This window comes from Xanthomonas cissicola (assembly GCF_008801575.1).
GTDB classification, from domain to species: Bacteria; Pseudomonadota; Gammaproteobacteria; order Xanthomonadales; family Xanthomonadaceae; genus Xanthomonas; species Xanthomonas cissicola.
The window spans coordinates 57672-103522 of record NZ_VZPL01000012.1; the positions used below are offsets into that span (position 1 = coordinate 57672).

A 45851-nucleotide genomic window follows, 5' to 3' on the forward strand; every position below is an offset into this window, starting at 1 on the left:
GGGGCCGCAGGACGCGAAGAAGGAGCCGACATGAGAACCAAGGAAGCGTGGGGGTCGGCCGATGTTAGCCGCTGCACTGCAGGGGCGACAGCGGCGCGGTGGATCAGAGCGTGTCGTGGCCAGAGGCCATCGGGCTGTCCGCGAGCAGGCAGCCCGGCGCCATCGCCCGCTACTGCATCGCCGCATCCACATCGATCCAACCCACGCTGTCGCTGCGGCCGGCACTGCGATAACGCACCTGCAGCCGCGCGCCATCGGCGCTGACGTCCAGCGCATCGGCCTGATCGCCGCGCACCAGATAGCGTTTGGTGGCGGTGGCCGTCGGCGTGGCGTACAGCGGCAAACGCGTCACCTGTACGTGCAGTTGCACCGGCATGGGTTCCTCGAGCGTGGTGCCGATTTCGCTTGCCACCTTGACGCCACGCGGGTCGTACATCGGCCACACCGACAACGGCATGCCATCCTCGCTTCCCGACTCCAGCAAGGTCTGGATCTGCGGCGACTCGATCCGCTGCTGCGTCCGCCAAACGTACAACCGCCCGCCAGCGTCGTAGCGGTAGACATCGGCATACCACATCGGCCCGCCGCGGCAGGAACTGGTCAGGCTGCGCTGCTGTTGATCCGCAACCAGATTGAAGAATCCTTCGCACTGCACCGCCGGGCGCGTCGGTGCAGCGAGCGCACGAAAGCGGCGCCGTGCAGGATCGAACACAAAGACCCAGACCGCCTCGTTGACCTGGCCCAGCATTGCCGACACCGCAAGATCCGGATGCCCGTCGAAGTTGTAGTCGTCGCTGCGCAACTGCACGCCGCCTTCGCCAGCGTCCACATTCGCGTCGAACCACTGTTCGGCATCGCCGGGAGACAGCACCACATGCAGGCGCTGGCCGACCAAGGCGGCGGTCGCATGGGTCTGCGCATCCAGCGTTAAGCGAAGGCGTGTGTCGTCTGCCGCAGCGCCGAACGCCAGCCCGCCTGCCATCGCAATCAACAATGCGCGAGCGGCGCGGATGGAAGGCAAATGCAACGAGGTGAAGCACATGCGCAGCTGGTTCGGAACAGTGGGCAAACACTCGCACCCCGGCTGCGCACGCGATGGGCGCCAATGCCGAAGGACGCGCGACAGACGCCGATCGACGCTGGTGAGCGTGGCGGCCGGCAACCGCACGGACCTGGCAGTGCGCAAGCCAGCCAGCCGACTCAGAACGAGACCTCCACCGGCTGCCGCGACCACAGCACCGACTGGTGCCCGGTGGCCTGCTTCCAGGCCAGCCGGATCGCTTCGATGTCGTTGCGCCGTTGCGGGGTGTCTTCGTGCAGGATCACCAGTACCTTGGTCCCCAGCCGGTTCGGCTCCTTGGCGCCGCGGAACAACCATTGGCCGTAGGCGTCGAACACGGTCAGGCCATCCGGAAAGCGCGGTGTCACTGCCTTGTCCAGAAACGCGCGCCACTGGGTTTCGTCGATGGTGCGAGTCTGTGGGCGGTCGGCCGGGCCGGATTCTTCGCCCACGCCGAAATACAACTCGCTGCGCACCCAACCCCGTGCCGCCGCTGGCCGCGCCGCATCGCCCTGCAGGCTGGCAGTGGTCGCGGTCGGCGTGACGCCGGGCGTGGTGGCGCAAGCGGTCAGCGCCAACATGGCGGCAAGCAGGCAAGACGGCAGCAACTTCATCGACTTCTCCACAAAAGATCGGGGGGCGGGCGCAGGATTGGGGGGCAGACTCATGCAAGTCCGATATCAGCTCATGCTGTCGCGCACGCACTGTGCCATCTCGCACCGCCCTGAACAACGCGATAACATTTTTCCATCCGGATGAATGTGGACAATCCGCCCCCTTGCGCCCAGCCCGGCCGGATGCCGACCGCGCGGCGCGTTGCAGTTGCAGGAGAGAGAACAGCATGACCCGCCCCACCCTTTCGGTGATTGGCATGGCTATCGCCGCCGTGCTCAGCGCCAACGCGCAAGCCCAGCAGGCCGATGCCGGCGCCACCACCCTGGACACCGTGATCGTCACCGGCACCCGTGCCAGCGACCGCACCGTGCTGGAATCCACCGTACCGGTGGACGTGCTCACCGCCGAAGACATTCGCAAGGCCGGCGTGGTCAACGGCGAGCTTGGCAGCGCGCTGCAGGCGCTGCTGCCCTCCTTCAACTTCCCGCGTCAGTCCAACTCCGGTGGCGCCGACCATATCCGCGCCGCGCAGCTACGCGGGCTCTCACCCGACCAGGTGCTGGTACTGGTCAATGGCAAACGCCGCCACACCTCGGCGCTGGTCAACACCGACAGCAAGATCGGCAAGGGCACCACGCCGGTGGATTTCAATTCCATCCCGATCAACGCGATCAAGCGCATCGAAGTGCTGCGCGACGGTGCCGGCGCGCAATACGGCTCGGATGCGATTGCCGGCGTCATCAACGTGATCCTGGACGACAACCCCGAGCGCGGCGAACTGGAAGCCAGCTTCGGCGCCTATAACACCGATGTCGCGCCGATCGACCGCCGCGTCACCGACGGCCAGACCAGCTATGCCAGCGCCAAGGTGGGCACGCTGCTGGGAGACGACGGCGGCTTCTTCAAGGTCGGCCTGGAGCTGAAAAACCGCGAGGCGACCAACCGCGCCGGCTTCGACCAAATTCCCTCGTTCGAAGAACAGACCCCGGCCAATCTGGCGCTGCGGGGCCAGCGCAATTACGTGCTCGGCGATGGCGCCACCAAGGGCCTGAATGCCTGGCTCAACAGCAAGGTTCCGTTCAGCGCCAACGGCGAGTTCTACGCTTTCGGCACCTACAACCAGCGCGATACCGAAGGCGCCAATTACTTCCGTTACCCGGACAGCAGCGCCAACTGGCGCGAGATCTATCCCAACGGCTACCGCCCGATTTCCGAAGGCGAGAATCGCGACCTGCAACTCGTGGCCGGTGCGCGCGGGCAATGGGGCAATTGGGATTACGACGCCAGCGTCAACTACGGCCGCAACGACTTCACCTACCGGCTACGCAACTCGCTCAATGCATCGCTGGGGCCCGGCAGCACCACACGCTTCAAGACCGGCGACTTCGCCTTCGCGCAAACCGTGGGCAATTTCGACCTGACTCGCGTGTTCGACGCCGCCGGCGCTACCCATACCTTCGGTACCGGCGCCGAGTTCCGCCGCGAGCAATACCGCACCCACGCCGGCGACCCTGCCAGCTACGCGGCCGGCCCGTTCACCGATCGCCCCACCGGCTCGCAGGCCGGCGGCGGGCTCACTCCGCAGGACGAAGCCGACCTGTCGCGCAACGTGGCCAGCGCCTACGCCAACGTCTCCAGCCAGTTCGGCGACAAGTTTTCGACCGACCTGGCCGGCCGCTACGAGCATTACCAGGATTTCGGCAGCCAATGGACCGGCAAACTGGCCGCGCGCTATGCGTTCGCACCGGCCTTTGCGCTGCGTGGCGCCATCTCCAACAACGTGCGCGCGCCTTCGCTCAGCCAGATCGGGTATGAAGCCACGTCCACCGGTTACGACGCCGCCGGCCGCCTGACCCAGGGTCGCCTGCTGTCGGTCAACAACCCCATCGCGCGCGGACTCGGCGCCACCGATCTGAAGCCGGAAAAGTCGGTCAATTACAGCCTGGGCTTCACCAGCAAGGTGGGCGATCACTTCGACGTGTCGCTGGACTTTTTCCAGATCGATATCGACGACCGCATCGCGCTGTCCGAAGACATCACCGGCGATGCGCTGACCAGCTTCGTGCAGCAGAACTACGGCGTCACCGGCGTGCAGAGCGCCAGCTATTTCCTCAACGCCGCCGACACCCGCACCCGCGGTGCCGAGCTGGTCGCCAACTGGCGCCAGTACGCCTTCGGCGGCGACCTGCTGCTGACCGGCACCTACAGCTACGCCAAGACCGAGCTGGAAAACATCATTGCCACCCCGGCCCAGTTGCTTGCATTGAACCCGGAGTACGTGCTGTTCGGCGTGGAAGAAAGCAACACGCTCACCGACGCCGCACCGCGCACCCGCGCCTCGCTTGCCGCGAACTGGAGCAACGAGCACTGGAACCTGCAGACACGCGTCAACCGCTACGGCAGCGCCACCCGCGTATTCGATTTCGGTGGCGGCTTCGTGCCGCGCCAGACCTACGGCGCCGAGTGGCAACTGGACCTGGAAGCCGAATACCACCTGGGCACGCAATGGACGCTGGCCATCGGCGGGCAGAACATTCTGGACAACTACTCGGACCGTTCCATCGATGACATCGCCTACTTCGGCAACCTGCCCTACGACGTGCTCTCGCCGATCGGCAGCAACGGCGCGTATTGGTATGGGCGGGTGCGGTACTCGTTCTGAGCAACAGCGTTGAGCCCCTCTCCCCTCGGGAGAGGGGTTGGGGTGAGGGTACGGGCGAAGCCTCGCGTCATAAGTCACTACAGGAGGCTTCGCCCGTACCCTCATCCTCCCCTGCGGGGCACCTTCTCTCCCATGAAGGAGGACAATGCCCCAGCGGGAGAAGGAGCAATCCCCGCCGTTCCATAACCTGAATCTCACACCCCATTGCGCACACTAGCGCAATGGCAGACGCGCAATCCCCCCTACCGTCGCCGCCATTGCTGGACGATGCCTGTGCATTGTTTCTGGACGTGGACGGCACCCTCATCGACTTTGCCGACCGCCCCGAGGCGGTGCAGCTATTGCCCGACGTGCGCGAGGCCATCGGCCTGCTGAGCGAGCGCCTCAAGGGCGCCGTCGCACTGGTCAGCGGCCGGCCACTCGCCCAGCTGGATGCCCTGTTCGCTCCCTTGCTGCTGCCGGCCGCCGGTCTGCACGGGCATGAGCTGCGCAGCGATCTCGCGGCACGCGCGGCAATGCCCCAAGACACGTCCCAGTGGCTGCACGGCCTGCATCAACGCGCCGCGGCGCTGACCCACCGCCACCCCGGCGTGCTGGTCGAAGACAAGGGCGCCAGCGTGGCGCTGCACTGGCGCGCCCGGCCGCAGGCCGGCCCCGAAGTGCTCGCCTTCGCGCAGCAGGAAATCGCACAGCTTTCCGGCTATCGCCTGCAGCCTGGCGACCACGTGGTGGAATTCGTTCCCGAAGGCAGCAACAAGGGTCTGGCGGTCGAGCAGCTGATGCAGCACGGCACCTTCGCCGGTCGCACGCCGGTGTTCGTCGGCGACGACCTTACCGACGAATTCGGCTTCGACGCCGCCAACCGGCTCGGCGGCTGGAGCGTGCTCGTCGGCGATCGCGCGCAGACCAGCGCGCGCTTTCGCGTCGGCGGCACCCCCGACGTACATGCGTGGTTGCAACGCAACGCACGCAGCCGCTGAGCACAGCGCACCTGCTCTCATTCACTTCAACAGGATCGTTTGCACTCCATGACCGAGCCAAACCTGGATCTGGGCGTCATCGGCAACTGCAGTTTCGGTGCATTGGTCGATCGTCAGGCGCGCGTGGTGTGGAGTTGCCTGCCGGCATTCGACGGCGACCCGGCCTTTTGCACGCTGCTTTCGCCCAAGACCGAAGGCGGCGATTTCGCCGTGGAACTGGAAGATTTCGCCAGCAGCGAGCAGCACTACCTGCCCAATACCGCTGTGCTGCGCACGGTATTGCGCGATCGCCACGGTGGCGAGCTGGAAGTCATCGACTTCGCGCCGCGCTGGCGCAACAACGGGCGCTTCTATCGGCCGGTCAGCATCATCCGCCAGATCCGGCCATTGAGCGGCAACCCGCGCATCATCGTGCGCGCGCGCCCGCTGGCCGACTGGGGCGGCCGCACGCCGGACACCACCTGGGGCAGCAATCACATCCGTTGGGTGTTGCCGGAATTCACCTTGCGCCTGACCACCGATGTGCCGGTGCGCTTCGTCCGCGACGGCTTGCCGTTCGTGCTCAGCCATCCGGTGAGTCTGGTGCTGGGCGTGGACGAATCGCTGACCCGCTCGCTCACCGGTTACGTGCAGGAAGCGCAGGAACGCACCGAAGAATACTGGCGCGAATGGGTGCGCTACCTGTCCATTCCACTGGACTGGCAGGAGGCGGTGATTCGCAGCGCGATCACGCTGAAGTTGTGCCAGTACGAAGACAGCGGCGCGATCATCGCGGCGATGACCACCTCGATTCCGGAAGCGCCCAACACGCCGCGCAACTGGGACTACCGCTATTGCTGGCTGCGCGATGCCGCCTTCGTGGTGCGTGCGCTCAACCGGCTCGGCGCAACCCGCACGATGGAGCAGTTCATCGGCTACATCTTCAATATCGCCACCACCGACGGCACCATGCAGCCGCTATACGGCATCGGCTTCGAATCGCAGCTGGAAGAACACGAAGTGGACACCATGGCCGGTTACCGCGGCATGGGCCCGGTGCGGCGCGGCAACCTGGCGTGGATCCAGCAGCAGCACGATGTCTATGGCAGCGTGGTGCTGGCGTCCACGCAGCTGTTCTTCGATCTGCGCCTGAAGGATCAAGGCGATGCGGATACCTTCCGCCGGCTTGAGCCGCTGGGCGAGCGCGCCTATGCATTGCATAACGTGCCCGATGCCGGCCTGTGGGAATTTCGCGGCCGCGCCGAAGTGCATACCTACACCGCCGCGATGTGCTGGGCGGCATGCGATCGCCTGTCCAAGATCGCCGACCGTCTGGTGCTGCCCGAGCGCAGCACCTACTGGCGCGAACGTGCCGACGGCATCCGCGAGCGCGTGTTGAACGAGGCCTGGAGCGAGGAGCGCGGTCATTTCACCGACACCCTCGGCGGCCACCGGCTGGATGCCTCGCTGTTGCTGCTGGCCGATATCGGCATCGTGGCCAATGACGACAGCCGCTTCGTGCGCACGGTCGAGGCGGTCGGTCGCGTGCTCAAGCACGGCGATGCGCTGTACCGCTACATCGCACCGGATGACTTCGGTGAGCCGGAAACCAGCTTCACCATCTGCACCTTCTGGTACATCGACGCACTGGCCGCGATCGGGCGCAAGGACGAGGCACGCGAATTGTTCGAGCGCATCCTTTCGCGCCGCAATCACCTGGGCTTGCTGTCGGAAGATCTATCGTTCGAGGACGGCGAAGCCTGGGGCAATTTCCCTCAGACCTATTCGCATGTTGGCTTGATCATCGCAGCGATGCGCTTGTCGCGGAGCTGGCAGGAGGCGTCATGAGTCGTTTGGTGGTGGTATCCAACCGCGTTGCGGTGCCCGGCGAGAACCGCGCCGGTGGCTTGGCGGTTGGCTTGTTGGCAGCGCTCAAGGAGCGCGGCGGTGTGTGGTTTGGCTGGAGCGGCAAGACCGTGCGCGGCGACAGCGGCGGCATGCACGAGCAGACCGAAGGCGACATCACCTTCGTCACCATGGACCTCAACAAGCGCGACATCGATTCGTACTACAACGGCTTCGCCAATCGCACGCTGTGGCCATTACTGCACTTCCGCCTGGACCTGGTCGATTACGACCGCGCCACGCGCGAAGGCTACATGCGCGTCAATCGGCTGTTTGCCGAAAAACTCGCGCCGCTGCTGAAAGACAGCGACACGCTGTGGATCCACGACTACCACATGATTCCGCTCGGCGCGATGCTGCGCGAGCTGGGCGTGGGCTGCAAGATGGGCTTCTTCCTGCACGTGCCGATGCCGTCGGCCGATCTGGTGCAGGCCATGCCCGATCATGCGCGTTTGTTCAGTACCTTCTACGCATACGACCTGGTCGGCTTCCAGACCCAGCGCGATGCCGAACGTTTCAAGGCCTATGTGCGCCTATTCGGCGGTGGCCGCATTCTGGAAGGCGATCTGGTGGAAGGCCCGGGTGGGCGCCGCTTCACCGCCTCTTCGTTCCCGATCGGGATCGATACCGACCTGATTGCCCACCAGGCCAAGGCCTCTGCCGGCAAGCAGGCGGTGCGTGATCTGCGCGAAAGCCTGCGTGGCCGTCAGTTGGCCATCGGTGTGGACCGCCTGGATTATTCCAAGGGATTGCCGGAGCGCTTTCAGGGTTTCGAGCGCTACCTGGAGCGGTATCCGGATCAATCCGGCAGCCTGACCTACCTGCAAATTGCGCCGGTTTCGCGCGGCGATGTCACCGAATACCGTCAATTGCGCAGCCAGCTCGAACAAATCGCCGGCCACATCAACGGCGGACATGCAGAGCCAGACTGGACGCCGCTGCGCTACGTCAACCAGAACTTCAGCCATGCCACGCTGACAGGCTTCTATCGTGCGGCCTCGGTGTGTCTGGTCACGCCATTGCGCGACGGCATGAACCTGGTTGCCAAGGAATTCGTGGCCGCGCAGGACCCGGCAGACCCGGGTGTGCTGGTGTTGTCGCTGTTTGCAGGTGCAGCCGACGAAATGAAGGAAGCGTTGCTGGTCAACCCGCACGATCTGGATGGCGTGGCTGACGCGATCGCCACAGCGGCAAGCATGCCGCTGGCAAGCCGCATCGAACGCTGGCACGCGATGATGGATCACCTGCGCAAGAACAACATCAACCACTGGCGCCAGCGCTATCTGCAAGCGCTCTCTGAGGTGTAGAGCGACGACCCGTCTCCTACCGGGACTTGTCCTCCTTCAGGCGGACAAGGTCCACAACAGGCAGAGGACGACATGGCCGCCATCAGCGTGAAGCCTGCGATTTCCAGGGCGTTTGGCTGCCCGACGCCGACGCATTGAGCAGCTGCGCCCCCTGACCATGCGAACCCTGATTGCAGTGGGAAAAGACGTCGGAGGTCGACAGTGTGCAGGTGCTGTGCAGGTGCGATCGACGCGGCAGTAACCGGCCACAGCACGTGCGCCGCAACGCTCTGCCCTGCAATCGCGGGCGCGCTCAGCGCAAGCGCATATCAACTCAGGTCTGCGGGCCGCCGCGCACACTGCAAAGCGTTCAACATCCGCATGTTTCCAGTGTGCCAAACGTGCAGGTTGGAACGCTGGTTCCTATTCCGTCACGGACAAAGGGCGTCCCGGGGTCTAAAATATTCACATGATTAGCGCTGAGGACCCTGGGAGGGGCTGCGCGTTCATAGCGTTCGACGTGCGTATCTAGATCCGGGCCGCGTGATGGCGCCTGCGATCGCTCTCCCTCCACGACTCGCCACCGCTCGCTGGTGCCTGAGTCCTTCCTGACATCTCAAAATGACTGATCAATCCTCAAAACGTGGGCTAGGCACCTGGTTGCTGGTGGCCTATGCCGTGGTGATCGCCGTGCTTGGCGCGGTGCTCGCCTACCAGGGCGGCCGCCTGGTGGCCGTGGGCGGCTCCTGGTATTACCTGATCGCGGGTATTGCCCTGTTCCTGGCGGGCGTCCTGCTCGCGCTGGGCAAGCGCGCCGGGCTCTGGCTGTTTGGCGCCACGCTGGCCGGTACCATCGCCTGGGCGCTGTGGGAAGTGGGCCTGGATGGCTGGGGCTTGGTGCCGCGCCTGGCCATGATGTCGGTGCTGGGGCTGGTGCTGCTGCCGTTCTGGGGGTGGCGCGTCGTCGCATGCAGCCGTTGTCCGGCCTGAGCTATGCGCTGGTGACCGGCGTGCTGCCAATCCTGGGCGCCGCGCTGATCCTGTGGCCGCTGCTGATGCCGCGCAATGTCGAGCTGGCCGATGCCTCCAAGCTGCCGGCCGACAGCGCCACGGCCTTCAGCCGCGGCACCGTGCCCAGCCCCGACGGCAACGTCGCGGCCAATCATGACGCCAGCAACTGGACCTCCTATGCGGGTTCCAACCTGTCCAACCACTACACGCCCGGCGCGCAGATCACCCCGGGCAATGTGAAGAATCTCAAGGTGGCCTGGGAATTCCACACCGGCGACCTCAAGCCCAAGGACTCCAAGCTGGGCTACGCCTTCCAGAACACCCCGCTCAAGGTCGGCGACCTGCTCTACATCTGTACCCCCACCCAGAAAGTGATCGCGGTGGAAGCGGCCAACGGCAAGGAGCGCTGGCGCTTCGATCCGCAGACCAACCCAAAGGCGATGGCGGGTGTGGCTGCCACCACCTGCCGTGGCGTGTCGTACTACCAGGCGCCCGAAGGCACCGCCGAGTGCCCGACCCGGATCTTCTGGCCGATGGTCGATGGCCGCCTCGGCGCGCTGGATGCGCAGACCGGCAAGCTGTGCACCAGCTTCGGCAACAACGGCTATGTCGATCTGAATGCGGGCACCGGCAACACCAAGCCGGGCTTCGTCGGCCCCACCTCGCCGCCGGTGGTGATGCGTGGTGTGGTGATCCAGCCGACCGGCCAGGTCCGCGATCGTCAGGAAGGCGATGCGCCGTCCGGCGTGGTGCGTGGCTTCGATGCGCTCACCGGCCAGCTGCGCTGGGCCTGGGACCTGGGCAACCCGGCGATCACCGCCGAGCCGCCGGCCGGCCAGACCTACACGCGCTCAACCCCGAACGTATGGTCGCTGATGGCCGCCGACGACGAGCTGGGCCTGGTCTATCTGCCCACCGGCAATGCATCCGGCGACTTCTTCGGCAAGGGCCGCACCCCGCAGGACGAGGAATACACCGCCTCGCTGGTTGCGGTGGAGGCCGCCACCGGCAAGGAACGCTGGCACTTCCGTACCGTCAACCACGACCTGTGGGACTACGACATCGGCCCGCAGCCGAACCTGGTCGATTGGCCGGTCGCTGGCGGCGGCACGCGTGCTGCGGTGATCCAGGCCACCAAGTCCGGCCAGGTGTTCGTGCTGGACCGCGCCACCGGCGAGCCGATCATGCCGGTCAAGCAGATTCCGGTACCGCAGGGAACCGACCACGGCGACTGGACCGCCGCCACGCAACCGATCTCGCCGGGCATGCCCAACACCGTGGGCGCGCCGAGCCGTGAGTTCGAAAAGATCATCGAATCCGATGCCTGGGGCATGACCCCGTTCGACCAGTTGGTCTGCCGTATCCAGTTCAAGCAGCTGCGCTACGAAGGCATGTTCACCCCGCCCACCCTGCAGGGGTCGCTGGCCTTCACCGGCAACCACGGCGGCATCAACTGGGGCGGCGTTTCGGTGGACCTGCAGCGCGGCATCATGGTGATGAACAGCAATCGCCTGCCCTACACCTTGCAGGTGTATACCCGCCAGAAGATGGACGAGCTGGGCGTGGTGTCGGTGTTCGACGGCAAGAGCAAGACCCCCGGCTACATGGCGCAGAAGGGCCTGGCCTACGGCGCCCGCAAGGAGCCGTGGATGTCGCCGCTCAACACCCCGTGCGTGGCACCGCCGTGGGGCTACATCGCCGGTGTGGACCTGCGCACGCAGCAGGTGATCTGGCGTCGTCCGCTGGGCACCGGTTACGACCAGGGTCCGATGGGCATCCCGTCCAAGACCAAGTTCGAGATCGGCACGCCCAACAACAGCGGCTCGCTGGCCACCGCTGGCGGGGTGACCTTCATCGGCGCGACCCTGGACGACTTCATGCGCGGCTTCGACACCCGTACCGGCAAGCAGGTCTGGGAAACCCGCGTCCCCGCCGGGCCGCAGGCAGCGCCGATGAGCTACACCATCAACGGCAAGCAATACATCGTGGCCGCTGTCGGTGGACACGACCGCATGGAAACCAAGTCGGGCGACAGCGTCATTGCCTGGGCCCTGCCCGACGATGCGCAGGCCGCGCCTGCCAAGTAACGGCAGTGCTGGAAGCCTCATGCGGCCAGGCGGTGCGCTGATGCGCACAAGCGCATGCAGTCTGCACTGCATCGGCCGCTGCGCCTCACCCGCCTGGCAGCGCTCTGGCGCATGGGCTACCTGCCGTCGGTCCAGGGCCGACGGATGCACCAGTCAAAACCGGTCGTCGCGAGACGGCCGGTTTTTTTATGCGCGCGCTTCACGGGGCGGCGAAGGCACATCAGGTCGAAGCCGGCGATGTCAGCCGAGCGTATGACGCGCGGCCGAGGCGCACTGGCTCTCAAAGCTGAGTTTCAGACGTCCGGACCCAGGCCGAGCTCCGAAGCCGGCGATCCCACGCAACAGTCCAAAGCCTGCGCGACTACAAATCCAGAGCGCACCCTGCCGACAACCGAACCAGCCCCACGCTCGGATGGATGTGTCCGTTCCAAATTGCAGGTCGCTGACATTGCCGGGCATGCGCGCAGGCATTTTTCACGCGAAATTTACAATCGAGTCGTCGTGGTGGGTCGTTTGATCGCACCCGGCGCGCTTACCCGGTGCACTGGAATCGCTTTCGTATCAATGACATCAGGCTATTTCGCGACCTGGTTGCCATATTCCGACGAACGGCGTCTTCACATCATCATGATTCGGACTCAGCCGCCGATACCCCAATTGCAGGCCATGGACTGCCGATGCCGCTCCCCCTTCTCAGATCACCCAGCTGGACTCAGCCTATGTCGCTTGCACACGATGCCGCCCCCGTCGTCCAACCGCCCACCGGTCGGCACGTTGCGCGCGCCACCTGGACTGCATGGCTGCCCGCTGCTGCGCATATCGGGGTACTGGCATTGCTCGCCTGCTACGCCGCCACGCTGGTACCCTGCGGCTTCCTGAGCGGGCTCGGACGCCTGCTGCCCGCCCTGTTGGTGCTGGGCGCGGCAAGCGCCGGGCTCTGGTGGTGGTCGCGCCGTCGTCACGACACGCAGTTGCAGCAGGCAATGCGTGCGGTGGTGGCGATCGGCGACGGACGCACCCAGCGTCTGGACCTGCGCAACGCCTCCGGCGACCTCGCACCGTTGCTGCACGCGCTGCAGGATGCCCAGGACAAGCTCGCCATCCGCATCGATGTGATGGAGCAAGGCCTGCGCCATGGCCAGTTCGTGATCAAGGCGCTGGACGATCTGGACACCATGATCCGCATCGCCGACGACGATGGCCAGGTGCTGTTCGCCAACCGCAAATTGCTCGCCATGCTCAAGCTGATCGAGCCGGATGTGCAGAGCTTCCGTCCCAGCTTCCATGCCGAAGGCTTCGTCGGCGGCAGCATCGGCGACATCTATCCCGACAGCCAGGCCGCGATCGACCGCATGCGCGCGTTGAATGCCTCCAAGGCCGTGCGTGCGCCGTTCTTCGGCCGCCAGATCGACTTCGTCTACAGCCCGATCATCGCCGCCGACGGCACCAAGCTCGGCACCATCGCGCAGTGGATGGACGTCACCGCGCAGGTCAACGCCGAGCAGGCACTGATCCAGATCATCGACGCCGCCTCCGCCGGCGATTTCAGCCGCCGCATGCAGATCGACGGCATGGACGGTGTGCTGCTGACCCTGGCGCAAGGCATCAACCGCATCTACGACTCGGTGGAAACCCATCTGGCCGCATTGGCGCGCGTGATCGGTGCGCTGGCCGAAGGCGACCTCACCCAGCGCGTGGACGGCGATGCGCACGGTATCTTCGCGCGCTTGCGCGACGACACCAACCAGACCGTTACCCGCCTCACCGAGATCATCGGCGGCATCCAGGCCGCATCGGACACCATCCGCCAGGCCGCGGTGGAAATCGCCGCCGGCAACATGGATCTTTCCGAGCGCACCGAGCAACAGGCGGCCAATCTGGAAGAAACCGCAAGCTCGATGGAAGAGCTCACCTCCACCGTGAAGCAGAACGCCGAGAGCGCGCTGCAGGCCAATCGCCTGGTCGTCGGCACCGGCGACGTGGCGCAGAGCGGCGGGCAGGTGATGGACGAGGTGGTCGCCACCATGAGCCAGATCAGCACCGCCTCGCGCAAGATCGGCGAGATCATCGGTGTGATCGACGGCATCGCGTTCCAGACCAACATCCTGGCGCTCAACGCCGCGGTGGAAGCCGCGCGTGCCGGCGAACAGGGCCGAGGCTTTGCGGTGGTTGCCTCGGAAGTGCGCGCACTGGCGCGGCGCTCTGCCGATGCGGCCAAGGAGATCAAGACGCTCATCGCCGACTCCACCGACAAGGTGGAGCTGGGTTCGGGCCTGGTGCACCGCGCCGGCGCGACCATGCGCGAGATCGTCGGCTCGGTCAAACACGTCACCGACATCATGAGCGAGATCACCTCGGCCAGCGCCGAGCAGTCCAGCGGGATCGAGCAGGTCAACCGCACGGTCGCGCAGTTGGATGAAGTGACCCAACGCAACGCCGCGCTAGTGGAAGAAGCCACCGCCGCTGCGCGCAGCCTGGAAGAACAGGCGGTGGAACTGGCCGATGCGGTCTCGATCTTCCGCCTGCAGTCCGACGCCCGCCCCGGCGCCTCCAACATCGCGCGCGCCAGCTTCCACAACGCGGCATAAGCCCGGCATGCGCAGCCATTCGTAGGAAGCGCGCCCGGGCGCGACCGGGCGTTCCCCGGAATGCTCCTTGCGCTCAGGCGCGCTCCTACGCGCCATTGGTCGGGATCGCCGGGTGCGCCAACCAATCGCCGCGCACGACGCACGTGTAGTGCCTCAGTCCAGAAACCGCGCGTGTTGCTCGGGCGTGGGCAGCATGCAGTGATCGCTGCGGCCGAACCAGCGATAACGATTGCGTGCGATCAGCCGGTAGCCAAGATCGCGCACGCGACGTGGGACCAGGCGCAGCACCCCACTCAGCCGCCAGAGTCCGCCCAATCCCGCAAGCACGCGCATGATCGCGTCGCTGTCGGTCCAGGCACCGGTGGCGCCCATCAGTAGAAACGACAGGGGGTCGTCCGGGTCCAGACCGTGCTGCTGCAACAGTGCGCGCCCGGCTTGCCCTTGCATGGCAGCAAAGCGATAGCGCCCATGCCGATCGTGGCGCAGCAGGAATTTGACTCAGCCATTGCAGAGCAGGCACACGCCGTCGAAGACGATGATGGCGCGCGCCGCAGGCGGCGCAACAGGCGATTGATCAGCGCGGTTCAAGCCAGCCCTCGTAACGAATGAACGGTCCTACCAGCGGCAACTGCACGTCCACCAGAAACCCGTAACGGCCGCCGTCGGCATGCTCGCGGCAGCGCACCTGCCGGAACCAGCGTGCAGGCAAGCGAATCATCCCGAACGCCCACACGCGAGTAGCCTGCCAATACAACGATTGCGCATCGGCCTGCAGCGAAAATTCAAAGCGCACCGCACCCAGGTGTTCGCGCAAGTTTTCGCCATGGCGCCATAGCCGCGAATGCATCGGCATGCCGTCAAAGCGCCGATGCCAGCGCTCGCCGTGCGTGTCGGCCAGAAAGTCCACTTCCACCGCCACCTCGCCGCTACGCGGCAGACGGCTCAACAGCGCCAGCAACGGCACCAGCCCATGTCCACCACGCTGAATCTGGGCGCGCCCGGCAAAGCGCTGCCGCTGCCGCACCGAGTGCAGCGCGCGCACTGGCGCAGGCAGTTGCGCGAACGCGTCCTGCCCCAGCACCTGTGCAAACAGTGGCGTGTTCAGGGGACAATCCAGGCCAGTGTGGCCATGCGTCCGCTGCGGCGATCGCGACGGAGCGAGAAAAAACGTTGTGGATCGGAAATGGTGCACAACCCGCCGCCATGCACCGCATCGGCCGGCACGCCGGCCTGCTGCAGCCGCTGGCGTGCCAGCGCATACAGATCCACCCGCCAGTGCCCCGGGCGCGTGGCGACAAACGCGCGTTGCGCCTGTGCATCGTGCGCAACGAAGGCGTCGAACACGTCCTCGCCGATTTCATACACCTGCGGTCCCGCGGCCGGCCCCAGCCAGGCCACCAGTCGCTGCGGTGGCGTCCGCATTGCGGCCACGCTGCGCTCCAGCACGCCGTCGGCCAGCCCGCGCCAACCGGCATGCGCAGCAGCAACTTCGCTGCCATCGACGGCGGCGAACACAACCGGCAGGCAATCGGCCGTGAGGATTGCCAGTACCACGCCAGGCACCGACGTCACTGCAGCATCGGCGACCGGTTCGTGTGCGCCTGGTCGCTGGTCCGCCGCGCGGTCGGTGGAATCGGGCGCAGCGGACGGTGCATCCAGCCGCACCACGTCCACGCCATGGACCTGCCGCAGCCAATGCGGCGTGCTCGGCAGCTGCAGTGCCGCGGCCAGCAGCGCTCGGTTGCGCTCCACCTGCTCGGGCACATCGCCTTCGGCGCTGTTGCGGTTGCCAAGGTTGAGCGTGTCGAACGGCGGCAGCGAGCCGCCCAGACCGTGACGCAGCGTGGTCAGCGCACGGATGCGCGGCGGCACCGGCCAGTCGGCTGGCAGGATGAAGGGCGCAGCCATGGACATCTCAGCGGCGTGCCAGCTCGGCGGCGCGTGCACTGTCTTCGCGCAGCACGGTCATCAGGCGCTGCAGATCAGCCGGCACCGGCGCGCTGGCGCGGACCGGCTCGCCGCTGACCGGATGCAGGAATTCCAGGGTTTCAGCGTGCAGCGCCTGGCGCTTGAAGGTGCGCAGTTCGTGCACCAGCTCATCGGTGGCGCCCTTGGGCAGCTTGAGCGCGCCGCCGTACAGCGGGTCGCCGACGATCGGCGATTTCAGGTGCGCCATGTGCACGCGGATCTGATGGGTACGCCCGGTTTCGAGCCGACATTCCAGCGCGGTGTGCGCACGGAAGCGCTCGCGCAGGCGGTAATGCGTGACCGCATCGCGGCCATCGTCGCGCACCGCCATCTTCAGGCGGTCGCGCGGGTGGCGATCGATCGGAGCATTGGCGGTGCCGCCGGAGACCAGCGCGCCCACCACCACGGCCAGATACTGGCGATGCACCTCGCGCGCGGACAGCTGCTCCACCAGCGCGGTCTGCGCCTGCACGGTGCGCGCCACCACCATCACGCCGCTGGTGTCCTTGTCCAGGCGATGCACCACCCCGGCGCGCGGCACCGAGGCCAGCGCCGGGTCGCGGAACAGCAGCGCATTGACCAGGGTCCGGTCCGGATTGCCGGCGCCCGGATGCACCACCAGGCCGGCCGGCTTGTCGATCACCAGCACCTGCTCGTCTTCGTACAGCACGCTCAGCGGAATGTCCTGCGGCGCAGCGTGAGTCTGGGTTTCCAGCACCACCTGCACCTGCACGCTCTCGCCGCCGCGCAAGGTATCGCGCGGGCGCGCCATTTCGCCGTCCAGCAGCGCGTCGCCGGACTTGATCCATTCCGACAGCCGCGAGCGCGAAAATTCTGGGAACAGCTCGGCCAGCACTGCGTCGAAACGGCGTCCGGCGGCGTTGTCGGGCACGATCGCCTGGCGGATGGACGGGTCGAGGGGTTCGGCAGATGGGTCGGACATGGACACGGGCACTCGGGCAAAAGCGGGAATTTGGGGGTCCGGGCGGCGGGAGTCAGTCGCCGGACAGGCCACTAGGCTATCATCGCGCTCTCGTTTTCCTGATGCGTCCTGCCCAGACCCATGATCCGACGGTCCACGTTTTCCGCGCCTGCGCGCCTGATTGCCCTCATGCTGGTCATGGCGTTCGTCGTCACCGGCTGCCACCGCGGCGCCAAGGACAAGAATCCCGACGAGGGCATGCCGGTCGAGCAGCTCTACGGCAAGGGTCATAACCTGATGGAGAAAGGCAACTGGGCCGGCGCCGAAGCCAGCTACAAGCGCCTGATCGCCCAGTACCCCTATGGCCCGTACACCGAGCAGGCGATGATCGAAACCGCCTACGCCCAGTACAAGGCCGGCAAGCACGACGACGCCGTCTCCAGCGTCGACCGCTTCATCCGTACCTACCCGACCCACCGCAACATCTCCTATCTGTACTACCTGCGCGGGCTGGCCAACAGCAACCGCGACACGGTGTTCCTGCGCCGCGTATGGTCGCTGGACCCGAGCCGCCGCGACCTGTCTTCGCCGCAGCAGGCCTACAACGATTTCAATACCGTCACCGATCGCTACCCGAACAGCCGTTACGCCGCCGACGCACGCAAGCGCATGATCGAGTTGCGCGACATCTTCGCCCAGCATGAATTGGACAACGCGCTGTACTACCTGCGCCGCGATGCCTGGGTGTCGGCCGCCGGTCGTGCCAACTACCTGCTCGAAACCTATCCGCAGAGCGCCTTCCAGTACGACGCGGTCGCGGTACTGGCAGAGGCCTACACGCACCTGGGCAACAAGACCTTGGCAGCCGACGCACGCCGCGTGCTGGAGCTCAACGACCCGCAGCACCCGTGGCTGACCGGCAACTGGCCGAAATACCCGTGGGCCATCCGCAAGCTCAACCCGTTTGCCGGCGAAAAATCCGCCGCGACCGGACAAAGCAATTCGCAGATGAATCGCGACTGAGATATCAGGCGCAGCGCATGACCGAAGAGAGGCCGCAAGGCCTCTTTTTTGTTGCGGCGACGATGACGGCAGCACGGCAAGTGCAGTACCGACGACGACACGGCGGCGATTGCCGCCGCCAACGCACCTGCAGCCTTCAGTCGCTTCCCCTGCGCGCAGACGCATTGCCGGAGTCGCGCGCGTGCATCCTGGAACCGGTCCCAGGTCACCAAATGCCTCCGGGTCCCCTGTCTATACTCATCCCCAACCAGCTCCGACTCCTGCGAGCGCCAGCCAAGGAAGCCGCATGTCTCGTACCATCATCGCTTTGCTGCTCATGCTCTCGCTGGCTGCCGTGACCGTCAGCGCCACCGCAGCCCCCATCGTCTACGGCGTCAACGCGCACGACAGCCGTCCCGGCTACGCCATGACCCAGGCCGAGGCACGCTTCAAACTGCTGGCAGCGCGCAACCTGCGCAGCTATCGGTTCGATGTCGACCCGCGCGACTACGCAACGCTGGATGCGCTAGTTCCCTTGGCGCGCAAGTACGGCATCACCCTGCGCCCGATGGTCTACCCGATGTCGCACGAGATCGGCTACCAGCTGGCACGCCGCTATGCGGCAGACATCAAGATCTGGGAAATCGGCAACGAACAGGATCTGGTGCGCGCCGAAGCCGATACCCGCATCGCCGCAATGACCACGATGTATCTGGGCATGCGCCAGGCTTCCGACGAACTGGGCGCAGGCCTGCGCTTCACCATCAACATCACCGCCTGCAATAGCGACGATCGCAGCGCCAACGCGCGCTGCCCGGGCGATCGCAACGGCTCGTTGTGGTTTCTGGCAAAAGCCAAGGCGGCCGGCTTCAACTTCGACCACATCAGCTTCCACTACTACGCGTTCTACCAGGATGCCGGCTACTGGACGGACTTGTATCTGGGCCAGCTGCGCACTGCCGCACGCACCTACAACACCCCGGTGTTCTTCAACGAGCTGAACTGTGCGGAGATTTATACAGGCAGCACCACTGGGGGCACCGCAGGTGATCGGGGCTGTTACGACAGCCTGGCGCAGCTGTTGCGCAACGTGCGTGACAACTACGCCGACGTGGTGGCCGAGGTGAATGTCTATGAATTACTGGACCAGGCCACCATCCAGGGGCCTGAAGGCCATTTTGGCCTGATGTACGACCTGGCCCGACCAAAACCGCCCCTGGATCTGCTCACGCGGTTCGCCCAGCCGCCGGCCACCGCAGCGGCAGCCACTGCGTCAGCCGAGTGACCGGATTAGCCGTTCGCACTACTGCCCGCGATATCCGTTGGTGATCGGATAGCGCCGTTCGCGACCGAATGCACGCCGCGACACCTTGGGCCCGGGCGCGGACTGATGGCGCTTCCACTCGTTGAGCCGTACCAGGCGCAGCACATGCTCGACGGTATCGGCCGCATAGCCTGCCGCAACGATGTCGTCGCGCGACTGCTCCTGATCGACGTAGCGATACAGGATGCCGTCGAGCACATCGTACGGCGGCAGCGAATCCTGGTCGGTCTGGTTGTCGCGCAACTCGGCCGACGGCGGGCGCGAGATCACCGCCGGCGGAATCACCGGCGCACCGCCGACGGTGTTGCGCCATTTGGCCAGGCCGAACACCTCTGTCTTGTACAGGTCCTTGAGCGGCGCATAGCCACCGCACATGTCGCCATAGATGGTGGCGTAACCCACTGCGTATTCGCTCTTGTTACCGGTGGTCAGCACCAGTCCGCCGAACTTGTTCGACAGCGCCATCAGGATCACGCCACGGCTGCGCGACTGCAGGTTTTCTTCGGTGATGTCCGGCTGTGTGCCTTCGAACATCGGCCCCAGCGCGCCGAGCAGGCCTTCGAAAGCCGGCTCGATCGCGATGGTCTCCAGCTTCACGTCCAGCGCGCGACATTGCTCGTCGGCCAGGTCGTTGGACAGATTGGCGGTGTAGCGCGACGGCAACCGCACGGCGGTCACGTTGTCGCCGCCCAGCGCATCCACCGCCATCGCCAATACCAGTGCCGAGTCGATGCCGCCGGACAAGCCCAGCCAGACCTTGCTGAAGCCGTTCTTGCGGCAATAGTCCTGCAGCCCGCGCACCACCGCGCGCCAGGCCAGCGCGTCCATGCTCTCGTCGCCGTCATCCACCCACACCACCGGAGTGAAGCTGCGCTCGCCGGCCGCGTAGTCCACCACCAGCCACTGGTCCACGAAGGCTGCAGCGGCCGGATGCACGGTGCCGTCGCCATCGGCCACCACCGAGGCGCCATCGAACACCAGTGCATCCTGCCCCCCCACGACGTTGAGATAGGCAATCGCCGCCCCGCTCTCGCGGGTGCGTTCGGCCAGCAATGCATCGCGTTGCGCATGCTTGCCGCGCTCGTAGGGCGAGGCGTTAGGCACCAGCACCAACTCCGCGCCCGCCCGTACCGTGTTGGCCAACGGCTCGGCGAACCAGAGGTCTTCGCAGATCACCACGCCCACCCGCACGCCCTTGACCGTGACCACGCAGTTCTCGCCATCCGGGTCCACGTCGAAATAACGACGCTCGTCGAACACCGCATAGTTGGGCAATTCGCGCTTGCGGTAGGTGGCTTCGATCCGCCCGTCGCGCAACACGCTGGCGGCGTTGTAGACCACGCTGCCCGCGCTTTGCGGCCAGCCGACCACTGCCACGATGCCGCGCGTGGCCGCCGCAATCCGTGCCAGCGCCTGTTCGCAATGAGCGAGGAATCCCGGCCTTAACAGCAAGTCTTCCGGTGGATACCCGCTGATCGCCAACTCGGGAAACAGCACGATGTCGGCCTCGAACTCGTCGCGCGCCGCTGCGATGTAGTCGATGATGCGATCGGTGTTCTGCGTCACGCCGCCGACCGGGAAGTCGAACTGGGCCATGGCGATGCGGAGGGTCTGGGACATATCGGCAGCCTTTTGCAGATTCCTACCGAACGCCGGAAGGAGGAAGAGAGAAGCGGGCAACGCACAGCCGTTGCGCAATCGCGTCGCAGACAGCATCGGTGCGCACCAGCACTTCATTATTCCAGAAGCGCAGCAACTGGAAGCCTTTTCGGTGCAGGAAGGGCTCGCGCGCGGCATCGGAGGGCGCATCCAGATGTTGGCTGCCGTCAAGTTCTACGATGAGCGCACGTTCCAGGCAGGCGAAATCGGCGACATACGGGCCGACCGGACACTGCCTGCGGAACTTGAATCCCAACAGACGCCGATCACGCAGGCGGTACCAAAGCAAACGCTCGGCAGCGGTCATCTCGCGCCGCAAGGTTTTTGCAAAGCGGATCTTTTCACCGGTGCGCATCGGAAGCTCCCAGGTCTGGAGAGCTCACAGCTTGGTGTAGAGCGCCACTGCTCGCTATCGGCTGCGGCCGTTGGCGGGTGTAAGGAAAGCGCCCTCACCCCTGCCCCTCTCCCGCACGCGGGAGAGGGGAAATCCAGGGCGAAGGCAGTCGGTGGATCGGTCTGCGTCTAACCTTCTGCTACTGCTACTGCTACTGCTACTGCTACTACTGCTACTGCTACTGCTACTTCTGCTTCTGCTTCTGCTTCTGCTGATGCTGCACAGTCGTAGCTCCTATCACCACAACACTCACACCTGCGCTCGCCACTCCCTTCTCCCGCCTGCGGGAGAAGGTGCCCGAAGGGCGGATGAGGGCAAGCTGCCACGCCCCAACAACAAGAAAGGCCGCCCGAAGGCGGCCTTTCTGACGCTCACACACTTGCGCGTGGGGCGTGCTTACTTCACCAGCGCAGCGATCGCCGCACCCAGATCGCCCGGCGAACGGACGGTTTTGACGCCAGCAGCTTCCATCGCCGCGAACTTGCCTTCGGCCGTGCCCTTGCCGCCGGATGCGATCGCACCAGCATGGCCCATGCGCTTGCCGGCCGGCGCCGAAGCACCGGCGATGAAGCCGACGACCGGCTTCTTGACGTGGTTCTTGATGTACTCGGCACCGGCTTCCTCGGCGTCGCCACCGATTTCGCCGACCATGATGATGCCTTCGGTCTGCGGGTCTTCATTGAACAGCTTGAGGCAGTCGACGAAGTTCAGGCCGTTGATCGGGTCGCCACCGATGCCGATGCAGGTGCTCTGGCCCAGGCCCACTTCGGTGGTCTGCTTGACCGCTTCATAGGTCAGCGTGCCCGAACGCGAGACGATGCCGATCTTGCCCGGCTTGTGGATGTGGCCCGGCATGATGCCGATCTTGCACTCGCCCGGGGTGATCACGCCGGGGCAGTTCGGCCCGATCAGCACGGTGTCCGGATGCGAACGGGTCAGCACGTTCTTGACGCGCAGCATGTCCAGCACCGGAATGCCTTCGGTGATGCACACGATGACCTTGATGCCGGCCGCAGCCGCTTCCAGGATCGCATCGGCCGCATACGGCGGCGGCACGTAGATCACCGAGGCGTCGGCGCCGGTGGCCTCGACCGCATCGGCGACGGTGTTGAACACCGGCAGATTGATGTGGGTGGTGCCGCCCTTGCCGGGCGTCACGCCGCCGACGACCTGGGTGCCGTACTCGACCATCTGAGTGGCGTGGAAGGTGCCCTGCTGGCCGGTAAAGCCCTGCACGATCACCTTGGTGTTCTTGTTAATCAAAACGGACATGGATAGTTCCTTCGGTGGCGTGGATCAGGCGGCGTTCTTGACAGCTTCAACGACTTTCTTCGCACCGTCGTTGATGTTGTCGGCCGGGATGATGGCCATGCCGCTGTCGCGCAGCAGCTGCTTGCCTTCTTCCACGTTGGTGCCTTCCAGGCGCACCACGACCGGAACCTTGACGCCCACTTCCTTGACTGCGGCGATGATGCCTTCGGCGATCATGTCGCAGCGGACGATGCCGCCGAAGATGTTGACGAAGATGCCTTCGACCTTGTCCGAGGACAGGATCAGCTTGAACGCTTCGATGACGCGCTGCTTGTTCGCGCCGCCGCCCACGTCCAGGAAGTTCGCCGGCTCGCCGCCATTGAGCTTGATGACGTCCATGGTGGCCATGGCGAGGCCTGCGCCGTTGACCATGCACCCGATGTTGCCGTCCATGGTGACGTAGTTGATGTCCAGCTCCGAAGCGGTCACTTCGGTTTCGTCTTCCTGCGTCTTGTCGCGCATGGCGATCAGCTGCTTCTGACGGAACGCGGCGTTGTCGTCGCTGTCGAACTTGCCGTCCAGCGCGTACAGGTTGCCGTCGTCCAGGATCGCCAGCGGGTTGATTTCAACCAGCGCCAGGTCCTTTTCGTTGAACAGCTTGTACAGGTTCACCATGATGCTGGCGAACTGTCCGGCCTGCTTGGCGTTCAGGCCGAGCTTGAAGCCGAAATCGCGGCCGTGGTAGCCCTGCACGCCTTCGACGAAATCGACATTGAGCGCGTGGATCAGCTCCGGGGTTTCGGCCGCCACCTGCTCGATCTCCACGCCACCCTCGCTGGAGGCGATGTAGGTGATGGTCTTGGTACCGCGGTCGACCAGGATCGACAGGTACAGCTCCTTGACGATCTCACCGGCGGTGGTGACCAGCACCAGGTTGATCGGCAGCTCGACGCCGGCGGTCTGGTAGGTGGACATCTTGGTGCCGAGCATCTTGGCGGCTGCGGCCTTCACATCGTCGGTGGTCTTGCAGAACTTGACGCCGCCAGCCTTACCGCGGCCGCCCGCGTGGATCTGCGCTTTCACCATCCAGGGGCCATTGCCCAGGGAATTGGCGACTTCAACCGCTTCGTCCGGGGTCGCCGCGACCTTGCCGGCCGGAACGGGGATGCCGTACTCGGCAAGCAGCTGTTTTGACTGGTATTCGTGGAAATTCATGCGTCACCGTGGGAAAAGGAAACGACCGCTGCGTGCAACGCAGACCGCCGGGGCGGCACGTCATGGGACGCGAACGGGCCGCCTATTGTGGCCGACCGCGCCGTGCGGCGCAAAATTGCCCGGGATTGGCTGCCCGATCGCAGTGCTTGCGCGCAGGCCGACTCTGTGCGCAGGCGCTGCGCAGACCGCGCACCTGCCTATACTCGCGGCTCGCTCCAGCGGGGAATCGGCTTGGCATCCATCGCATCGCTCATCGCCCGGATCCAGTCCGCGCCGCAGCGCGAGCTGTACTTTTTCTCGCTGTACCGGGTACTGGTGGCCGGCCTGATCGCCGCGCTGGTGTTCAGCCCCTTGTCCGACGCCATCCCCGAGCCGCGCTACCCCCGCCTGGCCGCCGGCGTGGCGATCGGCTACCTGTGCATGGCGATCCCGCTGCTGTTCTGGGGCCGCGGCGAACGTCGCCTTACCCCCACCGTGCTGTGCGCGGTAGTGGCCGACATCCTTGCCGCCACCCTGGCCACGCACGCCCTGCCCGGCGCCAGCGCCGGCATTGCGATGATGCTGCTGTTCAACGTGGCGGCCGCCTCCATCCTGCTGCGACTGCGCTACGGCATGAGCATCGCGGTACTCGCCAGCGCCGCCATCCTGCTGGAATACCTGTGGACCCTGCTCGAAGGCGGCGGCGCCACCCGCCCGGTGGCCGAACTTGCGATGTTTGCCACCAGCTACGTCGCGGTGGCCTTCATCTGCGAACAAATCGCCGCCCGCGCCCGTCGCAACCAGATGCTGGCCGAAGAACGCGGCGCCCAGGTCGCCAATCTGTACGAGATCAACGAGCTGATCATCCGGCGCATGCGCACCGGCGTGCTTGTGGTGGATACCCACAACCATATCTCGTTGGCCAACGAAGCGGCGCTGAGCTTGCTGGGCGATGGCGACCAACGCACCCCGTCCACCGACCTGTCGCTGGTGGCGCTCACCCCGGAACTGGCGCGCCGGCTGCAGCGCTGGCGTAGCGGCTGGCGCGAGGAAGAGGCGCCGCTGCAACTCGGCGCCGACCGCCCGGAAGTGCAACCGCGCTTCGTGCGCCTGCTCGCCGACAGCGACCTGGCACTGGTGTTCCTGGACGACGCCACGGTGGTGTCGCGACGTGCCGAATCGCTGACCCTGTCGGCCATGGGGCGCTTTTCGGCCAGCCTGGCGCACGAGATCCGCAACCCGCTGGCCGCAATCAGCTACGCCTCGCAGTTGCTGGAAGAATCGCCGGACATCGGCGATGCCGACCGCCGCCTGCTGCAGATCATCCACCAGCAATGCCAGCGCACCAACGGCATCGTCGAGAGCGTCCTCGCGCTGGCGCGCCGGGAACGCGCCACCCCGGACAATCTGGACCTGGCCGCATTCGTGCGCCGCTTCGTGGTCGAATACCGCCAGACCTTGTCGATGGAAACCGACATCCTGGAGGCCAGCATCCAGGGGAGCTCCGTGCATGCGTTGGTCGACCCCAAGCACCTGCATCAGATCCTCACCGCGCTGGTGCACAACGCACTCAAGTACGGCCGGGTGATGGACGAACCGGCACGCGTCAAGCTGCACGTCGAACGCCTCGAGCGCAAGGCAGTGATCGACGTGATCGACCGCGGCCCAGGCATCCCCGACGCCGTGGCGGCACAACTGTTCCGCCCGTTCTACACCACCTCCGAGCACGGCACCGGCCTGGGCCTGTACATCGCCCAGGAACTCTGCCGCGCCAACCAGGCGCAACTGGACTACGTCTCGGTCCCGGGCGGCGGCGCGTGCTTCCGGATTTCGTTGCAAGGCCCCAACGGATTGCTCGGCAAGTGAGTGCTCCGCTGTCGGCTGAGCGGGATGCCTGATGTGGCGATACCCAGCAGAGCAGCGACTTGTTCGATCGCAGAACATCGCATTGGCGAAGACGCAAACGCCATGCGGTACCTGGCCTGCAGGTCTTGCGGGCTTACGCAAGCAAGGCTTTCGTAGGCAGATGCGTTTGGCAACGCAGCGCATCGACAGCCATCGCCGACTGGCATCGGCAGCTTGCAAACGCGCTGAAAGCCGCAGTGACGCGCCCGCGCAGCAGGTGAATCGTTGGGCCGCCACCTGCTCGACAATTGTCGACCATCATCACGCTGGGCTATCGTGCGTCCCATGAACGAACCCAAAAGCGCCCTGGTTGTCGATGACGAGCGTGATATCCGCGAGTTGCTTGTTCTCACCCTGGGCCGCATGGGCTTGCGCATCAGCACCGCGGCGAACCTGGCCGAGGCGCGCGAGTTGCTGGCCAACAACCCCTACGATCTGTGCCTGACCGACATGCGGTTGCCGGACGGCAACGGCATCGAACTGGTCACCGAAATCGCAAAACACTACCCGCAGACACCGGTGGCGATGATCACCGCCTTCGGCAGCATGGACCTGGCCGTGGAAGCGCTGAAAGCCGGCGCCTTCGATTTCGTCAGCAAGCCGGTCGACATCGGCGTGCTGCGCGGCCTGGTCAAGCACGCGCTGGAATTGAACAATCGCGATCGTCCCGCTCCGCCACCGCCGCCACCGGAACAGGCCAGCCGCCTGCTCGGGGACTCCAGTGCCATGGAAAGCCTGCGCGCCACCATCGGCAAGGTTGCGCGCAGCCAGGCGCCGGTCTACATCGTCGGCGAATCCGGCGTGGGCAAGGAACTGGTCGCACGCACCATCCACGAACAAGGCGCACGCGCCGCCGGCCCGTTCGTGCCGGTCAACTGCGGCGCCATTCCCGCCGAATTGATGGAAAGCGAATTCTTCGGCCACAAGAAGGGCAGCTTCACCGGCGCGCATGCCGACAAGCCCGGCCTGTTCCAGGCCGCGCACGGCGGCACCTTGTTCCTGGACGAAGTGGCCGAATTGCCGTTGCAGATGCAGGTCAAGCTGCTGCGCGCCATCCAGGAAAAGTCGGTGCGACCGGTCGGCGCATCCAGCGAATCGCTGGTGGATGTGCGCATCCTTTCGGCCACCCACAAGGACCTGGGCGACCTGGTCTCCGACGGCCGCTTTCGGCATGACCTGTACTACCGCATCAACGTAATTGAGCTGCGTGTGCCGCCGCTGCGCGAACGCGGTGGCGACCTGCCGCAGCTGGCCGCTGCCATCATCGCGCGCCTGGCGCACAGCCATGGCCGCCCCATTCCGCTGCTGACCCAGTCGGCGCTCGACGCATTGAATCACTACGGCTTCCCAGGCAACGTACGCGAACTGGAAAACATCCTCGAACGCGCCCTGGCCCTGGCCGAAGACGACCAGATCAGCGCCACCGACCTGCGCCTGCCCGCGCACGGCGGCCACCGGTTGGCCGCCCCCCCAGGAGGCGCCGCGGCCGAACCGCGCGAAGCCGTCGTCGACATCGACCCCGCCTCGGCCGCGCTGCCGTCCTACATCGAGCAACTGGAACGCGCCGCGATCCAGAAGGCGCTGGAAGAAAACCGCTGGAACAAGACCAAGACTGCTGCGCAGTTGGGCATCACGTTTCGGGCGCTGCGTTACAAGCTGAAGAAGCTGGGGATGGAGTAGCAGAGCAGGAAATCGGGAGTGGGGAATCGGGAATCGTAAAAGCGCAGTTGCCGGTCTCGATGGCCTGTGTGGGAAACACTGCGATGGACTGGCTCATGCGTCAGCTCCCGGTAGTCGGCTGCAATGCTAGACGCTGTTGTCCAGACAAAACAGCCTGGAACGTATGGGTCCCCAAGCTGTTCCGGGTCACCAAGCTGTTCCGATTCCCTGATCCGACTCCCCGATTCCCAGCCCTTCGTCCTTGGTTACTCGATTGATTTCCGCCAGGCTGGTCACCCCGTGCGCAGCCTTCATCAACGCCGACTGCCGCAAATCGCGGATACCGATCGCCTGCGCGGCCTCGGCGATCTGCCTAGCGGTGCCGCCCTCTTCTCCCGCTTGCCGGAGATCGCGTTGCAGCTTTCTTCTCCCGCTTGCGGGAGATCGCGATGCAGCTTTCTTCTCCCGCGTGCGGGAGAAGGTGCCCGAAGGGCGGATGAGGGCGCTTAGTCCTTCGTCACACGATTGATCTCGGCCAGGCTGGTCACCCCGTGCGCAGCCTTCATCAACGCCGACTGCCGCAAATCGCGGATACCGATCGCCTGTGCGGCCTCGGCGATCTGCATCGCCGTGCCGCCCTCTTCTCCCGCTTGCGGGAGATCGCGTTGCAGCTTTCTTCTCCCGCCTGCGGGAGAAGGTGCCCGAAGGGCGGATGAGGGCGCTTAGTCCTTCGTCACACGATTGATCTCGGCCAGGCTGGTCACCCCGTGGGCAGCCTTCATCAAGGCCGACTGCCGCAAATCGCGGATACCGATCGCCTGCGCGGCCTCGGCAATCTGCATCGCATTGCCGCCCTCCAGCACGATCGCGCCGATCTCGTCGGTCATCGGCATGACCTGGTAGATACCGGTACGCCCCTTGTAGCCTTCGGTGCACTCGTCGCAACCGACCGCCTCATACAGCTCGATCCCGGCGGCAAGCTGTGCGGGCGTGAATCCTTCGGCCAGCAAGGCGTTGTCAGGCAGCGTCGACTTGCGCTTGCAGTTGTTGCACAACCGCCGCGCCAGACGCTGCGCGATCACCAAGGTCACCGACGAGGTAATGTTGTAGGGCGCGATGCCCATGTTCATCAAGCGTGCGATGGTCTGCGGCGCATCGTTGGTGTGCAACGTCGACAACACCATGTGACCGGTCTGCGCCGCCTTGATCGCAATCTCGGCCGTCTCCAGGTCACGGATTTCGCCGACCATGATGATGTCTGGGTCCTGGCGTAGGAACGAGCGCAACGCTGCGGCAAAGGTCATGCCACGCTTGTTGTTCTGCTGCACCTGATTGACGCCAGGCAAGCGGATTTCAACCGGGTCCTCCGCGGTGGAGATATTGCGTGTCTCGTCGTTGAGGATGCCCAGCGCGGTGTACAACGACACCGTCTTGCCCGAGCCGGTCGGCCCGGTCACCAGCACCATCCCGTACGGCTTGTGGATCGCCTCCAGGAACAGCTTCTGCTGGTCCGCCTCATAGCCCAGCTTGTCGATGCCCAGCTTGGCCGCGCTGCCGTCCAGGATACGCAGCACCACTTTTTCACCGAACAGGGTCGGCAAGGTGCTGACACGGAAGTCGATCTGCTTGGTCTTGGACAGATTGAGCTTGATGCGCCCGTCCTGCGGCACCCGCTTCTCGGCGATATCCAGCTGCGACATCACCTTCAAGCGCGCTGCGATGCGCTGGTTCAGCTTCACCGGCGCCTTCGCCACGTTCTTCAACAAGCCGTCGATGCGCAAGCGCACCCGGTAGTCGTCTTCATACGGCTCGAAATGGATGTCCGAGGCTCCCCGCCTGATCGCATCCACCAGCACCTTGTTGACGAACTTCACCACCGGCGTGTCGTCGCCCTTGGCATCGACCCCGGAATCCCCGCCGGCGCCCATGTCCTCGTCGCCGGCCGAGACGTCCAGATCCCCCATTTCCTCGTCGTCGTTGCCAAGCGACGAACCCAACGACGCGTTGCTGGCCTGCCACTGTTCGAGCGTCCGGCGGATCTGATCCTCGTCAACGAGGATCGCCTCGACCACCAGGTTCGTATGGAACTTGATGTCGTCCAGCGCACGGGTCTGGGTCGGGTTGCTCACCCCCACGAACAACCGGTTGCCGCGCTTGAACAGCGGCAGCACCTGGTGCTTCTGGAGCAGCTCCTCACTGACGAGCTTTACTGCGTTCTGGCTGGCGTCGAATGCCGATACGTCCAGTAGTGGCATGCCGAACTCGACTGCATTGGCCGCCGCCAGCTGCGAGGCAGCAACAAGCTTTTTCTCCGAGAACCACTGAGGCAGTGGAACTTTCGCAAGAGCAGCCTGATCCATCGCGCTTCGAGCCGCGCTTTCCTCCAATGCGCCATCCTGCACCAGCCTGCGGGCAATTCCGGTGATTCCAACGAGATTTGCGGTCGATAAAACGCTCATGCTTACCCCCAACTTCTGAACGGCGCGGATAAAATCAACCGCAGCATATTCCGGTGTACTACGTCACCTGCAAGCTTTCGGTAGATATTTTGCCTGAAGCGTCGTGCCGGCTCCATCACATCGCCACACTGTCGAGCCTGCGCCAGACCAGTCAGGCACCAGCTGCAACTGCGACCCTCGAATAGACTCGTTCGCGCCGTTAGTAGCGAACGCGACAGTTATGACGCCATCCGCGCCAACCGTAACGGACGAAACATATCGACCTTTAATGCTATCGGCGTTACCCAATCCAGCCTGAGCGTTTGATGTCGGAGAGACGCTTTGAGCCCAGTGAAACTCCTCTACTGCCACCTTTGCACCCGAGGCAAGACTTAACCCTTCTGCCACCTGGGCTCTCACCAGGTAATCCTGATACGCGGGCAATGCAATTGCAGCAAGAATTGCAATGATCGCAACTACAATCATCAACTCAATCAAAGTGAATCCACGTGCTTTCACTTTGCCCCCTAAAGGCCTTAGCCTACGATTGAATCAAAAAAGCCCCGGCAAGCCGGGGCTTTTTAAAGCCATCCCTATTACGGGGTAGCCGCAGTACGGCAAGAGGTAGGCAGATACTTCTGATCGATGGTGGTGCCATTGCTGCAACCCCAGCTGATCGAGCCGTTGTTGTCCGTCGGAGTCAGGACAAGGTTCTTACCACTCAGCTTTGCATTGGAGTTATTAAACAGCGCAGTGATGACGCCGCCAGAGCTAACGGTCACCGAGGTGATGTACTTACCTTTGATGTTTGCAGCAGCCTCAAGGCCAGCAGCTGCGTTGTTGGCCGGGAATGCACCAGTATTGGCATAGGTCTCAGCAACGGCGGTCTTTGCACCCGACGCCAGCGACAGACCTTCAGAGACCTGCGAACGCGCGAGGTAGTCCTGATAAGCCGGCAGAGCAATGGCAGCCAGGATCGCAATGATCGCGACCACGATCATGAGTTCGATCAAAGTAAAACCGTTTTGCTTCTTCATTTTCTACATCCCCTAGAGAGTTGAATGATTCAGTTAACAACCGGAGTTGCCTGTAAAAGCGCATCTACAGCGACCGCCTGTAGCTGCAAGCACGTTTTGTGCCAAGTCGCGGCGTCATAGGTGCGGCCTGTAGCTATGTTTGCAGAGACGGGGTCTACGTGGAAGCGCACGATGACAGAATTGGGAAGAGCTCACGCAAGTGACGCTAAGGGTCACTTATCGCCCTGAGCAAGGTCCGCAGTCGACCCGCCACAGAGCATGCCGAACTCCTGCAAACAGGCTACCATTGACTTGTACCGGCCTGGGGATGGTCGTGGGGAACGCATATGTCAGTCGCTCGCAGCAGCATCAAGAAGCAACCGGTAGACCGAAACGTCAGTGAAATGATCCCGTTTGTCTGGGAAGGCACAGACAAGCGTGGCGTCAAGATGAAAGGGGAGCAGCAGGCCCGCAATGCAAACATGCTGCGCGCAGAGCTTCGTCGTCAGGGAATCACGCCCACAGTTGTAAAGACTAAACCAAAACCACTTTTCGGCGCTGCGGGCAAAAAAATTTCGCCAAAGGACATCGCATTCTTCAGCCGTCAGATGGCAACGATGATGAAGTCCGGAGTCCCCATAGTTGGCGCACTTGAAATTATCGGTGAGGGGCACAAAAACCCTCGCATGAAAAAGATGGTTGGTCAGATTCGAGCTGATATCGAAGGAGGCTCTTCACTTTACGAAGCTATTTCTCGACATCCAGTCCAGTTTGACGACTTGTATCGAAACCTGGTTCGCGCGGGCGAAGGCGCTGGCGTATTGGAAACTGTTCTAGATACAGTTGCGAACTATAAAGAAAATATCGAAGCCCTTAAAGGCAAAATCAAAAAAGCCCTATTTTATCCCGCCATGGTAATGGCCGTCGCAATTATTGTCAGCGGCATCCTCCTAGTTTTCGTGGTCCCTCAATTTGAAGATGTGTTCAAGGGATTTGGAGCAGAGCTTCCCGCTTTTACGCAAATGATTGTAGCAGCATCTCGTTTCATGGTGTCTTATTGGTGGTTCATGCTACTAGTGAGTGTCGCAGCGATAGCCGGTTTCATCTTTGCCTACAAACGCTCGCCGCGCATGCGCCATGGAATGGACAGGCTTGTCTTGAAGTTTCCAGTGATCGGGCAAATTATGCACAACAGCTCCATTGCTCGATTTGCCCGAACCACGGCGGTCACATTTAAAGCTGGCGTACCCCTTGTAGAAGCCCTAAGCATTGTTGCCGGCGCGACTGGCAACAAGGTCTATGAGGAAGCTGTACTGCGGATGCGCGACGACGTCTCTGTGGGATACCCCGTGAACATGGCTATGAAGCAAGTAAACCTGTTTCCGCATATGGTGGTTCAAATGACATCCATTGGCGAGGAAGCGGGCGCTCTTGATGCCATGCTATTTAAAGTAGCCGAGTATTTTGAGCAGGAAGTGAATAACGCCGTGGACGCGCTGAGCAGCCTGTTGGAGCCGTTGATCATGGTATTCATCGGTACAATTGTTGGCGGTATGGTGATCGGCATGTATCTCCCAATTTTCAAACTTGGCTCGGTGGTATAAAGAAGCATGGCATTTCTCGACCAGCATCCCGGTCTCGGCTTTCCTGCCGCGGCCGGACTGGGACTGCTGATCGGCAGCTTCCTGAACGTGGTGATCCTGCGCTTGCCCAAGCGTATGGAGTGGCAATGGCGGAGGGATGCGCGCGAGATTTTGGAACTGCCGGATATCTACGAGCCGCCGCCGCCCGGGATCGTGGTGGAGCCCTCGCACGACCCGGTGACAGGCGACAAGCTCAAGTGGTGGGAAAACATTCCGGTCCTGAGCTGGGTCATGCTGCGCGGCAAGTCGCGCTACAGCGGCAAGCCGATCTCGATTCAGTATCCATTGGTCGAGTTGCTTACCTCGATCCTGTGCGTCGCCAGCGTGTGGCGCTTCGGCTTTGGCTGGCAGGGCTTCGGCGCGATCGTGCTGAGCTGCTTTCTTGTGGCGATGTCGGGCATCGACCTACGGCACAAGCTGCTGCCCGACCAGTTGACTCTGCCGCTGATGTGGTTGGGTCTGGTCGGGTCGATGGACAACCTGTACATGCCGGCCAAGCCTGCCCTGCTGGGCGCGGCGGTCGGCTATGTGTCGCTATGGACGGTGTGGTGGTTGTTCAAGCAGCTCACCGGCAAGGAAGGCATGGGCCATGGCGACTTCAAGCTGCTGGCCGCGCTCGGTGCCTGGTGCGGCCTGAAAGGCATCCTGCCCATCATCCTGATCTCCTCGCTCGTCGGCGCCATCCTCGGCTCGATCTGGCTGGTCGCCAAGGGCCGCGACCGCGCCACCCCCATCCCGTTTGGCCCCTACCTGGCCATTGCCGGCTGGGTGGTGTTCTTCTGGGGCAACGACCTGGTGGACGGCTACCTGCACTTCGCAGGCCTGCGTTGACCCTGGCACGACGATGAGCGATTTCATCGTCGGCCTTACGGGCGGCATCGCGTCAGGCAAGAGCGCGCTGGCAGCGGAGTTCGAGAAGCTGGGTGTACCGGTGATCGATGCCGATGTGATTGCGCGGCAGGTCGTCATGCCGGGTCCTGTTCTCGATTGCATCATCGACTACTTTGGACCAGGCATCCTGCTGCCGGATGGCACGCTGGACCGCTCCGCGCTGCGCAAAATTGTTTTCGCAGATCTGACGCAACGCAAAGCGCTCGAAGCAATTACGCATCCGGCTATCCGTGCAGAGTTGCAGCGCGCGGCACAGGCGGCTGAAGGTCCTTATGCCATCGTCGCGATCCCTTTGCTCACCGAGGCGGGTGGCCGCGCAGCCTATCCCTGGTTAAATCGCGTGCTGGTGATCGATGCGCCAGTCGAACTGCAACATGCAAGATTGATGCGCCGCGATGGAAGCACGCCGGAATTGGCGGATCAGATGATCGCTGCGCAGGCGTCCCGCGAGCAGCGTCTTGCGCTGGCGGACGATGTCGTGGTCAACGATGGCCAGCCGGCACATCTGATTCGAGCGGCGCACGAGCTCGACGCGCGCTATCGCCAGCGTACGAATTAGCGCGTCCTTCCTGTAATTCCGCGCACCCACCGACGGGAGCACAAAACATGACAGGTCGCAATGCCGACCTAGCGATGAAACGCCAATGTCGCAATCACGCCCCGCTCCTGCCCTGGCCGTACGCTGACCCGCCAGCCGTACAGATCACAAAGACGACTGACGATCGACAAGCCGATGCCGCCGCCTTGCGAGTGGCCGGCGTGGGTCCCGCGGTAGCCGCGCTGGAACAGTTTGGCGGCGTCTTCTTCGCTCAGGCCGGGGCCCGAATCGATCACTTCCACTGCATCGCCCAGCACGCGCACGCGCACCTGGCCATCCTGGGTGTATTTGACGGCGTTGCCGATCAGGTTGCCGAGCGCGACCGACAGGGCCGATTCCGGGGCATCGATGACCAGGTCACGCACGCCTTCCAGCAAGAGCTCCAGAGGTTTTCCACCGAGCTGCGCGCGGTGCGAGTCGATCAGTTGTTCGGCTACCTTGGCGACGTTGCTATTGCCCTGCCCGCGCTCGTTGCGCGAGAGCAACAGCAACGAACCGATCAAATCGCTGCATTGCTGCTCGGCGCGCTGGATGCGTTGCAGCCGCTGCAACACCTTTTCGTCCAGGTTCGGTTTGGTCAGCAGCAGCTCGGTAGCGCCGCGGATCACCGCCAGCGGCGTGCGCAGTTCGTGGCTCACGTCGGCGTTGAATTCGCGGTCGCGCTGCACCACTTCGGTCAGACGCGCCGAGTAGTCGTCCAGCGCTTCGGCCAGCTGGCCGACTTCGTCGTCCGGAAAATGCGCCGCCAGCGGTTTGGGTTGGCTGGTGCCGCCACGATAGGCCCGCAGGCGCGCAGCCAGATCGGAGACCGGGCGCATCACCTTGGACGCAGACCACCAGCCGATCAGCAGCGAAAACCCGCTGAACACCAATACCGACAAGATCAGGGTGCGCTTGAGCTGGATTTCGCCCTTCAACGCCTGGGTCATGTCGTAGGCGAGGAAGAACCATTCGCTCGGCGTTTTGCGCACCGCCAGCTTGTACGAATAGGTATTGCCGCTTTCGTCAACGCCGGTGATGGTGTGGATGCCGTCGGGCAGCTGATACCACTCCGGTTGTTCGCGGCGCAGCGCTTCGAACTTGTCGCTTTTGACCACGCGCCCGCGCATCTGCTGCAGGGGCAGATCGGGATTGCGCATCGGATCGGAGTAAAAGCGTTGCGCGAAGGCGTCGATGTTGCGGTTCATCACGTCTTCCACCAACTGGTTTTCCACGCGCGAGCGCGCCCAGTTGGTGGCGAAGGCGAACAGCGTTGTCAGGCAGAAGCCCAACAACACGAACGACAGAATGATGCGGCTGCGCAGGCGCCGCCGATAGCGGCCGCGCCTGCGCGCCGGCCGCGTCTCGCTCGTACTTTCAGGCATCGGGCGAGGCGATGCGGTAGCCGATGCCGTGGCGGGTCTGGATCATCGGCACATCGAACGGCTTGTCGACCACGGCGCGCAGGCCGTGGATATGCACGCGCAACGAATCCGAATCGGGCAGTTCTTCGCCCCACACGCGGGTTTCCAGTTCCTGGCGCGTGACCACCGCCGGCGAGGCTTCCATCAGCGCCTGCAGGATCTTCAGCGCAGTCGGGTTGAGTTGCAGCAGCTTGCCGCGGCGACGCACTTCCAGCGTATCCAGGTTGTATTCCAGATCGCCGGTTTCCAGCACGCGGGTGTGCACACCCTTGCCGCGACGCGACAGCGCGTTGAGGCGTACCTCCACTTCCTGCAGCGCGAACGGCTTGATCAGATAGTCGTCGGCGCCGGAGTCGAAGCCGGCCAGCTTGTTGTCCAGCGAGTCGCGCGCGGTCAGCATCAACACCGGGGTCTGCTTGCGCGCCTCGTTACGCAGCTTGCGGCAGACTTCGATGCCATCCATGCCAGGCAGGTTGAGGTCGAGCACGATGGCGTCGAACTCGTGCACCACGGCAAGGTGGAGGCCAGTCACCCCGTCGGCGGCGAAGTCCACCGTATGACCCCGGTCTTCGAGGTAATCGCCGAGATTTGCGGCGATATCGCTGTTGTCTTCAATTACTAGAATTCGCACTGGAACCTCGTTCGTTAAGCTGTTTTTAGCGCTGGCGCCGAGAAATTTCGTCTTGACTCACCGTGGTCTGACGGCGCCGCTGGGCAGCCGTCATGCACTGTTTCGTACTCATCTGCGACCCAGTCGCGCGCTCGCGCCGACAAATCAGCCGGCTATCTTCGCGTGCCTTGGTCAAAATTCGGGTGACGAGCTCCTGATCGTTGCGAACCGCTGCCAATTGCTCTGGCTGCAGTGCCTGGATATCTGGCTGCGTCTGGAATGCTGCTTCGATCCGATCCAGCGCAGCGTTCACCTTAGCGCGCTCATCCTGACTGATCTCGGAGTACTTCTCGCCGTCGGCAAGGTCGGTGCGGACCTGCGCCGCCTGAGGCTTGAACGGCTTGTCCAGATCGAGCACCACCGCCAATGCATGACCGCTCATCAGGCCCGTCGCGAGCAGCAGTCCCGTAACACTCCACCGTTTTGCCATGCGACGCCTCCTTGCCCGACCGATTTAACATTGGCGAATGTAGACGCGAACCCCTACAGCGGCAAGCCGTCCATAAAAAGGCCCAAGTGCGACACCGCACTTGGGCCAAAAGTTCATCCCGATCACCGTCACTGCCGAGAGCGGAGCTACGGTCGGGAGAGGCTAGCGAGGCCGTAATTAGATTTTCGTTAATTTTTTGATAAAGCCGTTAGCCGGCCGATCGGCGGACGGACTGCTCCAGGTGCTGGACAATCGCCGCGGCCACATCCACGCCGCACACGCCTTCCACGCCTTCCAAACCTGGGGTGGAGTTGACCTCCAGCACCAGTGGGCCGCGTTTTGACCGGATCAGGTCGACCCCTGCCACTGTCAGGCCCAAGGCGCGTGCCGAGCGCACCGCCACCTCCTGCTCCTGCTCGGTTGCCTCGGTCACGGCTGCAGTGCCACCCAGGTGCAGATTGGACCGGAAATCGCCTTCGGCCGCCTGGCGGCGCATTGCTGCGACGACCTTGTCGCCGACCACGAAGCAGCGCAGGTCGGCCCCTTCGGCTTCACCGATGAACTCCTGCACGATGAAGTTGGCGTACAGCCCGCGCAGCGCTTCGACCACCCCGCGCGAAGCGCTGGCCTTTTCGGTCAGGATCACCCCGGCGCCTTGCGCCCCCTCGTTCAACTTCACCACATGCGGCGGCGGGCCGAGCATGGAGAGCAGGTCCTGGGTGTCGTCGGGGTTGTCGCCGAAGACGGTGACCGGCATGTCGATGCCCTGCGCGGCCAACAATTGGTGCGCGCGCAGTTTGTCGCGCGAGCGCAGGATGGCGTCCGACGGGTTGGGCGTGTAGGTGCCCATGAACTCGAGCTGGCGCAGCACTGCGGTGGCATAGCGGGTGACCGAGGCGCCGATGCGCGGGATCACCGCATCGAAGCCGGTGATCGGCTTGCCCTTGTAGTGCAGGCTGAAGCCGTCGGCGGCGATGCGCATGTAGCAGCGCAACGGGTCGAGGATGCGCACGGTATGACCACGCTTGCGTCCGGCTTCGATCAGCCGCCGGGTCGAATACAGCTTGCTGTTGCGGGAAAGGATGGCGATTTTCATCGCGGCGGGTACGCGGCGCGGCTTGGACATGGGCAGAGTCTGATGACGAAGTGACCCAAGTCCGTACAGTGCAGGCCGATTGCGCGTTCGCGGCAGGCCCGCGATGTACGCTGCGATCAGGCCGACTGCGACGGCCCCGAGAATGAAAGAGCGAAGTACCGCGACAAGTCCAACAACGCTGTGGCTGCACGGCCTCAACCGGATCGATGCTAGCAGGGCATTGGCGCGTCGCTCAAGCAACGCAGACGCGTGTCGCGCAACGCACTTCGCGCGTGCCTTATCCAGATCGCAACCCGTCGGTGGCCTTGCCCGATTGCTTGCGCATGGCCGCACTGTGGCGCGCGTGCGCGCCGACGGGACGTTGCGAGGGCACGCCACGTCAACGGTTCCGACGGCCGCCCTCACGCCACACCCCTGTTGCCGTAACGCGTTTTGCACAGCTGTAGACGCAATGCTTGAGGCCCCTCAATGCCGGCGTGCCGGCGCATCCGAGACTCTCCATGCGACGTCCAGCAAGCGCGGCCTATGCCAATCCCTCCCGCATCCGTCAGGGGCGCCCGTTCCCACGCGGTGCCGTCTTCGACGGCAAGGGCACCAACTTCGCGCTGTTTTCCGCGCATGCCACGCGTGTCGAGCTGTGCCTGTTCGACGAACAGGGCAACGAAACCCGCGTCGACCTGCCGGAGTACACCAACGAAATCTGGCACGGGTATCTTCCCGATGCCAAGCCGGGCCAGCGCTATGGCTATCGCGTACATGGTCCCTATGCGCCGACCGAAGGTCATCGCTTCAATCACAACAAGCTGTTGCTGGACCCGTATGCGCGCGAGCTGGATGGCGACCTGATCTGGTCCGACGAGCTCTACGGCTACACCGTGGGTCATCCCGATGGCGACCTGAGCTTCGACGAGCGCGATAGCGCACCCTTCATGCCCAAGTGCGTGGTGGTCGAAGACACCTACGACTGGGGAGACGACACGCGCCTGCTCAAGCCGTGGAATGAGACGGTCATCTACGAAACCCATGTGCGCGGCTACACGATGCGCAATCCGCAGGTACCCGAGGCAGTGCGCGGCACCTTCGCCGGCCTGGCCCAGCCGCAGGTACTCCAGTACATCAAGGACCTGGGCATCACTGCGGTGGAGCTGTTGCCGGTACACGCCTACCTGGACGACCAGCATCTGCTCGACAAGGGGCTACGTAATTACTGGGGCTACAACACCATCGGCTTTTTTGCGCTGAAGTCGCGTTACCTGTCCAGCGGCCATCGCGATGAATTCCGCGACATGGTCAAGGCCATGCACAAGCAGGGGCTGGAAGTGATTCTGGACGTGGTCTACAACCACACCGCCGAAGGCAGCGAGCTGGGGCCAACCTTGTCGTTCAAGGGCATCGACAACGCCAGCTATTACCGCCTGGCCGACGACAAGCGCTACTACATCAACGATACCGGCACCGGAAATACGCTGAATCTGAGCAATTCGCGGGTGATCCAGTTCGTCAACGATTCGCTGCGCTACTGGGCCGGCGAGATGCATGTGGATGGCTTCCGCTTCGATCTGGCCACCATTCTTGGCCGCGAGCCGAGCGGCTTCGATCAACGTGGCGGCTTCCTGGATGCCTGCAACCAGGACCCGCTGCTGTCGGAGGTCAAGCTGATCGCCGAGCCGTGGGACTGCGGCCCGGGTGGTTATCAGGTGGGTCACTTCCCGCCGGGTTGGTCGGAGTGGAACGACAAGTTCCGCGACAATGCGCGCGAGTTCTGGAAAGGCGAAGACGGCAAGCTGGCGGAATTTGCGACCCGCTTCACCGGTTCGGCCGATCTGTTCGATCGCCGCGGCCGGCGCCCGTGGGCATCGGTGAACTTCATCACCGCACACGATGGCTTCACCCTGCGCGATCTGGTCAGCTACAACGAAAAGCACAACATCGATAACGGCGAGGACAATCGCGACGGTTCGTCCAACGATGGCTCATGCAACTACGGCGAAGAAGGCGACACCGATAACGCCGAGGTGTTGCAGATCCGCGAGCGGCAGATGAAGAACCTGCTTGCCACGCTGCTGCTATCGCAAGGCACGCCGATGATGCTCAGCGGCGACGAGCGCGCGCAGACCCAGGGAGGCAACAACAATACCTATTGCCAGGACAACGAGATCACCTGGCTGGATTGGGAAAACGATCCCACCGACGGCCGCCTGACCGAGTTCGTGAAATCACTGACCCGTCTGCGCAAGCGATACCCGATCCTGTCGCGGGGCCGCTTTCTCAACGGCCAATACAACGAAGAAGCCGGTCTGCGCGATCTCACCTGGCTCAATCCGGGCGGCATCGAAATGGACGATGCGCATTGGACCGACCCCGCCGCACGTTCGGTGGGCCTGCTGCTGGAAGGCAAGGCGCAGACCTCGGGGGTCAAGGAACTGGCCAATGACGACACCTTGCTCATCGTCCTCAATGCTTATCACGAGGGCGTGACCTTCACCCTGCCCTCCTCCGATGAGCCGGTGCACTGGAAGCTGGTGCTCTCCACCGACGAAGCGCTGGAAGTGGACATGATGCCGGCCGGTGCCAGCGAATTCCTGGCCCCGCCGCGCAGCGTCTCGGTCTTCGAGTGCAAGAGCGACCAGTAAAGCCGTCCCAGCAACGCACACTCAGGAGCGATGCTTGCTGCCTACCGGCATCGGAGAGGCAGCAAGCGTTTTTGTTTCCGACGATGGAATGACGGAGGGGTCTTGCGTGCGCTACGCGGGTTGCGCGTGGCCAGGGTAATGGTGCCGATGGCAACACCCCAGCGAGTCTGTGCGACCTCTCACGTTGGGCCACGTCCTCATTGCCTGCTCCCTGGACCAGGAATCAGTAGGTCAGCATCCATCGCTGGGATTTGCGCGGGAACGGCGAATGCTTTCTCGCAATGATTGAGCGCGTGGGTTTTGCTTGAAATCGGGAATTGAATGTGTGGTTTGAAGACACGCGGCTTGCGGCACTCGAGCGTTCATTGCACGGCCAAAAGCCAGCAGATGCCACCAAAAAATCTGCGGCCAACCGGACTTGAAGCGTGCAAACACCACAACATCTATCGCTGCCAGATCATCAAAAGTCCGGCATGGCTCCGCAGACCACCGAAATCAGCCAAGTGTCTTGGAATAACACGCGCAAAGCAGGGCGCTGTGCGCCAGACATTCACCAAAAGATCGAAGGCCAAAAGCAACGCCTTGCCCATTGCGGGCCTTCGACATCCCTTGTGGGGTGACTCAACCCGGATACAGCGGGAAGCGCTTGTCCGGATGATTGGCTTTCCACTCTTTATAAGAGCTGGTGCCTTCCCAGGCCTTGAAGGCGCGCGGCGTACGACCACGGCCGGACCAGGTTTCGCCGGAATGCGGAATCCAGTACTTGGCGACCACTTCGCCGGTGGAAGACAGCGGCCCCTTGGTCTTGCCGGTCATCGCCAGCGAGGCGATCTGGGATTTTTGCTTGGCATTGAAACGGTTGCCGAACTGGGTAAGCACCTCGATCACCTGGTCGAAGGCTTCCAGCGTCTGGGCGTATTTCAGCTGCGCTTCTTCCTGCTCAAGCTTGCGCAGCTCTTCCAGCAGTTGAGCCCGGGCGGCGGCGGTGGGTGAAGCGGGCGAATCCTGGCGCATTGGCAAAACATGAGGTATGGGCGGGTCAACGAGTATTGCCGCTGGGCCGCCCAGCGTAAAGCGCCCGGGCCCGTGCGGGTCTGCTGGCGCTCAGCGATGGCGCAGCAGGGCGTGCTCGCGGGCCATGGTCAGGACCGGGCCGATTCGCCCGGCGCGGATCAGTTCGCTGCAGTGCTTGCCGACGAATTCCACCCGCGGCGTGCGAAACCACTGCACCACCCGATCCAATTCGCCGGCATTGATCGACCAGGCGTGGTAGACCGCCTCGCCCAGCTCCTCCACGCCAATCAGCCCGAGTTCGCGGATCTGTTCGGGATCGAGCGCGAACATGTCCAGGACCTTGCCCGCATTGTCCGGCGTGACATGGCCGGTGCGCACGTGCCTTGCCAGCCCGGCGCCGTAGGCGATCGACGCCACCCACGCAGACTCGGCACGGCGCATCCCCTTGATCAGCGCGCCGACGAGTTGGGAATGGGTGGTCATGCCTGCACTATGCGGCGGCGCTAGAGCCGGCTCAATCGGGATCTCCCCGACTCTGCGCAAGAAAATTCAGAAGCCGGGAGGCCGGCGGGCCTCGGTGCGCCGCAGCGCCATCACCGCCGCGCCGGTCTCCACCCCGCAGCGGCCGCTTCATTCACCGAACAGAAGAAGCGCTCGCCCTTCGCCGGCGAGATGCGCGTCTTTGCATAATCGCGCTGGCCCGGCATATGAAAGATCTTCTTGCCGTCACTGGAGATATTGCCCTTGATCCTGCAGTTGATTGGCGCCGATGCTGCAACCTGGCGCGTGGTTGCTGTCCGCGCCTTCTTGTCGCGGCGGTAGTCTGCCGGCATCTGAAACGCGCCCTGCCAGAGATTGCGGCGCTGCTGCTGCGCGAGGCGCTCGTCTACCTCGAACGCGGTAGCGTATTGACGATAGGCGACCGCCCAGCCAGAGCGCACCATCCAGGCATTGACGGACTGCCCCTGCACGAAGCATTCGGCGACCGTGCGGCCATAACGATCGGTATCTTTTGGCTGGCAGCGCACGGTCTTGTCCAGCAGATAGCCATCCAATGCCGCTGCAGCGCGGCGGCCGCACGGCCAGGCGTTGCCATCGTGTGCGCTGCACTGTTGTGCGCTCTCCGGCGTATCGATGCCCCACAGGCGGATGCGCTGATGGGCAACGGTGATGGTGTCACCATCGGTCACCGTCGCACGACCGACCAGCTCTGCAGCACTTACAGGTAAAACCAAAACCACCAGCAACAACATCCAGCGTTTCAACAACCTCAACAGCCACTTCCTTTCCAATCGGCAGACTGCGCTCCGCGAGTCTTGCCTTGTTGCCACTACAGCCGGTCGGCCTGGTCAAGCGTTCCATCGAACCTGACATCTGCGCCAGCAACCACTGCCAGCGTAGCGGCGGGCACTGTATGCCAATCCATCCGCGATGCCTATCCTTTTTCTTCGTTCTTTGTGCGGGCTTCAGATGTCTTCCATGCGCGGGGCGAGCACGCACTGTGTTGGATGGCGTGCATGCAGATAAGCGCACTCTGTCGCTATTGATGGCACGCGAAAATTCGCTGGAGAATATTCAGCCGAAGCAATGACCGAACTGGTGCCGGCGCAGATTTCTTCAGCATGTCCATTGCACTGCTCACTGAGCACGATGCGTCATGTACAGCGCGGTGCGCTGCCAACACCGAGCGCCCGATGTTGGATTTCAACGCGCTGCGGCTCAGAGTGATGCGCAATCGCGGCGCATCCGATCACTTGATCACCGGTTGCATGCAATCGAAAGTGAACTGGGGAGCGACGCGCTCGGCCAGAAGACGTGCCAGATGTGGAGCGGGCGATGGGAACAGAATCCTTGCACGCCAACCAATTGATTTTCCTAGCTTATCCCCGGGGCGGGTGATCCAAAATGATACCTTTCGTGATACCCCGCGTGATGCCCGATCATAGCTAAGCGGGCGCCGGCGACTCAAGGCTCATGTGCTGAGTCCGGGTTATTGGAAACCAAACACCCCGAAAGAACGGCAACCCCGATCCCGAACGCGTCACTGCGCCGAAGCAGGGTCGGCACATGCCGGGCATGGGTCGAGACATTCAGCTGCAAATATGATTAAAGCGCATACCTAGCATGAGACCCTTGCCCGCATTCAAATTTGTGAAATCGCGCGCGAAGCGAGCTCTTGCGGAAACGGCGATTCTTGGTTGGATGAGGACTTCCCCACACGCAGGAGTTTTCATGACCACCCATCCCCAACAACTCGAAATCGCCAGCCATCTGCTCGCCGGGCTGATGAGCCAAACCCTTTCTGACGAGCCGCTGGTGCGCCAACGCAATGTCTGCAACGCATGGGCTTCCGCCGGCGAACTGATCGTCTACAGCCGGAAGAAGCCACCTGAGGGAGGCAACGCCGCCCAATCCTTGGAGCATGCCCCTCCGCATCCCTTCCAACCGGTGCGCACACGGGAAGCCGTCATCGTTCGGGAGCTTCCGTCACTGGAGGAATGGCGAGCGGGCCGGAAGAACAAGGACGCACACCTGGACCCAGTCCGCAGCAAGAAGCGCCCGACCCTGCACTGAGCCAGAGAGCGCGATAACGATTGAGCCCCGCACTGCGGGGCTCTTTGGTTTCAGTGGAAGCGCGGCGGCTTGGGAACATGGGCAGGCTCAGGAGGAGCGGAAATGGCAGGGCTTGGGCGCTGCTCATCCGGTTTGGCCGCCATGTCGAGCTGGAGGGGATAGCGCTGGAGCATGTCCCGGCTCCACACCTCAAGGTGCGCCGCGCTGGCTGACGCGTCTTTCTCGCAGAGCGCTTGTTCCTCCGGGGTCACCCTGGCCCTTGCATCGGCCAGTTCTGTGGTCCGGCTTTCAAGCGTGCTGAGTCGGCGGCCACGCCGCTGCGCCCAGTCCCCCTGCATCCACGCCACTCCGGGCTCGGGATTGTTCGCCAGGAAGTCGTGCCACGCGTTCTCGGCCATGTGGTGCAGCTTCTCGGCTCGGCGCACCGCCAGTAGCCGCCGGGCGAACTTCATGGCCGTTGCCTTGAAGCGCCGCAACCGCCGCAGTAGCTCGTTGAGGTCGGGACGGAGCCGGGCCTCCTCGGCGAAGGCAGTCACGCGCTCCCTGATCCAATGCATCAAGGCCAGGGTTGCTTGGAGCGTTTGAGCCGAGCGGGGATCCGCTTGAACAGCCACTCCCCATTCGTCGCTGGCCTCCTCCGCAAGTTCGGCGATCGAACGTGGCGCGCGCGACGGCGTGGCCGCCTCGGCCTCCATCAGTCCGAGCCCTCGGGCAATGGTCGCCATGCTGCGAGACACCTCGATGTGCCCTGCCCCGCGTCTGAGCGGCAAGGACAGCACGTCAGAAGGTCGGCGGACCTCGCGCTCGGCCTGGGCCTGGCTGTGACCGTCGGACACCGGCATGACGCGCCCCTCCTGCTCGAACACGGCGATGAGTTTTTGGAAGGTCTCCTCATTGATTTCTTCGATTCGACGGTTTGCGTCCAAACGCTCAGACGGCTGACCCCGTCGAGCCAGCGCCGTCCCGTTCTTGCCGACGTGCTTGGTGGGCTCGCGGGACAGCACTGCCGCCGCGGCCAGGTCGCCGCGCGCCAGCGCGTCGTCCGCCTGGGCGGCCAGGCTGCGATGGTCCACGCGAATCTCGAGCGCCGCCTTTTCGAGGTGGGCGTTGATGGTGGAGGCGATGAGTTCGCGCACCCATTGCACTTCAACACGTCCCGAAGGCCCGCCGTCCAGTTCCTTGGTTTTGTCCGTGAGACCGTCTGGTCCCATGCGCCGCGTCGTTGCCAGGACATGGACGTGCCAGTTCAGCCCATGCTTGGAGCCGGGGCTGTGGATGCTGGCCTGGGCCGCAAAGCCATAACGTCCGACGAGCGCGCGGGTGACTTCGACGGCCAAGTCAGACCGCTGGAGGTCATCGAGTTCATGGGGCAAGGCAAACTCGAACTCGCGCGCAACCGTCGAATCTTTGCGACGCTCGGCGGCTTCTGCGGCCGGCCAGAGCTCAGCGGGGACCAGAGCCCAGTCGGGGGCACCTTCGGGGGCGATGCAGCGCGTTTCGACCACGCCGTCCCGCCGGCGGTAGTCGTGGCGCAGGCCGGTGAGCGCGTCCTCCAGCAGCAGGCCGGCGCGGTAGGCGGCAGCGGCAATCGAGGAATGCCCCTTGGCACGGCTGAATGTTTTGACTTGGGCGTGGTAGATGGCCATGAGGCGGCGACTCCGAAGCAGTGGGTTTGCTTGGTTTATGCCTCGGCTTTGGATTTTCGCAAGCGCCCTGGGCGCTTGGGGTTCAAGGGGCGAAGACCCTTGCGCACGTGTCACGCAGTGACACCTAGGGAAGGTCTGAATAACGAGGCCTGAGAGTGCGGGATGTCGCGTCGTTCCGAAGAGTGGCGTTTGAATCTTTGGAATTTCGCCATTTCTGGCGCTTTCCGTGGGAATTTCCTGGTTTACAGGCGCACGCTCCCCATAGCCGGCAGCAACTGCTTTCGCTTCATCCACAGATTGGAGAGCGCAAACAAGGTCAGCACGTGTGCGGTGTTTTTGGCCAGGCCG

At 63.8% G+C, this 45851-nt stretch carries 36 protein-coding genes and 3 pseudogenes (1 of these 39 only partly in view); 15 read left to right on the forward strand and 24 right to left on the reverse strand.

From position 1 onward, the window contains the following. The 3 genes from F7R02_RS07505 to F7R02_RS07515 all read right to left on the reverse strand — a co-directional run. Positions 1 to 32, reverse strand: partial view of a SulP family inorganic anion transporter gene (locus F7R02_RS07505; protein WP_078517263.1) — the start only. Its footprint begins 1570 nt before the window's first position; the window shows 32 of its 1602 coding nt (coding positions 1–32); the start codon lies at positions 30 to 32; its stop codon lies beyond the left edge, outside the window. Positions 33 to 169: 137 nt separating this feature from the next. Next, on the reverse strand, positions 170 to 1234 hold the full coding sequence (locus tag F7R02_RS07510) for an XAC2610-related protein (RefSeq protein ID WP_033484408.1): 1065 nt from the start codon (positions 1232 to 1234) through the stop codon (positions 170 to 172). Further along, positions 1201 to 1674, reverse strand: coding sequence for a DUF3574 domain-containing protein (locus tag F7R02_RS07515; RefSeq protein WP_167520986.1), 474 nt, complete (start codon positions 1672 to 1674; stop codon positions 1201 to 1203). The genes F7R02_RS07510 and F7R02_RS07515 overlap by 34 nt, the downstream gene beginning before the upstream one ends. Before the next feature lie 227 nt (positions 1675 to 1901). On the opposite strand from F7R02_RS07515, the gene F7R02_RS07520 reads away from it, so the two are divergent. The 6 genes and pseudogenes from F7R02_RS07520 (at position 1902) to F7R02_RS07555 (ending at position 14173) form a co-directional block, all read left to right on the forward strand. Next, a complete protein-coding gene (locus F7R02_RS07520) occupies positions 1902 to 4337 on the forward strand; it encodes a TonB-dependent receptor plug domain-containing protein (protein WP_016850698.1) in 2436 nt (811 codons plus the stop codon). A gap of 221 nt (positions 4338 to 4558) precedes the next feature. Next, positions 4559 to 5317, forward strand: a complete 759-nt coding sequence (otsB, locus tag F7R02_RS07530; protein ID WP_078590278.1) for a trehalose-phosphatase — start codon at positions 4559 to 4561, stop codon at positions 5315 to 5317. 48 nt (positions 5318 to 5365) lie between these two features. Then, entirely contained in the window at positions 5366 to 7144 is a 1779-nt protein-coding gene (locus F7R02_RS07535) for a glycoside hydrolase family 15 protein (RefSeq protein ID WP_011052108.1), read from the forward strand. Continuing rightward, the gene (gene otsA, locus F7R02_RS07540) at positions 7141 to 8508 is read left to right on the forward strand and encodes an alpha,alpha-trehalose-phosphate synthase (UDP-forming) (protein ID WP_003488630.1); all 1368 of its coding nucleotides are present in this window, start codon (positions 7141 to 7143) and stop codon (positions 8506 to 8508) included. The genes F7R02_RS07535 and otsA overlap by 4 nt, the downstream gene beginning before the upstream one ends. A 639-nt stretch (positions 8509 to 9147) precedes the next feature. After that, a pseudogene (locus F7R02_RS07545) lies at positions 9148 to 11585 on the forward strand (glucose/quinate/shikimate family membrane-bound PQQ-dependent dehydrogenase). A 719-nt stretch (positions 11586 to 12304) separates the two neighbouring features. After that, on the forward strand, positions 12305 to 14173 hold the full coding sequence (locus F7R02_RS07555) for a methyl-accepting chemotaxis protein (RefSeq protein WP_078590279.1): 1869 nt from the start codon (positions 12305 to 12307) through the stop codon (positions 14171 to 14173). A gap of 153 nt (positions 14174 to 14326) precedes the next feature. Here F7R02_RS07555 and F7R02_RS07560 read toward each other — a convergent pair. From F7R02_RS07560 to rluD, 4 genes and pseudogenes are all read right to left on the reverse strand, one after another. Then, a pseudogene (locus tag F7R02_RS07560) lies at positions 14327 to 14761 on the reverse strand (thiol-disulfide oxidoreductase DCC family protein). Continuing rightward, positions 14748 to 15254 carry a DUF4166 domain-containing protein gene (locus F7R02_RS07565; protein WP_078590280.1) on the reverse strand — a complete coding sequence of 169 codons (507 nt, stop codon included), beginning with the start codon at positions 15252 to 15254 and terminating at the stop codon, positions 14748 to 14750. The pseudogene F7R02_RS07560 and the gene F7R02_RS07565 overlap by 14 nt, the downstream one beginning before the upstream one ends. A 20-nt stretch (positions 15255 to 15274) precedes the next feature. Continuing rightward, positions 15275 to 16087, reverse strand: a complete 813-nt coding sequence (pgeF, locus tag F7R02_RS07570; RefSeq protein ID WP_078590302.1) for a peptidoglycan editing factor PgeF — start codon at positions 16085 to 16087, stop codon at positions 15275 to 15277. Between the two features lies 1 nt (position 16088). After that, the gene (gene rluD, locus F7R02_RS07575; protein ID WP_003488615.1) at positions 16089 to 17084 is read right to left on the reverse strand and encodes a 23S rRNA pseudouridine(1911/1915/1917) synthase RluD; all 996 of its coding nucleotides are present in this window, start codon (positions 17082 to 17084) and stop codon (positions 16089 to 16091) included. A 120-nt stretch (positions 17085 to 17204) separates the two neighbouring features. On the opposite strand from rluD, the gene F7R02_RS07580 reads away from it, so the two are divergent. Together F7R02_RS07580 and F7R02_RS07585 are read left to right on the forward strand one after the other, a co-directional pair. Continuing rightward, the gene (locus F7R02_RS07580; protein ID WP_005915798.1) at positions 17205 to 18086 is read left to right on the forward strand and encodes an outer membrane protein assembly factor BamD; all 882 of its coding nucleotides are present in this window, start codon (positions 17205 to 17207) and stop codon (positions 18084 to 18086) included. A 286-nt stretch (positions 18087 to 18372) separates the two neighbouring features. After that, positions 18373 to 19350: a hypothetical protein gene (locus F7R02_RS07585; RefSeq protein WP_078590281.1), complete on the forward strand. Its 978-nt coding sequence runs from the start codon at positions 18373 to 18375 to the stop codon at positions 19348 to 19350. Positions 19351 to 19368: 18 nt separating this feature from the next. Here F7R02_RS07585 and F7R02_RS07590 read toward each other — a convergent pair whose 3' ends face one another. The 4 genes from F7R02_RS07590 to sucC form a co-directional block, all read right to left on the reverse strand. After that, a complete protein-coding gene (locus tag F7R02_RS07590; RefSeq protein ID WP_167520987.1) occupies positions 19369 to 21009 on the reverse strand; it encodes an NAD+ synthase in 1641 nt (546 codons plus the stop codon). A gap of 22 nt (positions 21010 to 21031) precedes the next feature. Continuing rightward, a complete protein-coding gene (locus F7R02_RS07595) occupies positions 21032 to 21403 on the reverse strand; it encodes an endonuclease domain-containing protein (RefSeq protein WP_078590282.1) in 372 nt (123 codons plus the stop codon). A 435-nt stretch (positions 21404 to 21838) separates the two neighbouring features. Next, positions 21839 to 22714 carry a succinate--CoA ligase subunit alpha gene (gene sucD, locus F7R02_RS07600; RefSeq protein WP_005921370.1) on the reverse strand — a complete coding sequence of 292 codons (876 nt, stop codon included), beginning with the start codon at positions 22712 to 22714 and terminating at the stop codon, positions 21839 to 21841. 24 nt (positions 22715 to 22738) lie between these two features. After that, positions 22739 to 23908 carry an ADP-forming succinate--CoA ligase subunit beta gene (gene sucC / locus F7R02_RS07605; RefSeq protein ID WP_003488601.1) on the reverse strand — a complete coding sequence of 390 codons (1170 nt, stop codon included), beginning with the start codon at positions 23906 to 23908 and terminating at the stop codon, positions 22739 to 22741. A 231-nt stretch (positions 23909 to 24139) separates the two neighbouring features. Between sucC and F7R02_RS07610 the strand changes: the two genes are divergently transcribed. Together F7R02_RS07610 and F7R02_RS07615 are read left to right on the forward strand one after the other, a co-directional pair. Further along, the gene (locus F7R02_RS07610) at positions 24140 to 25753 is read left to right on the forward strand and encodes a sensor histidine kinase (RefSeq protein ID WP_005921369.1); all 1614 of its coding nucleotides are present in this window, start codon (positions 24140 to 24142) and stop codon (positions 25751 to 25753) included. 264 nt (positions 25754 to 26017) lie between these two features. After that, positions 26018 to 27472 (forward strand): sigma 54-interacting transcriptional regulator, encoded by a 1455-nt coding sequence (locus F7R02_RS07615; protein WP_172397258.1) that lies wholly within the window; start codon positions 26018 to 26020, stop codon positions 27470 to 27472. 485 nt (positions 27473 to 27957) lie between these two features. Here F7R02_RS07615 and F7R02_RS26330 read toward each other — a convergent pair whose 3' ends face one another. The 4 genes from F7R02_RS26330 to F7R02_RS07635 form a co-directional block, all read right to left on the reverse strand. After that, positions 27958 to 28077 carry a hypothetical protein gene (locus tag F7R02_RS26330; protein ID WP_005915819.1) on the reverse strand — a complete coding sequence of 40 codons (120 nt, stop codon included), beginning with the start codon at positions 28075 to 28077 and terminating at the stop codon, positions 27958 to 27960. Between the two features lie 96 nt (positions 28078 to 28173). Then, positions 28174 to 29910: a type IV-A pilus assembly ATPase PilB gene (gene pilB, locus F7R02_RS07625; RefSeq protein WP_022558667.1), complete on the reverse strand. Its 1737-nt coding sequence runs from the start codon at positions 29908 to 29910 to the stop codon at positions 28174 to 28176. 63 nt (positions 29911 to 29973) lie between these two features. Next, positions 29974 to 30408 carry a pilin gene (locus F7R02_RS07630; RefSeq protein ID WP_078590286.1) on the reverse strand — a complete coding sequence of 145 codons (435 nt, stop codon included), beginning with the start codon at positions 30406 to 30408 and terminating at the stop codon, positions 29974 to 29976. A gap of 77 nt (positions 30409 to 30485) precedes the next feature. After that, a complete protein-coding gene (locus tag F7R02_RS07635; RefSeq protein ID WP_078590287.1) occupies positions 30486 to 30926 on the reverse strand; it encodes a pilin in 441 nt (146 codons plus the stop codon). A 326-nt stretch (positions 30927 to 31252) separates the two neighbouring features. On the opposite strand from F7R02_RS07635, the gene F7R02_RS07640 reads away from it, so the two are divergent. From F7R02_RS07640 to coaE, 3 genes are read left to right on the forward strand one after another with little or no spacing between them, the layout of a single operon-like run. After that, positions 31253 to 32509, forward strand: coding sequence for a type II secretion system F family protein (locus F7R02_RS07640; protein WP_078590288.1), 1257 nt, complete (start codon positions 31253 to 31255; stop codon positions 32507 to 32509). Between the two features lie 6 nt (positions 32510 to 32515). Then, a complete protein-coding gene (locus tag F7R02_RS07645; RefSeq protein WP_008576868.1) occupies positions 32516 to 33379 on the forward strand; it encodes a prepilin peptidase in 864 nt (287 codons plus the stop codon). A 13-nt stretch (positions 33380 to 33392) separates the two neighbouring features. Beyond that, a complete protein-coding gene (gene coaE, locus F7R02_RS07650) occupies positions 33393 to 33998 on the forward strand; it encodes a dephospho-CoA kinase (protein ID WP_078590289.1) in 606 nt (201 codons plus the stop codon). 68 nt (positions 33999 to 34066) lie between these two features. Here coaE and F7R02_RS07655 read toward each other — a convergent pair whose 3' ends face one another. From F7R02_RS07655 to rimK, 4 genes are all read right to left on the reverse strand, one after another. Beyond that, on the reverse strand, positions 34067 to 35401 hold the full coding sequence (locus F7R02_RS07655) for a sensor histidine kinase (protein ID WP_167520988.1): 1335 nt from the start codon (positions 35399 to 35401) through the stop codon (positions 34067 to 34069). Then, entirely contained in the window at positions 35394 to 36071 is a 678-nt protein-coding gene (locus F7R02_RS07660) for a response regulator transcription factor (protein ID WP_003490678.1), read from the reverse strand. Before F7R02_RS07660 ends, F7R02_RS07655 begins: the two co-directional genes overlap by 8 nt. Before the next feature lie 25 nt (positions 36072 to 36096). Further along, positions 36097 to 36540 (reverse strand): hypothetical protein, encoded by a 444-nt coding sequence (locus F7R02_RS07665; protein ID WP_008576857.1) that lies wholly within the window; start codon positions 36538 to 36540, stop codon positions 36097 to 36099. 208 nt (positions 36541 to 36748) lie between these two features. Continuing rightward, the gene (rimK, locus tag F7R02_RS07670; protein WP_011348348.1) at positions 36749 to 37636 is read right to left on the reverse strand and encodes a 30S ribosomal protein S6--L-glutamate ligase; all 888 of its coding nucleotides are present in this window, start codon (positions 37634 to 37636) and stop codon (positions 36749 to 36751) included. Between the two features lie 500 nt (positions 37637 to 38136). Between rimK and glgX the strand changes: the two genes are divergently transcribed. Further along, positions 38137 to 40269 (forward strand): glycogen debranching protein GlgX, encoded by a 2133-nt coding sequence (gene glgX, locus F7R02_RS07675; RefSeq protein ID WP_078590290.1) that lies wholly within the window; start codon positions 38137 to 38139, stop codon positions 40267 to 40269. 621 nt (positions 40270 to 40890) lie between these two features. Here glgX and F7R02_RS07685 read toward each other — a convergent pair. The 3 genes from F7R02_RS07685 to F7R02_RS07695 all read right to left on the reverse strand — a co-directional run bounded on the left by F7R02_RS07685 (position 40891) and on the right by F7R02_RS07695 (position 42536). Further along, entirely contained in the window at positions 40891 to 41283 is a 393-nt protein-coding gene (locus tag F7R02_RS07685) for an H-NS histone family protein (RefSeq protein ID WP_008576847.1), read from the reverse strand. A 90-nt stretch (positions 41284 to 41373) separates the two neighbouring features. Continuing rightward, positions 41374 to 41766: a hypothetical protein gene (locus tag F7R02_RS07690; RefSeq protein WP_008576845.1), complete on the reverse strand. Its 393-nt coding sequence runs from the start codon at positions 41764 to 41766 to the stop codon at positions 41374 to 41376. 110 nt (positions 41767 to 41876) lie between these two features. Further along, positions 41877 to 42536, reverse strand: a complete 660-nt coding sequence (locus F7R02_RS07695) for a thermonuclease family protein (RefSeq protein WP_078590292.1) — start codon at positions 42534 to 42536, stop codon at positions 41877 to 41879. Positions 42537 to 43515: 979 nt separating this feature from the next. On the opposite strand from F7R02_RS07695, the gene F7R02_RS07700 reads away from it, so the two are divergent. Beyond that, entirely contained in the window at positions 43516 to 43857 is a 342-nt protein-coding gene (locus F7R02_RS07700) for a hypothetical protein (protein WP_078590293.1), read from the forward strand. Positions 43858 to 43907: 50 nt separating this feature from the next. Here the strand turns inward: F7R02_RS07700 and F7R02_RS07705 are convergent, their stop codons facing one another. Beyond that, positions 43908 to 45503 (reverse strand): MobA/MobL family protein, encoded by a 1596-nt coding sequence (locus F7R02_RS07705; RefSeq protein ID WP_078590294.1) that lies wholly within the window; start codon positions 45501 to 45503, stop codon positions 43908 to 43910. 242 nt (positions 45504 to 45745) lie between these two features. Further along, a pseudogene (locus F7R02_RS07710) lies at positions 45746 to 45851 on the reverse strand (IS5/IS1182 family transposase); the annotation flags it as partial.

What these genes read in the sequence shown, in the direction of transcription:
- F7R02_RS07635 (WP_078590287.1), bottom strand. Translation starts at nt 30,926, where the DNA reads ATGAAGAAGCAAAACGGTTTTACTTTGATCGAACTCATGATCGTGGTC.
- F7R02_RS07705 (WP_078590294.1), bottom strand. Translation starts at nt 45,503, where the DNA reads ATGGCCATCTACCACGCCCAAGTCAAAACATTCAGCCGTGCCAAGGGG.
- F7R02_RS07690 (WP_008576845.1), bottom strand. Translation starts at nt 41,766, where the DNA reads ATGACCACCCATTCCCAACTCGTCGGCGCGCTGATCAAGGGGATGCGC.
- pgeF (WP_078590302.1), bottom strand. Translation starts at nt 16,087, where the DNA reads ATGTCCATGGCTGCGCCCTTCATCCTGCCAGCCGACTGGCCGGTGCCG.
- F7R02_RS07655 (WP_167520988.1), bottom strand. Translation starts at nt 35,401, where the DNA reads ATGCCTGAAAGTACGAGCGAGACGCGGCCGGCGCGCAGGCGCGGCCGC.
- F7R02_RS07685 (WP_008576847.1), bottom strand. Translation starts at nt 41,283, where the DNA reads ATGCGCCAGGATTCGCCCGCTTCACCCACCGCCGCCGCCCGGGCTCAA.
- rimK (WP_011348348.1), bottom strand. Translation starts at nt 37,636, where the DNA reads ATGAAAATCGCCATCCTTTCCCGCAACAGCAAGCTGTATTCGACCCGG.
- pilB (WP_022558667.1), bottom strand. Translation starts at nt 29,910, where the DNA reads ATGAGCGTTTTATCGACCGCAAATCTCGTTGGAATCACCGGAATTGCC.
- F7R02_RS26330 (WP_005915819.1), bottom strand. Translation starts at nt 28,077, where the DNA reads ATGCAGATCGCCGAGGCCGCACAGGCGATCGGTATCCGCGATTTGCGG.
- coaE (WP_078590289.1), top strand. Translation starts at nt 33,393, where the DNA reads ATGAGCGATTTCATCGTCGGCCTTACGGGCGGCATCGCGTCAGGCAAG.
- F7R02_RS07520 (WP_016850698.1), top strand. Translation starts at nt 1,902, where the DNA reads ATGACCCGCCCCACCCTTTCGGTGATTGGCATGGCTATCGCCGCCGTG.
- F7R02_RS07555 (WP_078590279.1), top strand. Translation starts at nt 12,305, where the DNA reads ATGTCGCTTGCACACGATGCCGCCCCCGTCGTCCAACCGCCCACCGGT.
- otsB (WP_078590278.1), top strand. Translation starts at nt 4,559, where the DNA reads ATGGCAGACGCGCAATCCCCCCTACCGTCGCCGCCATTGCTGGACGAT.
- F7R02_RS07515 (WP_167520986.1), bottom strand. Translation starts at nt 1,674, where the DNA reads ATGAAGTTGCTGCCGTCTTGCCTGCTTGCCGCCATGTTGGCGCTGACC.
- otsA (WP_003488630.1), top strand. Translation starts at nt 7,141, where the DNA reads ATGAGTCGTTTGGTGGTGGTATCCAACCGCGTTGCGGTGCCCGGCGAG.
- F7R02_RS07595 (WP_078590282.1), bottom strand. Translation starts at nt 21,403, where the DNA reads ATGCGCACCGGTGAAAAGATCCGCTTTGCAAAAACCTTGCGGCGCGAG.
- F7R02_RS07700 (WP_078590293.1), top strand. Translation starts at nt 43,516, where the DNA reads ATGACCACCCATCCCCAACAACTCGAAATCGCCAGCCATCTGCTCGCC.
- glgX (WP_078590290.1), top strand. Translation starts at nt 38,137, where the DNA reads ATGCGACGTCCAGCAAGCGCGGCCTATGCCAATCCCTCCCGCATCCGT.
- F7R02_RS07580 (WP_005915798.1), top strand. Translation starts at nt 17,205, where the DNA reads ATGATCCGACGGTCCACGTTTTCCGCGCCTGCGCGCCTGATTGCCCTC.
- F7R02_RS07645 (WP_008576868.1), top strand. Translation starts at nt 32,516, where the DNA reads ATGGCATTTCTCGACCAGCATCCCGGTCTCGGCTTTCCTGCCGCGGCC.
- F7R02_RS07535 (WP_011052108.1), top strand. Translation starts at nt 5,366, where the DNA reads ATGACCGAGCCAAACCTGGATCTGGGCGTCATCGGCAACTGCAGTTTC.
- F7R02_RS07590 (WP_167520987.1), bottom strand. Translation starts at nt 21,009, where the DNA reads ATGTCCCAGACCCTCCGCATCGCCATGGCCCAGTTCGACTTCCCGGTC.
- F7R02_RS07665 (WP_008576857.1), bottom strand. Translation starts at nt 36,540, where the DNA reads ATGGCAAAACGGTGGAGTGTTACGGGACTGCTGCTCGCGACGGGCCTG.
- F7R02_RS07585 (WP_078590281.1), top strand. Translation starts at nt 18,373, where the DNA reads ATGTCTCGTACCATCATCGCTTTGCTGCTCATGCTCTCGCTGGCTGCC.
- F7R02_RS07695 (WP_078590292.1), bottom strand. Translation starts at nt 42,536, where the DNA reads ATGTTGTTGCTGGTGGTTTTGGTTTTACCTGTAAGTGCTGCAGAGCTG.
- rluD (WP_003488615.1), bottom strand. Translation starts at nt 17,084, where the DNA reads ATGTCCGACCCATCTGCCGAACCCCTCGACCCGTCCATCCGCCAGGCG.
- sucD (WP_005921370.1), bottom strand. Translation starts at nt 22,714, where the DNA reads ATGTCCGTTTTGATTAACAAGAACACCAAGGTGATCGTGCAGGGCTTT.
- F7R02_RS07640 (WP_078590288.1), top strand. Translation starts at nt 31,253, where the DNA reads ATGTCAGTCGCTCGCAGCAGCATCAAGAAGCAACCGGTAGACCGAAAC.
- sucC (WP_003488601.1), bottom strand. Translation starts at nt 23,908, where the DNA reads ATGAATTTCCACGAATACCAGTCAAAACAGCTGCTTGCCGAGTACGGC.